Raw genomic sequence first — 56,224 nt, 5'->3', positions numbered from 1 at the left:
CAGGCATTGCCCTCGGTAAAGCCGATGAGTTCGCTGGATCAGGCTCGTGATGAGTTGACATTCGCAAGTATAAAAATTTGAATCCTGAAGACGTTGGATGATGTATCGGCACTTAAAATAATAGAATCAAGTTAGTTCATATGCAGCGTTAATAAAAACATTAATTTTATGCACTGCATTCCTATAAGGAAAATAGCGTACAAACAATTGCTCGTGCGACGCTGCATGGCTTCGCCGTTGTCCCGTTTGTCCCCTATGCAGAAATCGAAGCTTTCCTGGGCCATCCAGCGTCCCATCCCTGACCGGCAATTCTGTCTGCTCCAGTCCTGAAAATCAGACGATAAGGTAAATTTTCAGACCCCAACGCAGAACTCCCTTTCCCCAGGCAAGGCGCTCCCTGCGCCTTTCTCACACACTCGGCTCCAACGCTATCGCGCTGCATAACAACAAGAGCCGCGAAAAAATGACTGGTTTCCAACTTGCTACCGACAGCCAGATCGGCCACATCGCCGTTCCCGGTGGGTTTGCGGCAGCCGATGGGCAAGGGTTTTTCCCTTACATGGTGATGATGGGCCTGGTGTCATTCATTTGATTTGGAGATGGTGCTGTGCGAAAGCTTGGCTTGGGCTTCCTGCTAACTGGCGTTTTTGGACAACTATCAGCACTACTATGGACCTACACGTCTACAGGACCAATTTGTCAAAATAACGCCGATAATTCATACCTCCAGCAAAAAGTGACAAAGTTCGAACAACTACTTGATGACACCGCAAATAAAATTGCGACAGAGCTCAATACAACACTTTCCGACGAGTTCGCGCACCCTGCGAAAAACGAATCCCGCATACCCGACTCAACGGAGGCTGGCGCTGTACAGCTTTTGATCGAAAAGCCAGACGAAACACCAATACTTACGCTGCGTTCATGGCCCACACAAGCGCATAAATGGACAATTATTCTCAGCGGTCTTATTACTTTTACCGGCTTGCTCTTGGCACTCTTCACCCGCAAAAAAACCATTAATCCGCAATGGCATGTCTTTCACACCTTGCCAGGCTCGCTAATCACGCTGGAACGCCCGTGCTTGACGTGCGGCGGCTACATTTCCCACGCTAAAAAAGAAGCTTCAACCACGCCTTCATCCGGCCTATGGGTGGTCGAAATTGCATTGAACACACCCAGTCGCCATCGCGCAGTAAAAGCCATTCAGCAGTTGGAGTTACCGGTAGCGCGTAAAGAAAACAATTTTGTTGTCATCGGCCCGTATAAACACAAGCAGGAAGCGGCTCAAGTCGTGAAGGAGCTAAGTGAAAGTTATAGCGTACGAGGATGGATGATGGCAGGAAATTGACATAGCCCGATTTAGCGCTGGGCCGACCTCGAACCACCAGCTACTTACTGTATGCCACAAGAGAGTATTCATGATCGCGAAAGAACTTAGAGGCGAACTCGCCCTGAAGAAATTCCTGGACGCCAACTTATGGATCCAACTTGAACTCAATGATCTGAACTATAGCCTCGCTGAAAACTGCGGGCTCTCGCCAGATGAATATCGCCTTAAATTTCTGAAAGAAGCATTTGAAGCAGAAGCGGACGCTCACGACTGCGATTGCTGGGACTTCATCCTGCAGTGGGTAGCCGAAACTAAGGAAGAACTTGAGTTGATGCGCCAAGAACGCATGAAGGAGATTTATGACTTTCTGGACAATCAATAGACTCTACAAATTTCGCACCCTATAAAAGCCGCCAGTTTCAAGATGAAAGACGATCTTCATCGGCGGGAGTATTGCCCAATACCCCGTCCTCCTCTCGGTTCAAACCGTCGCATAACAATCCACTACACGCCGATACTGACTAGGTGAAGCTCCGATGTGCTGACGGAAAAACCGTGTGAAATGACCTTGCTCGGAGAACCCGAGGTTCTCCGACAACAGGCCCAACGTTCCACTGCGCTCACACTCAAGCCAGGCAAAAGCCCGTCGCATGCGCGCGTCGTTAAGCAGCAGGGTCGGCGTCATGCCGGTATCTTTCTTGAACAGCGCAAAGAAGTGCGCCCGCGACAGACCACAAGCTCGCGCGGCGTTGTCGATCGGGTTCGGATCATCGAGGTGCTCAAGCAACCAGGCGGTGCCGCGGCGCACGCGCGCGTCCCGGAACTCAGTTGAGTTCGGCGCACCCAGTCGCGACAAATGCCGCCAGCTTGAAAAGTCCTCGATCAGTTCGATCAGGAAGTCGAACAGCATGAATTCCATGCGTTCTTTCGGCACGATCCCGCAGCCATGCGCTTCGGCGACCAGGATGTCTGCCAAGGTGCGATTACGACTCGACAGCTCGATGCATGACTGCGCAAAAAAGTCCGGCCGACCGCTGAGCGCCAGCGACTGCTGGGCAGTGGCCAGCCAGGCGGGCTCTATGTAGAGCGCCAGGATTAGGGTGGCCCCGGCACCCGGCTGCGGATCGTAGAAATGCGGCTCCCAGGCGTTGACCAGCACCGCCGTGCGATCGCTGAGTGGAACCCGGCGACCGTTGACGTTGAAGTAAGTGTCTTCGCCGGATACTTTGACCAGCACATGGCATTCGGAATGGGTGTGGGTGACCAGCGAACGATCCATATTCAGCAAGGCAACCCGGCCAAACCTGCCGTGGAAAACCCTTTGGGCAATCGACATCAAATTCCTCCGCTCGCTTGAAGCGATATTGTTACCGGCCACAATGAGGGATCATCGCGGCGTCTATCTGTTTCCGAGCCCCGGCGCTCACTCATGTTTAAGCAACATTTGGCTGGCCACTATCGCGCGCGAATGTCCGACACTTTATAGACTGGTGGTTGACGAAAAAGGGTCAGGTGATCGGGAAAAAACCGTATCAGGTGGATTTGAGGGTGATCGACTAAAACACCTGTATCTAAGGTGAATGTCGTGGCCAAAGTGCCTGTCGCAAAGCCCCTCAATCGCCTACCCAACTGCTAGCGTTAAACAAACCTACTATCCAAACCGGAGGAGAGCCCCAATGAACCCATTCACCGGCGGCTGCCTATGCGGCAACATCCGCTTCGAAGCATCCGGCCAACCCTACCGCGTCGGCCTCTGCCACTGCCTCGACTGCCGAAAACACCACGGAGCTTTGTTCCACGCCTCCGCGATTTTCCCTGAGGACGCAGTAACGATCCAAGGCGAAACCCGCGACTACGCCGGACGCTTCTTCTGTCCAAACTGCGGCTCATCCGTTTTCTCTCGCAGCGACGACGAGATCGAAATCAACCTCGGCTCCCTCGACACCCCGGATCAACTAAAACCCACCTACGAAAGCTGGATTATTCGCCGCGAATCCTGGTTGCCAGCGTTCCCACTCACGCGCCGATATGAGCACGACCGGGAAGGTACTGACCGTTCCGAGGGATGATCAGGACATCACCGCCGACTGCTGCAAAAACCGCTCAATCAACCACTGCGCCGCAGGACCCGGTGGCAGGTCCGTGCGGTAGATCGCTTCAAACGAATAAATCCCGCTCTGATATTCCGGCATTTTCAGGTGCACGAGACGGCCCGAATCCAGGTCTTCCTTGACCATCGCCGCCGGCATATTTCCCCACCCGATCCCTTCGCGCAGCAGCATGTGTTTGGCGCCCAAATCCGCCAGTCGCCACGTGCGGTTGCTGAGTACGGCGAAGTCTTTGTCTTTGGTCAGTTGCGAGCGGTCGGACAGGACCAGTTGGGTCATTTCGCGTCCGGCCCCCGGCGTGTTCGCGTCGTGTGAGGCCAGTGGGTGATTGGGGGCGGCGACGGGGATCAACTCCACGCTGCCGACCGCGATTCTTTCTATCCCGTCGATGCCTTCGTTCATGGGGCCGCTGACGCCAATGATCGCGCCGCGGTTGATCACCAGTTGCGTGACGGCGCCGAGGGCTTCCATGTGCAGGTGCAGGGCTACGGTGGGGAATGCTTCGCGGAAGGATTTGAGGGCGTCGACCACGCGTTCGGCGGGGAGCATGACGTCGAGCACGACGTGGACTTCCGCTTCGAGCCCTTGCAGCAGGCCTTTGACTTTGGCGCGCAGGCCATGGATGCCGCTGGCGATGGTGCGGGCTTCGGCCAGCACGGTGCGGCCGGCCTCGGTGAGTTGCGGTTTGCGGGTGGTCTGGCGATCGAACAGCGAGACGCCGAGTTGCAGCTCAAGGTTGGCGATGGAATAGCTGACCACCGAGGTGGCGCGGTGCAGTTTGCGGGCGGCGGCGGCAAAGCTGCCGACTTCCACCACGGTCAGGAACACGCGCAACTGGTCCAGGGTCGGTGTGCCGGGGTCGGAGATCATCGGTATTACCTCGTACAGACGTAGTGCGAAAAATGCCGCGTCAGGCAGATAAGCGCAAGGCCCCGACAGGCTGAGCAAGGCTCCTAAAGAGTGGCGGGGCGCAACCGGCGACAGTGGCGTCGTCGAAAGCGATAACCCTCTCAACAGGAGATTGAAAATGACTGATTTTATGCCGACCCCCAACGAAATTGCTGACAAAGTTGTGATCGTCACCGGCGCCGCCAGTGGCATTGGCCGCGCGATTGCCGAGCTGTTCCATGCCCGTGGTGCCAAGGTGATTGCCGAGGATATCAACCCAGAAGTAAACACCTTAAAGCGCCCCGGACTGATGCCGTTCGTGGCGGATATCACCGTCGATGGCTCGGCGGAAAAAGCGGTGGCCTTGGCCGTCGAGCACTTCGGCCGGCTCGATGTGTTGGTCAACAACGCCGGGCGGATCATCTACAAACCGCTGGTGGAATTGACCCGGGAGGAGTGGAGCTGGCAGATGGAGACGAACGTGACGGGCGCGTTCCTGCATTCCCGGGAAGCGGCCAAGGAAATGATGAAGAAAAAGTCCGGCGCCATCGTCAACATTGCCTCCTATGCGTCGTACTTTGCCTTCCCCGGGATTGCGGCTTATACCGCTTCGAAAGGTGCGCTGGCGCAGTTGACCCGGACCCAGGCCCTGGAAGCGATTGAGCATGGCATTCGCGTGAACGCGATTGGCGTGGGTGACGTGGTCACCAACCTGCTCAATCACTTTATGGAGGACGGTCCGGGGTTCTTGAGCGAGCACGGTAAATCGGCGCCGATTGGCCGTGCCGCAGCGCCCGAGGAAATTGCCGAGATCGTCGCATTCCTGGCTTCGGAGCGTGCCAGTTTTATCGTCGGTTCGGTGGTCATGGCGGACGGTGGTATGAGCATTCCGGTCGGCGGTTAAGCCTCACTTGTGCCGCTGGTCTCATTGCCGGTAGTGACTGGGCGGCACACCCACTTCACGCTTGAACACTTGGGAGAAATGGCTGGCGCTGCTGTAGCCGACGTCGAGGCCGATATCGATGATGCTCATGCCGGTTTCAACCAGCAGTTGCTTGGCCTTGGTCATTCGCAATTTGATGAAATATTGCGAGGGCGAATGCCCCGTTGCTCGTTTGAACAAGCGACTGAAGTGGTACTCGCTCATGCCGGCTTCCTGGGCCAGATCGCCCAGGTGAAACGCCTCGGCCAGCGACGCCTCCATCGCATTCACCACACGCTTGAGCTTGTACGCCGGCAACGCATTGCGCGGCACGATGTTTTGCGCGTCCACATCCAGATAGTTGCGTGCCAGGTGCACGGCGATGCACTGGGCGATGCCTTGCATCCACAGGGTGCTGGTTTCGCCTCGGTGGGCCAGCTCGATCCGGAACTGTTCCAGCAGCTGCGACAACCCCTCGTCACGCCCGCCGGAGACTTCGCGCAAACGAATGGAACCGGTCACTTGCTGGTGGTTTTCCTGAATCGCCCGCTCCAGCAGTTGCAGCCCGAGGTAGATGTGCATCACCACAAACGGCTCCGGGCTGCTCACCCGCCAGCGCATTTCATAGGGCACGGCGGTGGTGGTCAGGAAGAAATCGTCCTGGGTGACCTCACTCGCCACCCACTCTTCGCCGGCCTCCCGCTCTTCGATGGTTGCCTGACCGGACAGCACCCAGACAATCAACGGTTCCGCCACGGCGGGCACGATCACGCTTTGCTCGATGCGCTCTCGAATGAAGATTTGCGCCAATACATCATTGGCGGCCACGTCGTCCGAAGCGGCCAGGCGTTCGCCGCGAATGTGCGCTTCCAGGCCCGTGGCAGAGGTTCGCTCGGCGGTGTGCATGGTTGAAGTCCTTGGTGATGGCTTGTCTATTTTATCGAGCCTAATCGTCGAAATTTGTCGGCTATTCAGATGAGCAGGCCGCACGCATCATTTCCTCACTCGGGCGATTCATGTCGAATCGCACCTTATTGAAGGAAATACATCATGACTGCAAACATCGCTCATTCCACCGCCTCTGAACAGAGTCGCTCCGACGTCACCCAGGCTTCGGCGGCGTTGATTGGCCGGGTCCTGCTCAGCGCGATTTTCATCCTTTCAGGCGTGTCGAAACTCGCTGCGCCAGCGATGATGATCGGCTACATCAGCTCCGTAGGCCTGCCGCTGCCGCAACTGGCGTTGGCCTTGGCGATCATTGTTGAAATCGGTGGTGGCCTGGCGCTGATTGCTGGTTACCGCGCCCGCACTGTCGCGGCGGTCCTGGCGGTGTTTAGCGTAGTGACGGCGCTGGCTTTCCACAGCGCGCTGGCGGATCAGAACCAGTTCATCCACTTCTTCAAAAACATCGCGATGGCCGGTGGCTTGTTGCAAGTCGTGGCGTTTGGCGCCGGTCGTTTCAGCCTCGACGCACGTCGTCGCTGATCCTTGGGCGCTCAGGTCATATAGCCACTGACGCCGTCCCACAGCAGCTTCACCGCCGTCACCACCAGCAAGCCGTAGCAAGCGCGGTACATCTGGCGCTGGTCCAGCCGCGCGTGCAGCCGCCAACCGAGCCAGACGCCGCAAGGAATGGCGAGCAGGCAGACGGCGGTCAAGATCAGGACGTTGCCGGTGGGTGGGGCCAGCAGCAGCCAGGGTCCGGCCTTGAGCAGATTGCCCACGGTAAAAAACATACTGGTGGTGCCGGCATACATCTGTTTGCTCAGGCCCAGCGGCAGCAGGTAGATCGCCAGCGGTGGCCCACCCGAATGCGCAACCATGGTGGTGATGCCCGAGGTGATGCCGGCGGCCACGGCCTTGGGCGAGGAACGCGGCTGTACCCGGACTTCGCCACCGGCCTTGAACCAAAGGCCGACGAACGTCAGCGTGATCGCCGCCATCACGATGGCAATCGCCCGGTGGTCCATCACCCGAAACAGCAGATAGCCGACGCCAATCCCGGCGACCAGCCCAGGCACCAGCAGCTTCAAATCCGGTTTGGACCAGGTGGACGGCTTCCAGTAGCGCAGGCTGAACAGGTCCATGGCGATGAACAACGGCGCGAGCAGGCCTCCGGCGGTGATCGGGTCCATCACCAGCGACAGCAGCGGGATGCCGATAATCGCAAAGCCGCCGCCGAACGCGCCTTTCATGAAGCAGATCAGAAAGACGCCGGCGAAGGTGACCAGAAGGGTAGTGATCGTCAGTTCCAAAGAGGGCTCCTGGGGAGGGAGGTTATGGGCGATCCTGGCACCGGGATTGGACGGGTTCCTCCGCGTCGTGTTCGTGCTCCGCTTCTTCATTTTCGGGAGCAGCAGGCCAGGTATTGATGACCGATTGCAGGAACTGCTCGGACAACTCGGGTTTGTCCAACGCCCTGGCAATCAGTATTGCGCCCGTTATGGATGACAGGATGCGCAATGATTCCTGGTGCTTCGCGTCATGGGTTTCGCCCTCGACCAGCGCCATCAACGTTTCGATCAAACGCTCAACACCCTGGGTGAAGGAATGGCTGACGGTGCCCCCGGTGCGGGCCACATCAGCGGCCAATGCGGGGATCGGGCAGCCCTCGGTCCAATTGTCCAGGTGGGCTTGCGTCAGGTAACCCTTGATCAATTCGGGAATGGATTTGGCGTCGCGCCAGTCCTGGATATTGGACTCGAACGTCCGGCTCACGGCCTCTGAAGCCAGTTGTTCCTTGCCGCCCGGGAACTGTCCGTAGAAGCCGCCATGGGTCAGGCCCACCGAGCGCGACAGTTCACCGATGCCGATGCCGCCGATACCTTTTTCCCGGTACAGCCGGGATGCAGCCTTGAGGATCGACTCTTTGTTCGCGGCGGCCTGGTCTTTCGTGACTTTCATGAGACTGCTCCTGTAGCCAGTTCGGCGGCGCTTGGGAAAAGCTTCGCTGAGAGGCTGGTATTGATTATGACTGTCATATAAAGTCGCTGCAACGGCTTTGCCTGTATTGGCGCAAGTCTGGCGGATCCCGAGCCTGTGGCTCAAGTCGAAAATCTCTACGTGGACCGGACTCATGAATCGTAATGATCTGCGCAGTATCGATCTGAACCTGTTGGTGGTGTTCGAGGCGCTCATCCAGGAACGCAATCTCACCCGTGCCGCCAAGCAATTATCCCTGGGTCAGCCGGCGGTCAGCGCGGCGCTGGTGCGGTTGCGCAAGCTGTTCAATGACCCGTTGTTCGAGCGCATCGGTCGCAGGATGGTGCCCACCGAGCGGGCGCTGAATGCGGCGCAAACGCTGGGGCCGGCGCTGGATTGCGTGTGTGTTGTGCTCACGGAAAGCAAGGCTTAAGCGGGATCGATCCCTTTTTTTGGCTTTAAACATGACGCCTATCATTAAAGATGATAGCCAACTTCATTCCATTCGATTCGTCGCCACCTCGCGCGACGCCCAGAATCCGGAAAATTCCTAAACCGTCTGGCGGACACTACCTATGGAACAGTCACTCAAACCTTTGCGTTATCCCCTTGCTGCGCTGGCGCTGGTAGTGCTCACCGCGTGTGAACGCACACCCAATGCCGCCCAGGCAATCGGTGCGCCGCACGTCACCGTGGCCAAGGTGCTGGAGCAGCCCATTACGGAATGGGACGAAGTCACCGCACGCCTGGAAGCACCGGAAACCGTCGAGGTCCGCCCACGGGTAACCGGGCAGATTGACCGCGTAGCCTTTGCCGACGGCGCGTTGGTGAAGAAGGGCGATTTGCTGTTCCAGATCGATCCACGTCCGTTCGAACACGAAGTGCACCGCATCGAAGCGCAGCTGCAACAGGCGCGCGCCACCCTGATCCGCACCGGCAACGAAGCGCAGCGCGGCCAGCGCTTGTTGAGCAGTAATGCAATCTCCGCCGAACTGGCCGACACCCGCACCACCACCGCCCAGGAAGCTCGGGCCGGGGTCGATGCCATTCAGGCGCAATTGGACCTGGCGCGCCTGAACCTCAGTTTCACCCGCGTTACCGCGCCGATCAGCGGCCGGGTCAGTCGGGCAGAAATCACCGCCGGCAACATCGTCACCGCCGACACCACGCCGCTGACCAGCGTGGTCTCCACCGACAAGGTCTACGCCTATTTCGATGCCGACGAGCGCATGTTCCTCAAATACAGCCTGCTGTCCCGTCAGGGCCAGCGCGGCCAAGCCACGCCGGTGTACATGGGCCTGTCGAACGAGGAGGGCAACAGTCACCTCGGTCAGATGAACTTTGTCGACAACCAGGTCAACCCGAAAACCGGCACCATCCGTGGTCGCGCGGTGTTCGACAACGCCGACGGCCAGTACACCCCCGGCCTCTATGCGCGCCTGAAACTGGTGGGCAGCGCCGCTTACCCCGGCCTGCTGATCAAGGACGAAGCGGTGGGTACCGACCTCGGCAAAAAATTCGTGCTGGTGGTCGATCAGGACAACAAAGCGGTTTACCGCAGCGTCGATCTGGGGCCGAAGCTTGAGGGCTTGCGCATCGTGCGCAGCGGTCTGCAAAAAGAAGATCGCATCGTCATCAACGGCTTGCAGCGCGTGCGTCCTGGCGCGGTGATCAGTCCTGAGGACGCGCCCATGGCCAGTCCTGAAGTCGTAGCGGTCCTGGCGCAAAAACGTCAGGCCATCGAAGCCGCCAATCAGCCGGATTCCGCCAAGTCACCTGCCCTGGTGAAAGCGGAATCTGCCGCCGCACCCCGCGGATAAGGAGCCTCGACATGAAGTTTTCCCAGTTCTTTATCACGCGGCCGATCTTCGCCGCGGTGCTGTCGCTGCTGATCCTGATTGCCGGCGCCATCTCGCTGTTCCAGTTGCCGATCAGCGAATACCCGGAAGTGGTGCCACCGACCGTCGTGGTTCACGCCAACTACCCCGGCGCCAACCCGAAAGTCATTGGCGAAACCGTCGCCGCGCCGTTGGAGCAAGCCATCACCGGGGTCGAGAACATGCTGTACATGTCCTCGCAATCCACGGCGGACGGGCGACTCACCCTGACCGTGACCTTCGCCCTGGGCACTGATCTGGACAACGCTCAGGTCCAGGTGCAGAACCGTGTGACCCGCACCGAACCCAAGCTGCCCGAGGAAGTGACGCGCATCGGCATCACCGTCGACAAGGCGTCTCCCGAGCTGACGTTGCTGGTGCACCTGGTGTCGCCGGACAAGCGCTACGACATGCTCTATCTGTCGAACTACGCGATCCTCAACGTCAAGGATGAGCTCTCGCGCCTGGACGGTATCGGTGACGTCAAGATGTTCGGTATCGGCGATTACTCGCTGCGTATCTGGCTCGACCCGAACAAGACCGCTTCGCGCAATCTGACGGCGACCGATGTGGTCAACGCCGTACGCGAGCAGAATCGCCAGGTCGCGGCCGGGCAACTGGGCTCGCCGCCGGCACCGAATGCCACGAGCTTCCAGATGTCGATCAACTCCCAGGGGCGGTTGGTCAGTGAGGAAGAGTTCGAAAACGTCATCATCCGCGCCGGCCCGAACGGCGAAATCACCCGCCTGAAAGATATTGCCCGGATCGAGCTGGGTTCCAATCAATACGCCTTACGCGCCTTGCTCAATAACGAGGAAGCGGTGGCGATGCCGATCTTCCAGCGCCCGGGCTCCAACGCCATCGACATCTCCAACCAGGTGCGGGCGAAGATGGCGGAGCTGAAGAAAAACTTCCCGGAAGGCATGGACTACGAAATCGTCTATGACCCGACGATCTTCGTGCGCAGTTCGATTGAAGCCGTGGTGCACACGCTGTTCGAAGCACTGATCCTGGTTGTGCTGGTGGTGATCCTGTTCCTGCAAACCTGGCGCGCGTCGATCATTCCGCTGGTCGCAGTGCCGGTGTCGCTGATCGGTACGTTTGCCGTGATGCACCTGTTCGGGTTCTCGCTGAATGCGCTGTCGCTGTTCGGACTGGTGCTGGCCATCGGGATCGTGGTCGACGATGCGATCGTGGTGGTGGAGAACGTCGAACGCAATATTGAGTCGGGACTTGAACCGGTCGAGGCGACCAAAAAAGCCATGGGCGAGGTGACCGGACCGATCATCGCCACGGCGCTGGTGCTGTGTGCGGTGTTCGTTCCCGCCGCGTTTATCTCGGGCTTGACCGGGCAGTTCTACAAGCAGTTCGCCCTGACCATCGCCATCTCCACCGTGATCTCGGCGTTCAATTCCCTGACCTTGTCGCCGGCATTGGCCGCAGTGTTGCTCAAGGCCCACGGCGCACCGAAAGACCGCTTTTCGAAAGTGCTGGATCGCCTGCTCGGTGGCTGGTTGTTCAAGCCTTTCAACCGTTTCTTCGACAAGGCCAGCCATGGCTATGTGATTGCCGTGGCCAAGGTCATTCGGGGCAGCAGCGTGGCGTTGCTGGTCTACGCCGGCCTGATCGCCATGACCTACATGGGCTTCAGCACCACGCCCACCGGTTTCGTGCCGACCCAGGATAAAAAGTACCTGGTGACCTTCGCCCAATTGCCGGACGCCGCTAGCCTGGATCGCACCGAAAACGTGATCCGGCGCATGAGCACCATCGCCATGAACGAGCCGGGTTTCGACAGCGCCGTAGCGTTTCCGGGCCTGTCGATCAACGGCTTCACCAACAGCCCGAACGCCGGCATCGCCTTCATCGGTTTGCGGCCGTTCGATGAGCGTAAAGACCCGAGCCTGTCCGCCGGCGCGATTTCCGCTTCGTTGAACGCCAAGTTCGGTGGCATCCAGGACGCCTACATCGCGGTGTTCCCGCCGCCGCCTGTCCAGGGCCTGGGCACCATCGGTGGTTTCCGCTTGCAGATCGAAGACCGGGGCAACCTGGGTTACGAAGAGCTGTACAAAGAGACCATGAACATCATCGGCAAGAGCCGCAGTGTTCCGGAACTGGCGAATCTGTTCACCAGTTACACGGTCAACGTGCCCCAGGTTGACGCCGCCATTGACCGGGAAAAAGCCAAGATCCACGGCGTGGCCATCAACGACATCTTCGACACGTTGCAGGTGTACCTGGGCTCGCTGTATGCCAACGACTTCAACCGTTTTGGCCGGACTTATCAGGTCAACGTGCAGGCCGAGCAACAGTTCCGCCAGGAGCCGGAGCAGATCGGTCAGTTGAAAGTACGCAACAACAAGGGCGAGATGATCCCGCTGGCGACCTTCGTCAAGATCAGCCCGACCTCCGGACCTGACCGCGTCTCCCACTACAACGGCTTCGTCACCGCAGAAATCAACGGCAGCGCCGCGCCGGGCTACAGCTCGGGCCAGGCCCAGGCAGCGATTGAAAAGTTGCTGAAAGAAGAACTGCCCAACGGCATGACCTACGAATGGACCGACCTGACCTACCAACAGATTCTGTCCGGTAACACGGCGCTGCTGGTGTTCCCGCTCTGCGTGCTGTTGGCGTTCCTGGTCCTCGCGGCGCTGTACGAGAGCTGGAGCCTGCCATTGGCGGTGATCCTGATCGTGCCGATGACCCTGCTGTCGGCGATTGCCGGGGTGATCATTTCCAAGGGCGACAACAACATCTTTACCCAGATCGGCCTGATCGTGCTGGTGGGCCTGGCCTGCAAGAACGCGATTCTGATCGTCGAGTTCGCCAAGGATAAACAGGAGCAGGGCATGTCGCCGCTGGATGCCGTCCTGGAAGCCTGTCGCATGCGGTTGCGGCCGATCCTGATGACGTCCTTCGCCTTCATCATGGGTGTGATCCCGTTGGTGACGTCCACCGGCGCCGGCTCGGAAATGCGCCGGGCAATGGGGGTGGCGGTGTTCTCCGGGATGCTCGGTGTGACCTTCTTCGGCTTGCTGCTGACGCCCGTGTTCTTCGTGTTGATTCGCCGCGCCATCGAGCGCAAGAACGCGCGCAAAGCGGTTCGCATTAATCCAACCCATTCGCTGAATTCGGAGGCCCACTGATGAACGCTTTCAAGCTGTTTTTACCCAGCCTTCTGGTCGCCGCACTGGCCGCTTGTACCGTGGGCCCCGACTACAAAACCCCCGACACCGCGCCGGCCACCCTGGTGTCGATCCAGGGCGGGCACTACGATCAATCGCGGTTTGAAACGGTGTGGTGGCAGCAGTTCGATGACCCGACGCTCAACCAATTGGTGAGCAAATCCCTGGAAGGCAACCGCGATCTGCGCGTCGCCTTTGCCCGCTGGAAAGCGGCCCGGGCGATTCGCGATGACGTCAGCAACGACAATCTGCCGGTGGTCACCAGCCGCGTCAGCAGCCAACAAGGCAAAGGGCAAGTGCCGGGCCAGACCGAAAGCCGGGTCCATCAGGAACGCTATGACCTGGGCCTGGACATGGCCTGGGAAGTCGATTTGTTTGGGCGGATCCAGCGCCAACTAGAATCCAGCGATGCCCAGGAAGACGCCGCCGCAGCGGACTTGTATCAGCTTCGCGTGACCATGATTGCTGAACTGGTGGACGCCTATGGCCAACTTCGTGGCGCGCAACTGCGGGAAAAAATCGCCCTGGCCAACCTGAAAAACCAGCAGGATTCCCGGGCCGTGACGGTCAGCCTGCGGGATGCAGGCGTGGGCAATGAACTCGACGTGGTGCGGGCCGACGCACGGCTGGCGGCGGTCGAGGCCACGGTGCCGCAACTGCAAGCGGAGCAGGTACGGGAGAAAAACCGTATCGCCACGCTACTGGGCGAGCGCCCGAATACCTTGAGCGTGTCGTTGAGTCCCGCCGAGTTGCCGGCCATCGCCAAGGCGCTGCCGATCGGTGATCCCGCCGAACTGCTGCGTCGGCGTCCCGATGTGCTCGCGGCCGAGCGCAGGCTGGCGTCCGCCACGGCGGATATCGGCGTGGCCACCGCCGACCTGTTCCCGAGAGTGAGTTTGAGCGGTTTCCTCGGTTTCACGGCGGGCCGTGGTTCGCAGATCGGTTCCAGCGCCGCCCGAGCCTGGAGCCTGGGCCCGAGCATTACCTGGGCGGCATTTGACCTCGGCAGTGTGCGAGCACGCATCCGTGGCGCCGACGCCAATGCCGAAGGCGCCCTGGCGACTTATGAGCAGCAAGTGTTGCTGGCGTTGGAAGAATCGGAAAACGCCTTCAGCGACTATGGCAAACGCCAACAACGCTTGTTGTCGTTGATCAAGCAGAGTGAGTCGAGCCGTGCCGCCGCCGACCTCGCGGCGATCCAGTACAAGGAAGGCACTGTGGACTACCTGGTGCTGCTGGATGCACAGCGCGAGCGCCTTAACGCCGAAGATGCCCAGGCCTTGGGTGAAACCGATCAGTACCGGGGCATCGTCGCGATCTATAAAGCGTTGGGCGGTGGCTGGGACAGTGGCGTGGGCAAGGTTGCGGGGATCAATTGATCCCTTGCGCCAGCCTCAGCGCAGGCTCCACGACAACCCGACGTACGCCGCCAGGCCTTCACCCGGGGTTGAGCGGGCGGCGTCCAGTCCCTTGTCGTCGTAGCCCGGGGTGACGGTGGCGGCGTAGTGCTTGTTGGTCAGGTTGCGCAGGTCCAGCCAGGTCTGCCAGTCGCCCTTGGGCTCGTTGTAGCCCAGGGTGGCGCCGAACAGGGCGTAAGGATCGGCGTCGTAGCTGTTGGCGTAATCCACCGCCACTTTGGAGACTAACTGCGTGTTGAACGCGGCGAAGAAACCCTGGGGCCAGTCGTAGCGCAGTTCGCCCTGGTAGTAGTGCATCGGCAGGCCCGGCAGGCGGTTGTCGCCGAAGCGGTCGTCGTCGCGGTAGTGAAAGTCGCTGAAGGTGTAGCTCTGACGCAGGCTCAACTGGCCGCCATCGTCCCGCGTCCACAGATTGCTTTGCAGGCTGGCTTCCACGCCCTGGTGCACGGTGGGGCTGGCGTTGAGTTCGTAGGGCGTGGTGGCGTTGGCGTCCGGCAACACCGAAAGCAATTCGTGGCGCACCTGAGCGTAGTACCAAGCCAGGCTCCATTGGCCGATTGTGCTGTCGCCGCGACCGCCAAGTTCCAGGGTGGTGGCGGTCTGGTTTTGCAGTTTGATCGGATCGCGCTGGGCGCCGGTGGCGGCGCCGCTGCCCGCCGGGAAGCGGATATTGGAGCTGTAGATCAGCGACCACGGGTGCGGCGCTTCGACCGAGCGACTGAGGTTACCGAACACTTGCAGGTCCGGCGTCACTTGGTAGCGCAGGCCCAGACGCGGGGCATAGTCCCAGTCGTTCATGCTGGTCTTGCCGCCGTCTTGCGGGTAGGTCACGGCGCTTTCGCGACGGGTGTAGATCGCGGCGAGGCCGGTGGTCAGCCACAGGTCGTCGGCGATCTCCAGGTCATTGCCCACATGCAGGACCGTGTCCGAACCCTGGTAGGTGAAGTTGCGCATGTGCGTGCCCGGCGCGTAGCCGGCGGTGTTGCCGGTGGGGATGCGCACCAGTTCGCTGGCGCCGTCATTGGGCAAGTGCTTGGTCACGCGCAAACCCACGGTGCTGCGGCTTTCCAGGCCCCACAGCGTATCGCGCCGCTTGTAGTCGAACGTGCCGCTGACGTCGGTGTACGCCACCTTCAAGCGGTTCGGCCCCTCGCGCAAATCCATCGGATAGTCGTGGTAGACGAGGCCGGTCTGGATGCTCGAATCGTCGTCGATGTAGTAGGTGGTTTTGTTGCCGAAAAAAGTACTGCCGGGTTGCTTGCGGCTGTCGTCCCGCGACACATAGGCCGGGTTGGCGGCCCGTGGATCATGCTCGATGGAGTGCTTGGTCACGCGGCCGGCGAGGTCGTTGTCAGTCTCGCGATAGCGGAAATAGAAACGGGTTTCCAGATTCGGGTTGAAGCGGTAACCGAAGTTGGCGATCACCCCCTGGCTCTCGCTGGCGGTGTGATCCTGGTAGCCATCGGCGTTCGCGTCGGTCATGGACACGTAGTAATCGAAATCCCCCAGCACCTGCCCGGAGCTGACCTGGCGCTGCTGATAACCATGACTGCCCATGGCGTAGCGAACCTGCAACTTCGGCGCGTCGTAGCCGGTGTGACTGACGTAATCGATGGCCCCGCCCAAGGCCAGGGCACCCCGGTCGAAACCATTGGCGCCGCGCAGCACTTCCACGCGATCGAGCCACAGCGGTTCCAGCAATTCATAAGGCGTGCCACCGGGGCCGCTCAGCGGCAGGCCGTCGAGCATCGTGTACAACCCCGAGGCATGAGCGCCGGGTGCGCGGTTGATGCCCGAGCCGCGAATCGAAATCTTCACCCCTTCATTCCCCGCCGACTGCGCGTAGACCCCCGGCTGATACGCCAGCACATCCTGGTTGCTGGCCACGCGGCCCTGCAACGGACGGCGCAGGTCAACCACGTTGGTGCCGCCGGGCACCTGGGGCAGCCGGGTTCTAGCGTCCTCGACCGACGCGTCTTCGCCGCTCAATTCCTCGGCCCCGATCAGCACTTGGCCAAGCTCCAGGCCTTCGGCTTCGGCCAGGGCCGGACAAACGAGGGCCAGGCCCAGCAGCGCGGCGGGCAGGGATTTGGGCGAGGGCATTGGGAAACTCCAGACGTGCAGGAACGGGCAGTGAAGAACTGCGACGTAAGGAAGGACGAAGGAAACACATGGCAATTCATAAAAAAACCCGCAACCGAGTGCGGGTTTTTTCAGGCGGGAAGGTTACACGCTGCTGGCCAGTTTGCCCGTGGACAACCGACGCTTATAGGCACTGTCCCGACTCGCCAACCAGAAATACAGCGGCGAAGTCACCACCAACCCCACCAGCCAGGACAAGTCCGCGCCATTGATGTGCTCGGAAATCGGCCCGACATACAACGGCGTGTTCATAAATGGAATCTGCACCGCAATCCCGATCGCATAGGCCAACAACGCCTGCGGGTTGTAGCGCCCATAGATCCCGCCATCGACATGGAAGATCGAGTCAATGTCGTACTGACCTTTGTGGATCGCGTAGAAGTCGATCAGGTTGATCGCGGTCCACGGCACCAGCACCACCAGCAGCACCAGCACCATGTCGACAAAGTGGCCGATGAAGTCCGCCGAGGCACCGACAGCAGCGAAGCAGCACGCGCCGAGGACGATGACTGAGAGCACGGCGCGGCTTTTCGCGGTGGGGATCCAGCGGTAGGCGAAGGTTTGCACCAGGGTGATCAGCGACAACACGGCGCCGTAGAGGTTGAGGGCGTTGTGGCTGATGACGCTGAGCAGGAACAGCACCAGCATCAGCGGGCCGATGGAACCGGTGGCGAGTTTGACCGCGTCCATGGTGTCCATGCCCACCGGTGTGGCGAGTACCGCGACGGCGCCGAAGATGAACGAGAGGCTGGAGCCGAGCACCGTTCCGAGGTAGGTCGTCCAGAAGGTCGAGGCCACCGGCACATCCGCCGGCAGGTAGCGCGAGTAGTCAGAGACGTACGGCGCAAACGCAATTTGCCACAGCGCTGCCAGCGAAACCGTGGCCAGCCACCCGGAGATGTTGAAGCTGCCGCGGGTGAGGAAGTCGGCGGTCTGCACGTGGGTGAAGATGTAGCCGAAACCGAGCACGATGCCGGCGCCGAGCACCCAGGTGCCGATGCGGTTGAGCACGTGGATGAAGCGGTAGCCGATGATGCCGATGATCCCTGAACCGAGGGCGCCGATGACGATGCCCACCGGCACCGGCACGCTGTCGACCACGCCGTGCAGCGACTTGCCGGCCAGGACGATGTTGGAAGCGAAGAAACCGATGTACATGATGCCGGCGATCAACACCACCAGCAGCGCGCCGAGGGAGCCGAACTGGGCGCGGCTCTGGATCATTTGCGGGATGCCCATTTGCGGACCTTGCGCCGAGTGCAGGGCCATCAGCACACCGCCGACCAGATGCCCGACCAGAATGGCGACGACGCCCCACACCAGGTTCAGGTGAAACAGTTGCACGCCGAGGGCGCCGGTGACGATGGGCAGCGGCGCGATGTTGCCGCCGAACCAGAGGGTGAACAAATCCCGGACCTTTCCATGGCGATCTTGCGGCGGGACGTAGCCGATCGTGTGCTTCTCGATCAGCGGAGCGGACGTTGTTGCGGAGGTGACCATGACGAACTCCAAGGCAATGTGAGTACGTGGACGTACTTCGGTGAGCGCCGCGTGGGCGACGCTTTTCTTGTTGGGGTGATCATGTGCAAAGCATCGGCATAGATAAATTAGTAAGTTTGTTGCTTCAAACCTTAAAAAAAATATGCCCGGGGCTTGGGTGGGTCCGGTATGTTCTGGGTGCGGTGTTCCCGCTGTTAACCAGCCCACACCGCCCTCTGTAGGAGCAAGGCTTGCCCGCGATGGCGCCCGTGAGATCGCTATCGCAGGCAAGCCTTGCTCCTACAGGATTATGGGTGTGGTGTGTTTTTCTGGAGATCCGCATGGCCGCTTACAACCTGCGACAGCTGCGTTATTTCGTCACCACCGCCGAGTGCGGCAGCGTGGCGGAAGCGTCGCGCAAGCTCTATATCGCCCAGCCATCGGTGTCGACGGCGATCAAACACCTGGAAGAAAGCTTCGGCGTGCAGCTGTTTATCCGCCATCACGCCCAGGGTGTTTCGCTGACGCCGAGCGGCTCGCGGTTTTACCGCAAGGCCCTGGAGTTGCTGCGGGTGGCCCACGAGTTTGAGCAGAACGCGCTGGCGGACAATGACGTGGTGGCGGGGCAGATCGATATCGGCTGTTTTGAAACCGTGGCGCCGCTGTACCTGCCGCGTTTGATCGCCGGTTTCAAAGAGCGCTGGCCGGGGGTGGAGATCCGCATTCGCGATGGCGAGCAACAGGAATTGGTGCAGGCCCTGACCGCTGGCAGCATCGATGTGGCGATGCTGTTCGAACACGATCTGGACAGCACGATCGAGACCGTTGCGCTGATGCCGCCACAACAACCGTACGCCTTGCTGCCGGCGGACCATCGCTTCGCGCAGCAGGCGAAAGTGTCGCTGGATGACCTGGTGCTGGAGCCGATGATTCTGCTCGACGTGGTGCCGAGTCGCACCTATTTCGTCAGCATCTTCGAGGAGCGCGGATTGACCCCGCACATCGTCTTCAGCTCGCCTTCGATCGAGATGGTGCGCGGCATGGTCGGACGCGGTTTTGGCTTTTCGATTCTGGTGACCAAACCGTTTTCACCCTACACCTATGACGGGCAGAAACTGGTGTGCATCCCGCTCGCAGAAACGGTAACCGGCTCGGGATTATCGGCGGCGTGGCTCAGAAGGTCGCAACTGACCAAACCGGTGCAGTTGTTCGTGGATTATTGCCAGGAGGAACTGGCCCGACTTTACACCTGAACGTCGGGCCAATCGCTCAACTGATCGATGCGAGTATCCGCTGCAGCAGGGCGTCGCAGCCGTTCAATTGTTCGACGCTGACAAACTCGTCCGGCTTGTGGCCCTGATCCATGCTGCCCGGACCGCACACCACCGTCGGGATGCCCGCCGCGTCAAACAGACCGCCCTCGGTACCAAACGCGACTGTCCCGAACTCTCTGGAACCTGAGAAAGCAGCGATCAATTCAGCGGCTTCGCTGCGAGTGTCCGTCACCAAACCGGGATAGGCCGACAACTCACTGAAACGGATAGCGCTCTGCTCACTTACGGCACGCATACGCGGCAAAACCTGCTGCTCGGCGTAGGTCTTCAATTGCTGCGCAACTTCGCTTGGATCGTGGGAGGGCAGGGCGCGGATTTCAAAGTCGAAGCGGCAATCGGCGGGGACGATGTTCAACGCCTTACCACCGGAAATCACCCCGGTTTGCACGGTGCTGAACGGCGGATCGAACCGCGTGTCGTGATGCTCCGGCGCCTTGAGTCGCTGGCCAATTCGCCCCAGCTCACCGATCAATTCGGCGGCGTATTCAATCGCGTTGACCCCGAGCGGTGCGTACGCCGAATGGCAGGCTTCACCGTGAATGTCGCAACGCATCGCCAGTTTGCCTTTGTGGCCGAGCACCGGTTTGAGTTCGGTCGGCTCGCCAATGATGCACAGCATCGGTTTGATCGGGCGTTGCTCTAACACCTTGAGCAGCGAGCGAACGCCCAGGCAACCGACTTCCTCATCGTAGGACAGCGCAATGTGCACCGGCCGCTTTAGTGAAGCCTTAACCAGTGACGGTACCAAGGCGAGCACGCAAGCGATGTAACCTTTCATATCCGCCGTGCCACGGCCGTACAGCTTGCCCTCGCGCTCCGTCAGCTCGAACGGCGCAACGGTCCACGGCTGGCCGTCGACGGGCACCACATCGGTGTGCCCCGACAGCACGATGCCCGGCAGGTTGGCCGGGCCGATGGTGGCGAAGAGGTTGGCCTTGCTGCGCTGGTCGTTGTAGACCAGTTCACACGGTACATCGAAGCCGGCGAGGTAGCCGCGGACGAATTCGATCAGGTGCAGGTTGGATTCACGGCTGGTGGTGTCGAACGCCACCAAGGTTTCCAGCAAATCGCGACTGCTGTTCATCGGTCGTCTCCGGCGACGCCATAACCTGGGGACCGGTCGGGGGCGAGAGCACGGTCGATGTAATCCTGAACCTGCGGTCGATAGGCGTTCCATAGTTTTTCAAGTTGGCCGATCGGGTCTTCATCGGCCCAATCGACCCGCAGGTTGATGATCGGCCAGGTCAGTTCGCCGACCACCACCATCGCGGCAGAATGCACCGGTCCGGCTTCACCGCCCGCCACCATTGCGGCTTGCATCGCGGCCAGCAAGCGGTCGGCCAGGTGACCTTCACCCTGTTCGAAGGCACGGACCATGGCCTCGATCACCGAACGATCCGTCAGCATGTTGCCGGCGGCCACGCATTGCTCGCCGGATACGGCGTTGTGGTTGCCCAGGGTTTGCGCACCGCTGAAATGCGCGGTGCGGCCGAGGTGGTCAATCGCGGTGATCTGGCGGTATTGGCTGTAGCCGTTGCGCGTCAGCACTTTGTCCAGCGCATCGGCGGGCGCGAGGCCTTGCTCCATCAGGGCGAGGGTTTCCGGGCCGAGGGACGGCAGGGTGATGTTTTGCGTCGAGACCGCGCCGACACCCGGCAGCAGCCACGGGCAGCGGGCGCCGACGGCGATGCTGGAGGAACTGATGGCGATGCCGAACTGACCGGTTTCGGGGCATCTTGCGGCGATGGAGAAGGTCATGGGTTTTGCTCCTTGTTCAGACTTGGAGAAAAGGGTGTCTGGGCGGGCGCCTTCGCGGGCAAGCCTCGCTCCTACAGGGGGACGCATTCCAAATGTAGGAGCGAGGCTTGCCCGCGAAGGCCGCACCTCGGTCTGTTTCCCTACTCAGGAATCACCGCAATCACATCAATCTCCATCAACCACTGCGGCTGCCCCAACGCCGACACCACCAGCCCGGTCGAAATCGGAAACACCCCTTTAAGCCACTTGCCGACTTCCTGATACACCGGCTCGCGGTAACGCGGGTCGATCAGGTAGGTGGTGGTTTTCACGATGTGGCTCAAGTCGCTGCCGGCTTCTTCCAGCAACTGTTTGACGTTGCGCATGGCTTGCTCGGCTTGCGCACGCGGGTCGCCGAGGCCGATCAGGTTACCTTCGAAATCGGTGCCCACCTGGCCGCGAACATACACCGTGTTGCCGGCGCGGACGGCTTGGCACAGGTCATTGTCCAGGCTCTGGTTCGGGTAGGTTTCCTTGGTGTTGAACATGCGAATACGAGTGTGGGTTGGCGTGGACATGTGAAGCTCCTGAACAAGAATTAAGCGCTGACGCTGGTTTTATGGGCGGCTTGGGCGGTTTCGGCTTCACGCTGGTCCGCATCGCGATACTCAAGGTACGAACGCTGGATGGCGATGTGGTCCGCGACGTACTTGGCGTCGTGCCAAACACCCCAGATAAACGACGAGCCGCGACGGGACTGCCAGGGCAGGCCGAGGAAATACACGCCGGGCTCGCTCGACACTCCGCGCTGGTGCTGCGGTTTGCCGTTGTCGTCGAAGGCATTGACCTTCATCCAGCTGTAATCCGTGGCAAAACCGGTGGCCCAGATAATCGAGGTCACGCCGGCCTTGACCAGGTCGAGCTCCAGAATCGGGTTGCTCACACAGTCCGGGTCCGGGAAGGTGTGGCGGGCTTCGGGTTCTTCCGGCAGGTCCAGGCCATTGCGCTCGATGTAGGCGTCGGCGGCATCGAGCAGCGCCCGGTAGTTGTCGTCGCCACGGGCCAGGTTCTCCGCCAGGTTCGGCTGGAAAGTCGCCACGCTGCCATTGAATGATTGGGTCAGGCCGACCAGCGTCATGCCGGCGTGGGCCAGGCCACGGAAGTCCACGGTGCGGCCGCCATGGGCGCCGCTGACAGCGATGGTCACGTGTTCCCGGCCGGGTTTCATCGCCGCTTGATCCCACTCACCCAGTACGCCCAGCCACCAGCAGAAATCGCGGTTGCGATAGGCGCGGGGAGGGCGGTCGTGGGCACCCACCGAGAGGTAAACCTTCTTGCCCGCACCCTGTAATTCATCGGCAATCTGCACCCCTGACGACCCGGCGCCCACCACCAGCACCGCGCCTTCGGGCAGTTGCTGAGGGTTGCGGTATTCGGCGGAATGGATCTGGGTGAACGGCGCGTCTTTCGGTGCAATCGGCGGGATCACCGGACGCTGGAAAGGCCCGGTGGCCGCCACGACGCGGTTGGCTTCGATCACGCCTTCGGAGGTTTGGATGGTGAAACCGGGGCGACCGAGATTGCGCTCGACCTTCAACACGTCCACGCCGGTACGAATCGGCGCGTTGAATTTCTTGGCGTAGGCTTCGAAATAATCGGCTACCCGCTCTTTCGGGGCGAAGCCGTCGGGGCTGAGGTCGTCAAACTCCATGCCAGGAAAACGATCGTGCCAGGCCGGACCATTGGCCACCAACGAATCCCAACGCCCGGTGCGCCAGCGTTCGGCAATGCGATTGCGCTCCAGCACCAGATGCGGCACTCCGAGTTTGCTCAGGTGTTCACTCATGGCCACGCCAGCCTGACCGGCGCCAACAATCAGCGTGTCTGTTTTTATTTTTTCAGTGGTCATCTCTTTACCCTTCGAAGTGGGAGTCAGGTCGGTTATGGCCTGCCATCTCTTGGGGTCAAGACTAGGGTTCACCCTGGTATCGGTAAAATATTATTAAGCTGGGAACTGAGCATAAATAACGGATGCAGAGGGTTTGGCCCTGGCTTAAAAGGGTTCAAAGGGAGAGATTGGGTAATGAACAAACAAACACTGAGCGACACCTACCGCGCCTATATCGACTGCCTCAACCGCCAGGACTGGCCGCTCCTGGGGCAACTTCTCGATGAAAACGTGCATTACAACGGCGAACACGTCGGGTTGTCCGGTTATCGGGCGATGCTGGAACGGGACTTCCGCACGATCCCTGACCTGCGTTTCGAGATTGAACGGCTCATCGCCGACCCACCGCACATCGCCGCCCGACTGTGCTTCGACTGCACGCCGGTGGGGGAACTGTTTGGCTTGCCGGTGAATGGACGGCAGGTGGTGTTCAGCGAAAATGTGTTTTACGAGTTCAAGGACGGGAAGATCTGCGCTGTGTGGTCTGTGATCGATAAAGCGGCGGTCGAAGCTCAGATCTCTTAAAAGGGGACAGATTTATTTTCCAGAAAATAAATCTGTCCCCTTTTTAGGGCAGCAGCTACTTCGTTTTCCAGTGCCCACCGCCCGACTCGCAATCAATCCGCGCTTGTTCGAAGTGTTCCACGCCGTAGTAATACGTCGTGACCTGAGCATTGTCGGGAATGTTCAGTGATGTGGCGTTTTTGTCCTTGCTGGTGGAATGCGGGTTGGCCAGGGATTCCTGGGTCAACGTGGCGATGCAGGTGGCTTGGTAATGATCGGCGCAGTGTTCGACCTTTTTCTTGGTGCTGACCACCGTGTCCTTGCTTTCATTGCTGCAGGACCAGTCGATGGAATTCACCGGCATGCCTTCGTATTCATAACAACTGTGGGATTCGACGACCGGTACCGAAGGGCTTTGGGAGCGGGTCTGCACGTCACAGCCTTGCGCCATGGCCCAGGCGGGGCTCAGGCTGGCGAGCAAAAGCACAAGCAGGCATCTACTGTTCATCGGGTTTTCCTCCAATGACGCTTTCCCTGGTCAGGGATCGGCGCTGATGGAGTTTTGAAAACGCGAGGAAGGGCGGGGTTCAATCCGTTTTTTGCTGAAGTTGACAGCAGACACCGTGGCGAGAGAGCTTCTTGCTCCCTCGTCATTGAACAGTGATCGATCAGGCTTTACTGGCGGCCAGATACGCACCCAGTCGCTGGCCCATTTCCGCACCCAACGCCTGCAAGCCGCTGAGCGGGCGAACCATCACTTCAAACTCGACGATTTTCCCTTGCTCGTCGAAACGGATCATGTCGATCCCTTTTAACTCTTTTCCGCCGACGTTGGCGCTGAACTCCAGCACGACATTCAGCCCGTCCGCCGTCGCCAGCTCACGGTGGTATTCAAAGTTCTCGAAAACCTCGAACACTGTGTTGAGAATCATCGACACCACGGCCGCGCCGGGATAAGGCGTGTGCGCCATGGGCGAGCGGAATACCGCTTGCGGGTCCAGCAACTCGGGCAGGCCTTGCAGGTTGCCGGTGCGGATCATCGCGTGCCACAGGGTCAGGGATTCTGCGGCTTTGGGGTGCAGGTTCAGTTCAGACATTTTCAACTCCTGTTTTGTTGTTATTGGCAAACGTCGGGACGGTAGATCAAAAGATCATAGCCTTCGGGTTCGTGCTGGCATATTCGGATACACTCCCGTGATGCCAAAACATCATCACCCGCCCCTCGATTTCACCCGAATCGCTAACAGCGTCGTTACTCGACTGCTGTTATTGGCGTTGTGCATGGTCATTTTTGGCGCCGTCGTGCGCTATTTCGTCTTGACCAACTTCCTGCGTGAAGACTTAAGCGCCGTGGTGGAAGGCCAGCAATTAACCTTGGCCACCTATGTCGCTCGCGATATCGACTACAAGATAGTCCAGCGCCAACTGATGCTGGATCGCCTTGCCGATTCCGTTCCGATCGAGTTGCTGACACAACCGCAGCAGTTGCAGGCGTGGCTGAAAGAGCGTTACGAGTACCAAACGCTGTTCACTGCGGACTTACTCATCGCCAGCCCAACGGGGCGTTTGCTCGCGAACTACCCGGAACCGGTGAATATCGATTACGCCGCGCGTGATTACGTCCGGGCAGGACTGGCGGGGCGCTCCTTGATTGGGCAACCGGCGCTGGACAAGGTGACCCACGAGCCGATCCTGCCCATGTCCGCCCCCATCAAGAATGCCGCCGGTGACGTCCAGGCCGTGCTGGTGGGCGTCAGCGTACTCGGTACGACCGGGCTTCTGGATTCGCTGCTGCAAAGTCGCGTCGGTGATGCCACCGGGGATTTCCTGCTGGTTTTCCCCGAAAGCCATATGTTTATCGAGTCCTCCAGCCGTGATGTGCAACTCAAGCCCACATCGCCTCCCGGCGCCAATACGTTGCACGATCGGGCGATGGCGGGGTTTCGCGGCACAGGGTTGACGCTTAATTCCCAAGGCGTCGAGGAAGTCGCCGCCATCTCCGCGGTGCCAAGCGCCGGCTGGTACATCGTGGCCCGTTTGCCGACCAGCGAAGCGTTTGCGACGGTGACGCGCACCCAGCACTTTTTGATCAAGGGGGCATTCTTATCGATTCTTTTCTTTGCCACCTTCGCTTCCATCGGGCTGTACTTCGTCTTCCGTCATCTGTTCCGTGCCACCGCGCAAGCTGACCGCATGACCCGCGATGAAATACCCCTCGCGCCCTTGCCGGTGGTTCGCAATGATGAAGTCGGGCATTTGATTTCGGCGTTCAATCGCTTGTTGGTCAAGTTGAATGACAAACAGGACGAACTGAAAAAAATCGCGCATCACGACACCCTGACCGGGCTGACCAATCGGCACCATCTCTCTGGCCAACTTCGGCAAGTGTTGGCCCAGGCGCGACGCTCAGAGACTCAAGTCGGCCTGCTGTTTATGGATCTCGATGGTTTCAAACACATCAATGACACCCTGGGGCATGAGGCGGGCGATGAGGTTTTGCGTCAGGTGGCGCGGCGATTTTCTTCGGTCGTGCGCGAGAGCGACACCCTGGCGCGCATCGGCGGTGACGAGTTTGTCGTACTGCTGAGCGACCTTGGGGATCATGCCGAAGAGACGCTGAGCAGCGTGGCGACTCACTGCATCGATGCCTTGAGCGCGCCGTTTTTCATCTCCGGCACGGTGTGCATCGTCGGTGTTTCGATTGGCATCGCCTTGGGTAACGGGCAAAGTTCTGCCGATACGCTGCTGCTGGCCGCCGACCGCGTCATGTATCAAGCCAAGAAAACCGGGCGTGGGCGGTACGTGACCTACAAGCTTTAGGCAATCGGCGTTTAACTCAAGGAGAACCATGATGAGCCAGACACTCGAACGTGCCATCGCAATCGCCGCGGCTGCCCACGAAGGGCAGGTCGACAAGGGCGGCGCGCCATATATCCTGCATCCGCTGAAAGTCATGCTGCGGGTGACGACCCTGGAACAACGGATCGTCGCCGTGCTGCATGACGTGGTGGAAGACACCGGCATCAGCCTCGACACACTACGTCAGGAAGGCTTCAGCGAAGCGGTGTTGGAGGCCATTGAGTCAGTGACCAAAGTGCCAGGTGAATCCTATGAAGCGTTCGTCGAACGTGCGGCGCTGAACCCGATTGGCCGGGTGGTCAAACTGGCGGATCTGGAAGAGAACAGCGACTTGTCGCGGATTGCGCAGCCGTCGTGGGAAGACCTGGAGCGGGTTGAGAAGTATCGGCGGGCGATTGGGGTGCTGCGCTCGTAAGCGTAACGCCTAACCCTGTGGCGAAGGCGGAGTGTCAGCCGGCATTGATACTGGATGTGCTGACCCCTTCGCGAGCAAGCCCGCTCCCACATTGTTCAGTGTTAATCAGCAATTTTGTGCCCACCGAAGATCCCCTGTGGGAGCGAGCCTGCCCGCGAAGGCGGAGTGTCAGCCTACATTGATGTTGGATGTGCCGACCCCTTCGCGAGCAGGCTCGCTCCCACATTGTTCAGTGTTAATCAGTACTTTTGTGCCCACCGCAAATCCCCTGTGGGAGCGAGCCTGCTCGCGAAGGCGGAGTGTCAGCCGGCATTGATGTTGGATGTGCCGATCCCTTCGCGAGCAGGCTCACTCCCACACTGTCCGGTGTTAATCAGTGATTTGCTATCCACCGCAGATCCCCTGTGGGAGCGAGCCTGCTCGCGAAGGCGGAGTGTCAGCCGGCATTGATGTTGGATGTGCCGACCCCTTCGCGAGCAAGCCCGCTCCCACACTGTTCAGTGTTAATCAGCAATTTTGTGCCCACCGCAGATCCCCTGTGGGAGCGAGCTTGCTCGCGAAGGCGGGGTGTCAGCCGGCATTGATGTTGGATATGCCGACCCCTTCGCGAGCAGGCTCGCTCCCACACTGTTCAGTGTTAATCAGCAATTTTGTGCCCACCGAAGATCCCCTGTGGGAGCGAGCTTGCTCGCGAAGGCGGGGTGTCAGCCTACATTGATGTTGGATGTGCCGGCCCCTTCGCGAGCAAGCCCGCTCCCACATTGTTCAGTGTTAATCAGTAATTTTTGTATCCACCGCAGATCCCCTGTGGGAGCGAGCCTGCTCGCGAAGGCGGAGTGTCAGCCTACATTGATGTTGGATGTGCCGACCCCTTCGCGAGCAAGCCCGCTCCCACACTGTCCAGTGTTAATCAGTGATTTGCTATCCGCCGCAAATCCCCTGTGGGAGCGAGCCTGCCCGCGAAGGCGGAGTGTCAGCCGGCATCGATGTTGGATGTGCCGACCCCTTCGCGAGAAAGCTCGCTCCCACATTGTTCAGTGTTAATCAGTGATTTGCTTTCCGCCGCAGATCCCCTGTGGGAGCGAGCTTGCCCGCGAAGGCGGAGTGTCAGCCTACATTGATGTTGGATGTGCCGACCCCTTCGCGAGCAGGCTCGCTCCCACATTGTTCAGTGTTAATCAGTAATTTTTGTATCCACCGCAGATCCCCTGTGGGAGCGGGCTTGCTCGCGAAGGCGGATTGTCAGCCGGCATTGATGTTGGATGTGCCGACCTCTTCGCGAGCAAGCCCGCTCCCACAAGGGTTTGGTGTTGATCGATGATTTCATGTCCGCCGCAGATGAAGGCAGTGCCGTTTCGCCGGCACTGCTTTCCTCATTTCTTAACGCGTTGCGCGTATTGCTGCGCCAGCGTGCCAAAGTCCTGCGGTGCAGGGAATTGCTCAAAGCTATGTTCAGCGCCGGTCGCGACCCACGGCAGTTTTTCGCTCGTCCAGGTTTCGATAAACGGGGCGTAGCGTTGCGGGTTGTCGAGCAGGCTGGAACGGACGCCAACCACCTGATCATTGCCTTCCGGGCGGGTAAACAACCAACTCAGGCAATGCGGGCAGAAGAAGTGTCGCGTTAGCCCATGCAAGCCACCGATGACGGGATTGCCTTGGGTGACCACGAAGCCGTCAGCCGGCACCAGAACACTCAGAGAGAAAGCGCTGGAAGCCATTTTCTGGCAGCCCGTGCAGTGGCATGCCGTGGTGATGATCGGTGGGGCGCGCAGCTCAAAAGCGACTTGGCCGCAGCGGCAACTGCCTTTAGCCATGACTGAGTGATTCATCAAACCTCCGGTGCCGTTTCGGATGGCTGCAACACCTGGCTTTGCGCGCTCAACGCTTGAGCGAATGCCTGCGGAGTCGGGCTTTGCGGCCAGGTCGCGATACCTTCCGGCAACGTCAGCCAGGGTTGTTTGTGTTTGACCCAGATATGCGCGACCGGCTGCAGGGATGGGCTGTGGTCCAGCGTCCCGGCGCGCAGCACCAACAGGCCCGGCGCCGCACTCGTGGTGTTATAGAGTCGGGTATGACAGACGCTGCACAGCGTGTGGATGGAGTGCTGGCCGTCGGCGTCATAGGCATAGTGCGTCACCGGACCTTCATGGGTGATGGCTTCCGATGGCGCCAAGGCGTGGAGGGCGAAAGCGCCGCCACTCCAGGTCTGGCAATCCCTGCAATGACAGGCATAGACCGCCAGCGGCGCATCGGTTGCGAGGGTGTAATGCACGGCGGTACAGCGGCATTGGCCGGTCAGCGTCATATGAAAAGCTCCTTTCAGCATCAGGGCAGCGGATAAAGCTGGGTGCCCGTGGGATATTCTTGGCCAGCATGACGGTGTGCTTCCAGAAAGAAAATCAGCCAAAGCTGCCCAGCGGCTCATAGGAAATGTATGAACGCCCCTCAATTACAGTGGGAAACCCAGCGAGCCTTTCTAGCCGTACTGCGTACCGGCAGCCTGTCCGGCGCGGCACGTTTGTTGGGCATTGCGCAGGCGACGGCGCGGCGGCGGATCGAGGCGTTGGAGCAAAGCGTCGGCGTCAGTCTGTTCATTCGTTCTCCCGCCGGATTGCTGCCGACGGAGATGGCCAAGGATCTGATCAGCCATGTCGAGGCCATGGCCATGGCGGCAAACGCATTCAATCGGGCTGCGTCAGCCGATGCGGGGCTGGCCAGCGGCACCGTTCGCCTCACCAGCAGCAAGCTGCTCGGGGTCGAAGTGCTGCCACCGATGCTGCGCACATTGCGCCAGGCCTGTCCGCAATTGGCCATCGAACTCAGCGTGTCGAACCGTCTGCAAGCGCTGGCAAGGCAAGAGGCTGACGTGGCGGTGCGTATCCGTCGTCCGACCGAGGCATCGGTGGTGACGCGCAAAGTGGGTGACTTGCGCGTCGGGCTGTACGCCACACCTGATTTGTTGGCGGAGCAGGGTACGCCGGGTACGGTCGCGGAGTTGAATCACCATCCGCTGATCGGGCCGGATCGCAATCTGGTGGAAATAGAGTTTTTGCGCGAGAGAGGCTTCGATTGCGGGGCGGAGCACGCACTCATTCGCACCGACGATCATCTCGCGCAGCTGGCTGCGCTGCGTGCAGGGCTGGGAATCGGCGTCTGTTCAAGTCAGTTGGCACAGCGTTACGGGCTGATCCGGGTATTGCCTCGGCAGGTGGATTTTTCAGTCGATGTCTGGATTGCGATGCATCAAGACATGCGCCGGGTTCAACGTATTGCCCTGGTGTTTGATGCGTTGGGGGAGAGCCTGCGGGATTTCCTGGAGAAACCACCCATTCAATAAACATCCCGCAAATAGCGCTTCTGCTCACTCATCTGCCGCCAATAATCCGCAGCACTTTCCTGACTCAACCCGCCATGCAGCTGCGCCACTTGGCGCAACGCCTGGTCGACATCCTTGGCCATGCGCCCGGCATCACCGCAGATGTACACCTGCGCACCTTCCTCTAGCCAGCGCCAGAGTTCGGCACCTTGTTCGCGAATGCGGTCCTGCACGTAGATCTTCTCTGGCTGGTCCCGGGAAAAGGCCAGGCTCAGTTGCGTCAGCAGGCCATCGTGCTGCATGCCTTGCAGTTCCTCGCGGTAGTAGAAATCGGTGGCGGCGTGTTGCTCGCCGAAGAACAGCCAGTTGCGGCCCTGGTCGCCCCGGGCGCGGCGTTCTTGCAGGAAGGCGCGGAACGGTGCCACGCCGGTGCCGGGGCCGATCATGATCATCGGTAGATTGCCATCGGCTGGCGTGCGGAAGTGTTTCGACGGCTGGACGAATACCGGGACTTCGCCGTTCTCCAGTCGGTCGGCGAGGAAGGTCGAGGACACGCCTTTGCGTTTGCCGTAGCGCACAGCAGCCACGGTGAGATGGACTTCCTGCGGGTGCGCCTTGGCGCTTGAAGAAATCGAATACAGGCGCGGTTGCAGGCGTTTAAGCGTGCCGAGCAACTCACTTGCCGAGCAGTCGATCGGGAAGGCTTGCAGCACATCCGCCAGTTGCCGGCCCCACAGCCAGTCTTTCAATTCTGCCTTGCGCTCACTGCCCAGCAGTTGTTTCAGCGCCGGGTTGCTGCTGCGTTCGGCGATAAAGGCCAGGGTGTCGTTGTTCGGTCGGGCGATTTCGAAGTGTTCGGTCAACGCCCGGTGCAAAGGGACTTCACCGAGTTTGTCGACGTTCACGCTGGTGTCGGCACCGAGCCGGGTCAGGTCGAGCAATTCACTGACCAGTTCCGGGCAGTTGCGCGGCATTACGCCCAACGCATCACCCGCCTCGTAGCTCAGCCCGGAATTCGCCAGGTCCAGGGAAAACATGCGGGTTTCCTTGTGGCGGCTCTGGTGATTCAGGTGACGGTTGATCAGTAGTCGCGACGCATGGGGCTTGGCTTTGCCGGGCGTCTCGAGGGGGCTGACGGCCATGCTCGGTGCCGTCGGTTTCAGCGTTCGTTGGAATTGGCTCAGCCAAGCCTCCGCGCGTTCTTCGAATTCGGTATCGCAATCCACCCGATCCAGTAACCGGGTCGCGCCTAATTCCTGCAGGCGTTGATCGAGTTGCTTACCGTGCTTGCAGAACTGGTCGTAATTGGGATCGCCCAGCGCCAGAACCGCATAACGCAGGGAGTCCAGACGGGTTTGAGCGGTACTCAGGGTGTGCCAGAAACCTTCGCCATTATCCGGCGGATCGCCGTCGCCGAAAGTGCTGCTGATCAGGGCCAGTGTGTGGGTGCTTGCCAGTTTGTTCGCCGGGAAGTCCGCCATCGCGCTCAGCTCCACGGCGATCCCGTCGTTACGCAACCGCGTGGCAAAACGCTCGGCCAGGGCTTCGGCGTTACCGGTTTGCGAGGCCCACAGCAAGGTCACGCCGGGAACGCTGTCACAGGTCAGTTGTGGCGCGCCAGACTCGACGCGGCTGAACAACCCACCCAGCAAACCGTCCAGCCATAACCGAGTATTGTCGGCCAGCGGCGCATTGGCGGGCAGGGCAGGGACGCCACCCGCCTGGCGCCCGGCCGGGGACTGCAAGCCGCTGAGAAAACCGGCGAGGTAGGTGCGTTCACTGTCGCTCAGTTGCGCAGAAGGCACGCGACTGATGCCGGCGAGATCGGCGAAGGCCTCGATGCGCGACATGGGCAATTCCTCAGGTAAGGGGGGAATGTCGATAACAGCCGGCGCGTCGAGAAACTGATGCTCGATCAATTCCACCCGTTGCAGGGCGACGGCGCAAAACTTGAATTCAGGCTGGAGCGAAATCGGATCGACGGCGTCGTTGGTCACCGCGTTGATGGCCAGGTTTTCACCAAACACATCGTTCCAGTGGAAGGGCGCAAAACAGTTGCCCTGGCGCACCCGGTCGGTGACCACGGCTGGCAACACCGCCCGGCCACGCACAGAGCGCACCTCGACGTGATCCTTGTCTTTTATCCCGAGGCTGGCGGCATCTTCCGGATGAATCTCGACGAAAGGCCCCGGATTCAGCTTGTTCAGGGTCGCGACTTTGCCGGTCTTGGTCAGGGTGTGCCATTGGTGCTGCAAGCGACCGGTGTTGAGCACAAAGGGGAAATCCTCGTCCGGCATCTCTGCTGGCGACAGGTGCGGACGCGGGAGGAAGATGCCTTTGCCGCGCTCGGTGGCGAACACGATGGCGGGTCGGTTGCCGTCGGCTTCGACCTTGAGCGTCTGGCTCACACCGTTGTTCAGGTAGCGGATCGGATTGCGATCCGCGCCGTCGTCTGCCGCGCAGGGCCATTGCAGCGGTTGGTCCCGCAGCCGCGCATAACTGGCACCGCGAATGTCGTAGCCAGTCTTCGGGTTCCAGGCCTGTTTGATCTCTTCAAACACCTCCGATGCGCAGGTGTAAGTGAAGGCCTCGGCGAAGCCCATTTCGCAGGCAACCCTGGCGATGATCTGCCAGTCGGCCAGCGCCTCGCCGGGCGGTTCCACGGCTTTTTGCATCAGCGTCAGGTTGCGTTCGGAATTGATCATCACGCCCTCGGCCTCGGCCCACAGCGCACCGGGCAGGAGAATGTCGGCGTAGCGATTGGTTTCGGTGTCGAGAAACGCGTCCTGAGTGATGACCAGTTCGGCAGTCTGCAAGCCTTCGATGACTGTCTGCCGGTTGGGGGCCGAGGCGACCGGGTTGGTGCAGATGATCCAGCAGGCCTTGATCTGGCCGGCGCTCATTTGCTCGAACATCGCCACGGTGCCACCGCCGACTTTCCGGGGGAGGCTGTCGTGGGGGATGCGCCACAGGTCTTCGATGAATTGCCGATCCGCCTCGACCAGCACCGAGCGCTGCCCCGGCAAGCCGGGGCCCATGTAGCCCATTTCACGACCACCCATGGCATTCGGTTGCCCGGTCAGGGAAAACGGCCCGCTGCCCGGTCGGCAAATCGCTCCGGTGGCCAGGTGCAGATTGCACAGGGCGTTGGTGTTCCAGGTGCCGTGGGTACTTTGGTTGAGGCCCATGGTCCAGCAACTCATCCACTCGGCGGCCCGGCCGATCCATTCTGCGGCCTGACGAATGTCGGCCTCGGGAATGCCGGCGATCTCGGCGACGGTGTGCGGCGGATAGTCTTCGAGGAACGCCGGCATGACGTCCCAACCTTCAGTAAACGAGGCGATGAAGTGCGGGTCGGTGTGGCCGTTTTTCACCAGCAGATGCAGCAGGCCATTGAGCAAGGCCAAGTCTGTGCCGGGTTTGATTTGCAGGAACAAACCGGCCTTGTCCGCCGTGGCGCTGCGTCGTGGATCGACCACAATCAGCCTCGCCCCGGCCTTGACCCGATCCATCATGCGCAGGAACAGAATCGGGTGACAGTCGGCCATGTTGGCGCCGATCACGAAGAACAGCTCGGCGTGATCGAAGTCCTCGTAGGAGCCCGGTGGCCCGTCAGAGCCGAGGGAAAGCTTGTAGCCGCTGCCGGCGCTGGCCATGCACAGGCGCGAATTGGATTCGATGTTATTGGTGCGGACAAAGCCTTTGGCCAACTTGTTGATCAGGTACTGAGCCTCCAGCGACATCTGCCCGGACACGTAGAACGCCAACGCATCCGGGCCGTGTCGATCAAGGATGGCGCGCAATCGGCTGGCGGTTTCGCTGATGGCCTGGTCCATGGCGATGCGCACCGGATCCCGGCTGCGCTCGTGGCGCAAGAAGGCATTTTCCATCCGCCCCGACTCGGCGAGCGCCTGGCCGCACGTGCTGCCCTTGGTGCAGAGCCGACCGAAGTTGGTCGGATGGGTCTTGTCGCCGGTGACCTTGATGACCCGGTTGTCTTCAACCTGCATGACGATGCCGCAACCCACGCCACAATAGGGACAGACGCTGCGTACGCTGGTGTTTGTCATCCTCGCCCCTTGATCTCTTGCCTGCAGTTGCCCGACCCCAAAACAAAAAAAAGCGCCATGTGACCCTCCGTTAAAAAAACGGGGAGTTACACGGCGCCTTTGTCGTAGGTGAGCAATCAGCGTTGACTGCTTGGTTTGAGTGTTACTAGCAAGTCACGCGCCAGAAGTATTTTTCAGTCTTGAGCGGCAGATAATTCGCGGAATTTGTTCCCTTATCCGGCATGCCGCCATGTGTATTCGGTGCACTTTTATATGGCGCCGTGCACCAGTCGGAGGCGCGATAACACCGTTTCCCACCGGTGTGATTACCTCCGAGCACCGTGGCTTCTGGCTCGCGTCGATTGGCACAATCGCTGCAAGCCCTTGTTCAAACCCACTGCCAAACACGCAGTGGGTCGCCCCCTCGGTCAACGACGATCGAATGGCCAACAGGTCGTGGGCAACATCGGTGAATCCGGCATAGACGTCGGGTTTCAACACCGCAAAAGAACAGGCAAAGACGCCTGGAACCGCAAGGTTTCAGGCGTTTTTTTTTGCTTTTTGAACCGTGATTGGCCGTGCCAAGGGTGCTTCTTATGAATTCCAATGTTGCCGCGTTGAACAAACTGCAAACGCTGATCGTGATCGGCAATGGCATGGTCGGCCATCATTGCGTCGAACAACTGATCGAGCGCGGCGTGCTGAATCAATACCGCCTGCACGTCTTCAGCGAAGAGCCGATGCGGGCCTATGACCGCGTGCATCTGTCCGAGTATTTCACCGGTCGCGATGCCGAGTCGCTGGCGCTATCGGACGCGTCGCTGTACCAGACGCCCGGCGTCACGCTGCATCTGGGTGTGCCGGTGCTGGAAATCGACCGCGCCCGTTTCGAAGTGATTACGGCCCAGGGCTGCGTCGCTTACGACAAGTTGATTCTGGCCACCGGCTCCTATCCGTTTGTGCCGCCCATCGACGGCGCCGAGGGCGATTCGCGGTTGGTGTATCGCACGCTGGAAGACCTCGACGCCATTCGTGCGGCGGCGGCCAACGCTCGGCGCGGTGTGGTGGTCGGCGGTGGCTTGCTTGGCCTGGAAGCCGCCAACGCGCTGAAGAGCCTGGGGCTGGAAGCGCACGTCGTCGAGTTCGCCCCACGGTTGATGCCGGTGCAGTTGGATGACTTCGGCGGTCTGGCGCTGAAGACGCAAATCGAACGGCTGGGCGTCGGTGTGCATGTGTCCCGTGCCACCCAGTCGATCAGCGCGGGCGTGGATTACCGCTACCGGATGAATTTTGCCAACGACGAATTTCTCGAAACCGATCTGATCGTGTTCTCCGCCGGTATCCGTGCGCAAGATGCGCTGGCCCGGCAATGTGCCTTGGACATCGGCCCGCGCGGCGGTGTGGTGATCAACGACGAATGCCTGAGCAGCGACCCGAATATCTACGCCATCGGCGAGTGCGCGGCGTGGAATGGCAGCCTGTTCGGCTTGGTCGCGCCGGGCTACCAGATGGCCCGTGGCGTTGCGGCAAAGGTGTGCAACCAGACTGCCGAACCGTTCCTGGGCGCGGACATGTCGACCAAGCTCAAACTGCTGGGCGTTGACGTCGGTTCCATCGGCGATGCCCACGCCCATACGCCGGGCGCACGCAGTTATCAGTTCATCGACGAAGCGACGGCCAGTTACCGTCGGTTGGTGGTGGACGCCACTGGCAAGTATGTTTTGGGTGCGGTGTTGGTCGGTGACAACAGCTACTACGACACACTGCTGCAATACATGCAGAACGCCATTGCGTTGCCGGCGGAACCGGCCAGCCTGATCCTGCCGTCGTCCGAAGGCGCGCCGACCCTCGGCCCCGGCGCACTGCCCGAATCGGCCACGGTGTGCTCGTGCCATAACGTCACCAAAGGTGCGATTTGCTCGGCCATCGACGGCGGCTGCACCGACCTCGGCCTGCTCAAGTCGCAAACCAAGGCCTGCACCGGTTGCGGTGGTTGCGCCGGGTTGCTCAAGCAAGTTTTCGAGCATGAGTTGATCGCCCGTGGCGTCAGCGTCGACAAGAGCCTGTGCGAACACTTCGCTTACACCCGTCAGGAACTCTATGCGCTGGTGCGGGTGGAAGGGGTGATCACCTTCGAAGAATTGCTGGCCAAGCATGGCCGTGGCCACACCGGTTGCGACGTGTGCAAACCGGCGGTGGGCTCGATCCTCGCGTCGTGCTGGAACCAGCCGATCATGGACCCGTCGCTGGTGCCGTTGCAGGACACCAACGACACCTTCATGGCCAACATGCAGAAAAACGGCACGTACTCCGTGGTGCCGCGCATCCCCGGTGGCGAGATCACCGCCGACAAGCTGATCGCGATTGGCGTGGTGGCGAAGAAATACGACCTCTACACCAAAATCACCGGCGGCCAGCGCATCGACCTGTTCGGCGCGCAATTGCATGAGTTGCCGGACATCTGGAGCGAACTGATCGAAGCCGGATTCGAAACCGGGCACGCCTACGGCAAATCGACCCGCACGGTGAAGTCCTGCGTCGGCAGCACCTGGTGCCGTTATGGCGTGCAGGACAGCGTGAAAATGGCGCTGTTGATCGAAGATCGCTACAAGGGCCTGCGCTCGCCGCACAAACTCAAATTCGCCGTGTCCGGTTGCACTCGGGAATGCGCCGAAGCGCAGAGCAAGGACGTGGGCGTGATCGCCACCGAGAAAGGCTGGAACCTCTACATCGCCGGCAATGGCGGCATGCGCCCGCGTCACGCCGAGCTGTTCGCCACCGACCTCGATGATGAAACCCTGATCCGCTACATCGACCGCTTCCTGATGTTCTACATCCGCACCGCCGATAAATTGCAGCGCACCTCGGTCTGGCGCGAGAGCCTGGAGGGTGGTCTGGATTTCCTCAAGGACGTGATCATCAACAACAGCCTTGGGCTCGGCGCTGAGCTCGAAGCGCAGATGCAACTGGTGGTCGATCGCTATGAATGCGAATGGGCCAACGCCCTGAAAGACCCGGAAAAACTCAAGCGCTTCCGCACCTTCGTCAACGACAAACGCCCGGACCCGGACATCCACTTTGTCCAGGAACGCGGCCAACGGCGCCCGATCATGGCCGCCGAACTCAACCTGATCCCGGTCACCGAGGAGATTGCCTGATGAGCCCATCCAACATCCAGCGCAGTGCTGTTCTGAAACATGCCGAGGCCTGGCAAACCGTGTGCGCGCAACAGGACCTGGTCGACAATTCCGGCGTGGTCGTGTGGCTCGACGGCGCCCAAGTGGCGCTGTTCTACCTGCCGGATGCCGAGGGCCAGACCCTGTTTGCCATCGACAACCACGACCCGCAATCCGGGGCGAATGTGATCGGTCGTGGCTTGGTCGGCAACATCAAGGGTGATCTGGTGGTGGCGTCACCGATCTACAAACAGCATTACCGGCTCGAGGACGGCAGTTGCCTGGAGTATCCGCAACAGCGGCTGCGGGTTTGGCCGGTGCGGTTGAGCGGCGGGGTGGTGGAGATCGGAACACTCACAGCCCGATAGTGCACAAACCCTGTGGGAGCGGGCTTGCTCGCGAAGGCGGAGTGTCAGGCAACATCGATGCTGAATGTGCCGGCCCCTTCGCGAGCAAGCTCGCTCCCACAGGGGATTTGTGCTGTACGCGGAACATGTGTCCGACAGAGCTCAATTGTGGGAGTGAGCCTGCTCGCGAAGGCGGAGTGTCAGCCGACATCAATGCTGGATGTGCCGGCCCCTTCGCGAGCAAGCTCGCTCCCACAGGGGATTTGTGCTGTACGCGGAACATGCGTCCGACAGAGCTCAATTGTGGGAGTGAGCCTGCTCGCGAAGGCGGCGTGTCAGCCGGCATTGATACTGAATGTGCCGGCCCCTTCGCGAGCAGGCTCGCTCCCACAGGGGATTTGTGCTGTACGCGGAACATGCGTCCGACGGAGATCAATTGTGGGAGCGAGCTTGCTCGCGATGGCGGTGGGTCAGGCACATTAATATTGACTGACTCACCGCCATCGCGAGCAAGCTTTGCTCCTGCAGCGTTATGTAAATGTGTTCTCTTTCTTCGGCAAGCCGCTGACATGCTGCTGAAGCCAACGTATGCCTTTCCAATACAGCCATGCTGTCAGCATCAACAGACAGGCACCGCCCAAGGTAGGCACCAGCAGGAACGACCAGCCCGGTTGTGTCATGAACACGATAACCGGGTTGCCGCCCGCCGGCGGGTGAACGGTGCGGGTGACTACCATCAACACTGTCGCCAAGGCGCCAGCCAGCGCCATCGGCAGCAGTCCCGGCCCGAAGAGCTGCAAGCAGGCCAGCGCGACAAACGAGGTCAGCAGGTGTCCGCCAATCACGTTGCGCACCTGGGAAAACGGTCCTTCCGGATACGCGAACAGCAGCACACCGCTAGCGCCAAAGGAGCCGATCAACCACGGCTGCCCAGTGTTAAGAGCCATCGCGCCCAACCCCGCCAAGCCAAGAAAAGCACCGAGCCCGATCCACAACAGCGAAAGGGCCCGGATGCGCCGAGTGGGGCCAGGTTTCTGGCCCGCTTCTGTCGAGGTCGACGTCATTTCTTGAAGCGTTCTGCTTCTTCAGAGCCCTTGGTGGCGTTGCCCGCGCTGTACGAATGCGCGCCGACTCCGGCCAACTCACCACCCTGCACGATTAGGTATTCATCGCGAATCGGTCGGTTCTCGAAATAGCATTCAAGAATCTCCCGGGTACCCGCCGCATAACGCGCCTGGGCCGACAGGCTGGTGCCGGAAATATGCGGCGTCATCCCGTGGTTGGGCATGCTGCGCCAAGGGTGATCCTCGGGTGCCGGTTGCGGGAACCAGACATCACCGGCGTAACCCGCCAACTGGCCGCTTTCCAGGGCCGCCGCAATCGCATCGCGATCACACAGCTTGCCCCGGGCGGTGTTGATCAGGTACGCGCCGCGCTTGAAATTCTTCAGCGACTCGGCGTTGACCATGTGCTCGGTTTCCGGGTGCAGCGGGCAGTTGAGCGTGACCACATCGCAGACTTTCGCCAGGCTTTCCAGGGTCGAGTGGTAGGTCAGGTTCAGCTCTTTTTCCACGGCTTCCGGCAGGCGATGGCGATCCATGTAGTGCAGGTGCATGTCGAACGGCTTGAGCAGACGCAATACCCGCAGACCAATGCGACCGGCCGCGACAGTGCCGACATGCATGCCTTCCACATCGTAGGAACGGGCCACGCAATCGGCGATATTCCAGCCGCCCTTGAGCACCCAGTTGTGTGACGGAATATAGTTGCGCACCAGCGCCAGCACGCTCATCACCACATGCTCGGCCACGCTGTTGCTGTTGCAATACGTCACTTCGGCGACCGTGATGCCACGGTCCATGGCGCCTTGCAAGTCGGTGTGATCGGAACCGATACCGGCGGTGACGATCATCTTCAACTTCGGTGCCTTGTCCATCCGTTCGGCGGTCATGTACGCCGGCCAGAACGGTTGGGAAATGATGATCTCGGCGTCGTGCAATTCGCGGTCGAGCACGCTGTCCGCGCCGTCCTTGCTGGATGTGACCACCAATGTGTGGCCGTTGGATTCCAGGTATTTACGCAAGCCCAACTCGCCGGACACGCTGCCGAGCAAGGTGCCAGGCGTGAAGTCGATGGCATTCGGGGTCGGCAGGGTCTGGCCGTCAGGGTAGCGTTCGAGAGTCGGCAGGCCGTCTCGCGCATAAGTCTCGGGTTGTCCGGTGATGGGGTCGTCGTAGAGCACGCATACAATCTTCGCCATGGGGACCTTCCTGTTATTGGAATGGATCAGCGCGGGTAACGGCTGACTGAGCAGGTCGTGCTGCTCGATCGGCATAGTCCGGCAGGGCGAATGGCACTGGCTAATCGCTTGTGCTGATCTATAGATCAGCGCGGGTTATCAGCAGTGCAAGAAGGCATCGACCCGTGCTTGCAGGTCCAGGGTGGCGAAGATCGCCAGGGCCGACGCCAGCAGCAGCGGTTGAGGATCGCGCTTGAGCATCACCAGGCCGATCTCCCGTTGCAGCTCCGGCAGGATCGGCACGGCGGTGATTTCCTGGCGCATTTCGATCAGCGACAACGCGCTATGGGGCACAACGCTGCACAGCCCCGAGCAGCGGACGTGGGCATATAGCACCGTCATCGAATCGGTTTCCACCCGTGGTGAAACCCTGATCCCGGCCTCGGCGAACGCCGCGTCGATGCCCTGGCGGCACTGCATGTTGGCGGTGAGCAGGCACAGCGGCAGCTCGGCGACGTCCGCCCAGGACAGTTCGCTGGCATCTTGCAACACGCTGTCATCCCGGGTGATCAGCACATACCGCTCCTTGAACAGCGGCAGGGTCTGAAACTCCCGCAGACGCCCGTCGGACAGGTAGGTCATGCCCAAGTCCAGTTCAAAATTGGAGATTTTTTGCAGCATCTGCGACGTGGCCAGGGTGTACACCTCGTGGCGCATGTCGGGGTAGGGCCGCAGGCAAAAATCGGTGAGCAGCGGCACCATCGACAACGTCGTCGGAATCGCGCCAAACCGCAGAACCCCGCGAGGGCTAAGTTCCCGAGTGCCCACTTCCTGACGCAACGAGCCGCAATCGGAAAGGATCCGCCGCGCCCAAATCAACACGCGCTCGCCATCGGCGGTAAAGCCCTCAAAGCGCCGACTGCGCTGCACCACCGATACGCCCAATTCCTGTTCAAGACTGCGAATCGCCCCGGAAAGCGCCGGTTGCGAGACGTTGCATTTTTCCGCTGCGCGCCCGAAGTGTTGTTCCTGGGCGAGGGTGACGAGGTAAGTCAGTTGACGAAGGAGCATGGGCTTTTGGGCTCTTATTGGCGGTGGGCAGGTGAACGCTACGCAATAAGGCGCTGTGTAGTAAAGGATATAGCGACGGGCCGAACAGATTGGGCAGCGACGTTCCAAGGCCAACACAAAACCTGTGAGAGCGGGCTTGCTCGCGAAGGCGGCGTGTCAGTCAACATTGATACTGAATGTGCAGGCCCCTTCGCGAGCAAGCTCGCTCCCACAGGGGATTTGTGCTGCACGCGGAACATGCGTCCGACAGAGCTCAATTGTGGGAGTGAGCCTGCTCGCGAAGGCGACGAGTCAGCCGGCATCGATGTTGGGTGTGCAGGCCCCTTCGCGAGCAAGCCCGCTCCCACAGGGGATTTGTGCTGTACGCGGAACATGCGTCCGACGGAGATCAATTGTGGGAGCGGGCTTGCTCGCGAAAGCGGTGTGTCAGCCACCATCAATGTTGAATGTGAAACTGCTTTCGCGAGCAAGCTCGCTCCCACAAGGTTTATGTTTGCCCAGTCCAACTGCGCTATCAGATTGACTGCTGATTCACCCGCCGGGTCAGTTCTTCCGCCGATTCCTTGCGCTCCGAATAGCGGTCAACCAGATCCGGGCGATCGCGCAGCAATAGCGTGAATTTCACCAGTTCCTCCATCACGTCCACCACCCGGTCATAAAGCGCGGAGGGTTTCATGCGGTTGTCCTCGTCAAACTCCAGAAAGGCCTTCGGCACGGACGATTGATTGGGGATGGTGAACATCCGCATCCAGCGCCCCAGCACGCGCAGTTGATTGACCACGTTGAACGATTGCGAGCCGCCGCAAACCTGCATCACCGCCAGGGTTTTGCCCTGGGTCGGGCGAATCGCGCCAATGGCCAGCGGCACCCAGTCTATTTGCGCCTTGAACACGGCGGACATCGAACCGTGGCGTTCCGGTGAGCACCAGACCTGGCCCTCGGACCATTGCATCAGTTCCAGCAACTCCTGGACTTTCGGGTGATCGTTCGGCGCATCGTCCGGCAGTGGCAAACCTGAGGGATTGAAAATCCGTGTTTCAGCGCCGAAGTGTTCGAGCAAACGGGCCGCTTCTTCGACCAGTAATCGGCTGAATGAACGGGCGCGGGTCGAGCCATACAACAGCAGGATTCGTGGTTTGTGCTGATCGTCGTGATCATGGTGCTGGATCAATGACGGGTCGAGGTTGGGCAGTGGATGAGTCATGGGCGGTTCCAGTTACAAGGTGCCGATGCGGTCGAGTTCACGCTTCAAGGCATTGCGATCAAGTTCGCTGAAGGGCAGGGCGAGAAAGGCCCGGCAGCGGGTTTCGATACGCGCCAGGGTCGCGTGGAAAGCGGTGGATAGCGCGGCCTCGTCACCCGTCACCTCCGACGGATCTTCCAGTCCCCAATGGGCCTTCAACGCTGGGCCGAAGTACACCGGGCAGGCTTCACCGGCGGCCTTGTCGCAGACGGTGATGACGATATCTGGCGGGTTGGCTTCGAAGGCGTCGTTGCCTTTGCTGCTCAAGCCATCGGTGACGATTCCGGCTGTTTGCAATGTGGTCAGGCTGCGGGGCAACACGTGGCCCTTTGGAAAACTGCCGGCGCTGACGGCCTCGAAACCCTTCGGTGCCAGGTGATTGAACATCGCTTCAGAGAGGATGCTGCGGCAGCTGTTGGCGGTGCACATGAATAGAACACGCATGGAAACTCCGTTGGGTCAGGTCAGCAGCACGCTGCGGTATTGAGGGGGCGGTCGTTCATCTGCTTGAGGCGGGCAGTGTTTTCTTCCAGCCAATGGGCATTGGCGTGTAGCGTGGTTTCAAGCACCGCGCGAACCCAGTCGGGCAGATTGGGGTTGAGCCGGTAATACACCCATTGGCCCTGGCGTCGATCAAGCAACAGGCCGCAAGACCGGAGTTGGGCCAGATGGCGAGAGATTTTTGGTTGACTGTCATCCAGCGCACAGACCAACTCGCAGACGCATAACTCGCCTTCACGGGTGATCAGCAGCGTGGCCCGGGCGCGGGTTTCGTCGGATAGGCATTTGTAGAGGGCTGGAGGACTGAGCATGGGGTGGCCGCCAATATGTGAAGGTCCGAATATACGGATATCCACATATGTCGAGCAAGCGGCTTCTCAGTTCGCTACCCAAATAGGCGCTTTCGAGTAAAGAGTGATGAAAAACCTGTGGGAGCGGGCTCGCGAAGAGGGCGTGTCAGCCGACATTCATGCAGCTGACACACCGCATTCGCGAGCAAGCCCGCTCCCACAGGGAACAGCGTGGACTGAAAATCGTGTGAACAACGCTGAACAAATGTAGGAGCAAGGCTTGCCCGCGAAGAACGATGACGCGGTGTATCAGACCTGACGCCTTCGCGAGCAGGCTCGCTCCCACAGGGAACAGCGTGGACTGAAAATCGTGTGAACAACGCTGAACAAATGTAGGAGCAAGGCTTGCCCGCGAAGAACGATGACGCGGTGTGCAGGCCTGACGCCTTCGCGAGCAAGCCCGCTCCCACAGGGAACAGCGTGGACTGAAAATCGTGTGAACAACGCTGAACAAATGTAGGAGCAAGGCTTGCCCGCGAAGAACGATGACGCGGTGTATCAGACCTGACGCCTTCGCGAGCAAGCCCGCTCCCACAGGGAACAGCGTGGACTGAAAATCGTGTGAACAACGCTGAACAAATGTAGGAGCAAGGCTTGCCCGCGAAGAACGATGACGCGGTGTGCAGGCCTGACGCCTTCGCGAGCAGGCTCGCTCCCACAGGGAACAGCGTGGACTGAAAATCGTGTGAACAACGCAAAACAAATGTAGGAGCAAGGCTTGCCCGCGAAGAACGATGACGCGGTGTGCAGGCCTGACGCCTTCGCGAGCAGGCTCGCTCCCACAGGGAACAGCGTGGACTGAAAATCGTGTGAACAACGCTGAACAAATGTAGGAGCAAGGCTTGCCCGCGAAGAACGATGACGCGGTGTGCAGGCCTGACGCCTTCGCGAGCAAGCCCGCTCCCACAGGGAACAGCGTGGACTGAAAATCGTGTGAACAACGCTGAACAAATGTAGGAGCGAGGCTTGCCCGCGAAGAACGATGACGCGGTGTGCAGGCCTGACGCCTTCGCGAGCAAGCTTCGCTCCTACAAGGGCTTGAGCCACAACGCTCCCACAAGGATTGCGGTGTTCAAATCCCTGACCAATCGGCATCAGTGCAGGTTGAGCGCCCTGATGTAGGCACAAAACATATCCGCCATCGCGTCAGAGTAAATAACGATCTCGTCAGGGCTACGCGGACTCCCCGAGAAAGACTTCCCCACCGAACTGAGCGTCGTGGAGACCAGGTCACAAGCCAGTTCGCGGGTTTCGTCGCAGGCTTCTGGCAACGCTTCAAGCATGAATTCCTGAAAAATCTGCTGCCCCGCCGCACGAACTTCATGAGCTTCCGGCGCATCACGATAGAGCGGCGCGGCGTCGCTGAGCGCGACTCGCATCTGCGCCTCTTCACACTCGGAACAAATGAACGCATGCACCAACGCACGCAGCCGCTCCAGCGGCGGCTTGCCCGCATCCTCCAGAATCCCGCGCAGCATTTGCGTGGTCTGCTGCCACTCATCACTTTGCAGCCGGAACAGGATGGCGGCCTTGTTGGGGAAATATTGGTACACCGAGCCGATGCTGACGCCGGCTTTTTCCGCCACGCGGGCAGTGGTGAAACGTGCAGCGCCTTCCTTGGCCAAAACCTGAATAGCCGCTTGCAGAATGGCCGCCACCAACTCGGTCGAGCGGGCCTGCTGCGGCTGTTTGCGCGAGGAAATCTGCGAGGTCTGGCGGGTTGTCATAGGGGCTCCGGGCCTCGGGGCTAATGCGATTAGCGAATGTGACGAATGGCTCGCATAATTTAAATGCGACGAATTAGTCGCATCTTAGCCCCGGCGCCGACAGGCGCTCAACCTACAAACGGGAAGCACCCATGACCACCATCACTTCGGCCCCTATGGCCCCGCTGATTGAACGCCTGTACGCAAAAGCTAATGCCACTACCAGTCCGGTTTTCAACGACTTTTCCGCTGAGGAACGCGATCGCCTCATGCACAGCAAGACCGACTACCTCGAACTCTACGGACTGCTCAAAGACCTGTGGTTGCCGGTTTCGCGGGACACCGGCAAGCTGCTGTACACCCTGGCGCGCAGTGCCAAGGCGCGGGCCATCGTCGAGTTTGGCACCTCGTTCGGCCTTTCAACCTTGCACCTGGCCGCTGCACTGCGGGACAACGGCGGCGGCGTGTTGATCAGCAGTGAATTCGAGCCGTCGAAGATTGCCCTGGCACGCCAACACCTCATCGAAGGCGGGGTCAGCGATCTGGTGGAGATCCGCGAGGGCGATGCACTCACCACCCTGGCAACCGATCTGCCCGAGACCATCGACCTGCTGCTGCTCGATGGCGCCAAAGCGCTTTATAGCGACGTCTTGGGTCTGGTGGAAAGTCGCCTCAAGCCCGGTGCCTTGGTGGTGGCCGACAACTCCGATTACTGCCCGGAATACCTGGCCTACGTGCGCTCGCCGGCAAATGGTTACCTGTCGGTGCCTTTTGGTGAAGACGTGGAGTTGTCGGTGCGCCTTGGCTGACACCCATCAATCGAAGATTTAATCCACGCGGTGCCGTTCAACACCATCGCCGAGGTGGTGGGCGTGACCTCGGCTTCACCTTTTGGCGGCTCCCCACCGGCCACGCATTTCAGGGTCTCTAATGCCAACTAGACTCTGTAGGTAAGGAGGAACACGCAATGAGCATCGAACCGGCGGCACCTGAAACGAAAGGCGTTACGGTGACCTTACTGTCAACGATTGATCTCGGTCCCGAGATCGAGGGCATGGCAGGGCGTCAACTCAGAATGCGCAGGGTGACCATCGAGCCCGGAGGCGTCTTCGGGCCGGTGCACAACCATATCGACAGACCGGGTACCGTCTACATCCTGCAAGGGACAATCACGGACCATCGCAATGGCGTCGCCACGGATTACGGGCCCGGAGTGGGTTGGCCCGAGGATCGCAACACCACCCACTGGCTCGAAAACAGAGGCTCGGAAACGGCGGTGGAGATTTCGGTGGATATCGTCAGGCAACCCTGAAACCAGCGTTTTCCTGACCATTCGTTCAATCGATAGTCATCATCAAAAAATGCGAGTTCTGTTTTTTCCTCAACGGAGGAGGATAGCGACATACCGATCTCGCTTCTGAAGGAACCTGCGCGATGAGAATCTCAACTGTCTTGGCCCTTGTCGCCGTCCTCACCGGCGGTTTCGCTGCCACCGCACCGGCCTACGCCGCCGACCCACAGGTCTGCCATTTCCTGCCGATGGGGGACAGCAGCGCCGAGCTGAAGCATTCCCAATCGGTGGGCGTGCTCTACAGTGAAAACACCGTCAACACCCTCCAATACCTTGAGAGTTACCACACTGTCGCAGTGAACGGCAGCAAGAACGCCGCCCTCGATTCGCGCATCAGCAACGCCTTTATCAAAAGCTCCGATCCGAAACTGGCGATCAACTGGCTGATGGGTTCGTTGCAGAAACAATTCGCTTCGGTGACCGTCTACGACAACCTCGATGCCCTGGTGCAAGCGAAGCCGGACGTGGTGGTCATGCTCGACACTTACAGCCGCCTGGTGAGCAAGCGTAACAACCAGGTCGAAGCGCGGTTCCTCGCCAAGTTCTATGACTCAAACCTGCAATACATCGGCCAGGCTGAAGGCGCCCGTGAACAGCAAATGCCTTCGGTGTGGGTGCATGGCAAAGCAGCGCCGGAGATTGCGGCGCAAATCGACCAGCAAACCGAACTGCAAGTGAATGCGTTGAAGCAGTTTGATGCGTCGTTGAAGGCGCTGGTGAAGTCGGGCAGCGGGGCTCAAGTGGCGACGAACTAAAGAGACGGTTTACTGGCCACCCTTAACCAGACCGACACGCTCAAACCACGGTGCTCCACCTCATCGGTGAAGCCTAAATCGATCCGCGCCCCGGTACGCTGCGCAATCGCCTGAACGATCGACAACCCCAACCCGGAGCCTGCTTCGTCCGTCCCCAGGCTGCGATAAAACGGATCAAACACCCGCGCACGTTCCTCCAGCACAATCCCCGGCCCAGAGTCCTTGATTTGCAGGCGCGCCGCGCCTTGATCCATGACAACCGAAAGGTCGATCCGGCCACCCTCAGGCGTATAGCGAATCGCGTTGTCCACCAGATTCTTGATCAGGGTCATCAGATCCGTTTCGTCGATCAGCACCTGTATGTCTTGCGTGCCTTCGACGCCAATGTCGAGGTGTTTGATATCGGCCAGCGGCAGCAGATCCTCCAGTACCCGTCGATAGACGTCATGCACCGAAACCGGTGAGATTGGCGTGCTGTTGTCGGATTGCACCTTGGCCAGGGTCAGCAGTTGATCGATCAGGTTTCTACCGCGCTCGATGCCCCGGCGCAGCGGCGCCAGACGTTCGTGGGCCTGGGGTGACATGTCGGCGGCAGCCAGGCGTTCGGCCTGCAAGGACAAGGCCGTCAGGGGAGAGCGGAGTTCGTGGGCCGCGTCGGCAACAAAACGACGCTGGGTGTCCAGGGTGTTCGCCACGCGCTCGAGCAAGCGATTGATCGCCACGACAAAGGGCCGGATCTCGGTCGGCAGGTGACTTTCATCGACAGGATGCAGCTCCTGTTCGGTGCGCTGATCGATTTCCGAAGAGAGCGTCGCGATGGGGCGAAACAGCTTGCGCACCAGGTCACCGACCACCAGCAACAGCACCGGAAACAGAATCAGAAACGGCAGCAGGCTACGCCAGGCACTCTCCCGGGCATCCTTGTCCCGGGCGCCGGTTTCCTGGGCAACGGCAATGCGCTCGCCACGGGCGGTGGTTTTTACCAGTACGCGAAACGCCTCACCGCCAACCGTTACTGTGGACAAGCCATCGGCCAGCGTCGTGGGGAAGGGCAGCGGGGTTACGTCATCATTGTTGCCGGAGGCTTTGCTGCTGTCGGCCAGGTACTGAATGACCAGCCTGGATTCGTCATCGTCATCGTCATCGTCACTGTCACTGATCTGGCCCTCGGGGTATTGCAACGTCATGTGCTGCCGGTCAAACAGCACGGCCACTTGGCGCAAGGTAGCGTCCTGCATTTCGTGGGCTTCGTCGAACGCGGAGACGAAGGCGAAGATGCCGGCCAAAATCGCAACGATCAGGATCGCCAGCGACAGGGTGACAGACAGCCTGAGCTGGACCGATTCACTCAAGCGTTTTTTGAAACCATCCATCCCATACCCCTGACGTTCTTGATGACCTGGCTGCCCAACTTGCGCCGCAGCGCATGGATCAAAAACTCCACTGCGTTGCTTTCCACTTCATTACCCCAGCCATAGAGGCGGTCTTCGAGCTCGCTGCGCGAAAGGATGGCCCCCGGTCTGATCAACAGCGCCTGCAACAGCGCAAACTCGCGGCTGGAGAGCTGGACGCCTTGATGCTCCGCGGTCGAGGCTTCTTTGGAAACAAGGTCCAGGGACACTACGCCGTTGTCGAGCACCGAGAGGGCGTTGCCGCCCTTGCGTCTTAAAACGGCTCGCATGCGCGCCAGCAACTCGGCGATGTCGAAGGGTTTGAGCAGGTAGTCGTCTGCACCGCCATCGAGGCCGCGCAACCGGTCGTCGAGGCTGTCCCGGGCGGTGATGATCAGCAGCGGCACGGGATTGTTGTTGGCGCGGATGCGGGTCAATACTTCCTGTCCGTCCTTGCCGGGCAGGCCGAGGTCCAACAGCACCAGGTCGTAGTGTTGAGTCTCCAGCGCCGCCAGGGCAGTAAGGCCGTTTTTCACCCAATCGGCGGCGTAGCTGGCATCGTTCAGTGCGCCGTGGATCGCATCGCCAATCATCGGGTCGTCTTCGACCAGCAATATCCGCATGTCCCGCTCCGACAAAAGAAAGGCGCGAGGGTCATGACCCTTGCGCCTGTATTGAAGCACCTGTGTTCGCTTACTGCTTTGCTTTCATCGAATCGAACGCTTTCAACAGTTCATCCATCATCGCTTTGCAGTCGCTTTGCTGTGGTGTATTGGCGCGCAAGGCATCGAGGGCGCGGTCGATGGCTTTATCCACCACGTGCCAATCGCTCGCGGCACGGGGCTTGAGCCCGGCTTCGGCCGAATCCCAGCTCGTTTCCAGGTCCTTGATCCGGGCTTTCGCGGCGGGCAGATCGTTTTTATCGACGAGGCCTGCAACGTCGGCGGCGATCGTGCGGAACTCGGACAAGTCGCCCAATTTCGATGCTGAGCTCTGGGTCATTTCGATTGCCGAGGTCGTACCGGCCTTGGGTTTGTCGGCCGGTTTCGAGCAGCCGGTGGCGATGCCGAGCAAAAAAATGGCCGAGACGATGCAAACGTGACGAATAAGGTGTTGAACGTGGCGCATGACGGATCCTTGATGGGCTATTGAATGAATTTATTGAGTGACGGCTTTGCGATTGCCGACGCTGATTTGCGCCACGGCAACCAGGATGACGATGACGCAGAGGAACAGCGCGCTGGTCCAGGTGGCACCCATGCCGAGGCCGCCATAGGTTTTGGCCTGGGTCAGCAAGTCGCCGAGGGAGGCACCGAACGGGCGGGTCAGGATGTAGGCGATCCAGAAGGTCAGCACCACATTGCCGCCCATGCGCCAGGCCACCAGGGTCGCGGCAATCAACGCGCCGAAAATCATGGCGCCGACAGTGAAGCCCAGGCCCAGCGCTTCGGTGGCCAGGTCGCCCGCCGCCGTGCCGAGGGCAAACGTGCAGAGCACAGTGGCCCAATAGAACAACTCCCGCCGTGGCGTGACGATCTCGCGAATCGACAGGTTGTGCTCCACCCGGTACCAGACCCAAAAGTTAACCGCCAGCAACACGGAAAACACGGCCGTGCTGGTGTACAGGCTGACATCAAGCATGTCGGTCAAAATGTCAGTGATTTGCGTTCCGACGATGCTCACCAGCACCACGGTCAGCCAATAGATCCAGGGGGTGTACGCCTTGGTGCGCAGTTGGCAGAACAGAGCGAGCGCCAGCAACACGGCCATGCCAATGCTGGTCCAGCCCGCGCCGAGACCGGCATCGACGGCCAGGAAGTCCGCGCCGGTTTCACCCACGGTCGTGGACATGATTTTGATCACCCAGAATGACAGCGTCACCTCGGGGACCTTGTTGAGCCAGCCGGCTATGGTCGGATTCATGTGGATTGTCTCTCCTGAGCAAGTACTTTAAGTGCGTCAGGGAGAGGCTACGGGCGCAAACTTAGCTGGGACTGAGGCGCGGAAGGTGAATCGATAAAACGCCGATTGTGTTTACGGGGTGCTTTGGCTAATCTCGCACAAACCCGCAAAAACAGGCATTACCATGCAAGACCACTCCATCGCCGAACTGCCTTCCTTGCGCCGACAAAAAATCCTGTTGATTCTGGAACGCGACGGCAAGGTCATGGCCTCCGAGCTCAGCCAGCATTTCGCCGTGTCCGAAGACACCATCCGCCGGGATCTGGCGGAGCTGGACAGCGCCGGGCTGGTGCAGCGGGTCCACGGCGGGGCGTTGCCGCGGCCGAAGGACACCGGCAAGGATTTTTTTACCCGCGTCGGCGAAACCGATGAAGTGAAATCCTATCTGGCGCAACTGGCGGCGAGGTACGTGAAGGATGGCCAGATCGTGATTTTCGATTCTGGTTCCACGACGCTGCAGATCGCCCGTTCGCTGCCCTCCGACATCACCATCACTGCGGTCACGGCCTCGCCGATCATCGCGATCGCCCTGGCCGAGTACAAAGGCATCAAGGTGATCCTGGCCGGTGGTCAGCTCAATCCGGCGACGATGTGTGCAAGCGGGCATGAAACATTGCGCCTGCTTCAGGGGGTCAAGGCTGATCTGCTGTTCACCGGGGTGTGTGCGATTCACCCTGAGGTGGGCATCAGCTCGCTGCATTTTGATGAGGTGCCGGTGAAGCAGGCGATGCTCGACAGCGCTGCCCATGTGATAGCCGTGAGCATGGCGGACAAACTGGGCGCGGTGGAGCCGTTTGTGGTGGCGCCTTGCCGACGCATCCAGACACTGATCACCGAGCGTCATCTGGCCTCGGGCAATGTCGAGGATTACCAGCGGCTGGGCATCGAAGTGGTGCAGGCCGACACGGATCTTTAGCGGATTAAATGCACCGCCAAACCGATCAACGCACAGCCGATCAACACCTGGATAACCCCGCGCTTGAAGCGAAATAAAGCAATCGCCGCTGCAATCGCAATCAGCGCTGAAGGCCAGTCGAGGTGAGCGCTGAAGCCGTTGGGCCAGAGCACGTGGTAGCCGAAGAAACACGCGAGGTTGAGAATCACCCCAACCACCGCAGCGGTTATCGCGGTCAGCGGCGCGGTGAATTTCAGTTCGTTGTGCGTCGATTCCACCAGCGGTCCGCCGGCGAGGATGAACAGGAAGGAAGGCAGGAAGGTGAACCAGGTCACCAGCGTGGCGGCAACGGCACCGGCCAGGAACACGTGATCGGAGCCGAACACCTGCTGCACATAACCGCCGACAAACGCGACGAAGGCCACCACCATGATCAGCGGCCCGGGCGTGGTTTCGCCCAGCGCCAGGCCATCGATCATCTGCGTCGGCGTCAGCCAGCCATAGTGGCCGACCGCGCCCTGATACACATACGGCAGAACCGCGTAGGCGCCGCCGAAGGTCAGCAGCGCGGCTTTGGTGAAGAACCAGCCCATCTGCGTCAGCGTGCCGTTCCAGCCAAACAGCAGCGTGAGAAGCCCCATCGGCACGATCCATAACACGGCGCCGATCAGCGCCAGACGCAGCAGTTTCACCGCACTGAAGCGCGCATGTTCAGGGGTTGGGGTGTCGTCATCGATCAGCGCCGGGCCGTAGGATTTATTCGTCGCGCGGTGGCCACCGTTGTTGAATCTCTGCGGAGCCAGGCGTCCGCCGACATAACCGATCACCGCCGCCCCCAACACAATCAGCGGAAACGGCACATTGAACGCGAAAATGGCCGTGAACGACGCCGCCGCAATCCCCCATAGCCAGTTGTTCTTCAGCGCCCGGCCGCCGATGCGATGGGCCGCCTGCAGCACAATCGCGGTGACTGCCGGCTTGATCCCATAAAACAACCCGGCTACCACCGGCACATCCCCGAATGCGATGTACATCCATGACAACCCGATCAGGATAAACAGCGACGGCAACACAAACAGCACACCGGCGATCACGCCACCCCAGGTCCGGTGCATCAGCCAGCCGATGTAGGTCGCCAGTTGCTGCGCCTCCGGCCCGGGCAGCAACATGCAGTAGTTGAGCGCGTGCAGAAAACGCCGCTCCGAAATCCAGCGCCGACGCTCGACCAACTCCTGATGCATGATCGAAATCTGCCCGGCCGGGCCACCGAAACTGATGAAGCCGAGTTTGAGCCAGAAGAGGAAGGCTTCGCGTAGGGGAACTGCCTGGGGTTTTGCGATTGTATCGCTCAAGGGGTGAGCCTTTTTCAGACCGGCAAGTGGCTAACAATAGCGGTGAAGGACCGCTTCCGTAGGAGCAAAGCTTGCTCGCGAAGACGGCAGCACACCCGGCAATGATGTGACTGACACACCGCTTTCGCTGTAGGAGCAAAGCTTGCTCGCGAAGACGGCAGCACACCCGGCAATGATGTGACTGATACACCGCTATCGCTGTAGGAGCAAAGCTTGCTCGCGAAGACGGCAGCACATCCGGCAATGATGTGACTGACAGACCGCTATCGCGAGCAAGCTTTGCTCCTACAGGGATGGGTGTGCTTGGGAGTTACTGCGTCCCGAACATCGCCGTCCAATAGATCCCCGCGTCACTCTTCGGGTCCACTGCATACGCCGCGCCCAGTTCGCGGAACTGCGGGTTCATCAGGTTGGCGCAATGCCCGGGGCTGCCGAGCCAGCCGTCGACGACTTTGCGTGTGGTGTCTTGCCCGGCGGCGATGTTTTCGCCGATCTGCTGCGCGATGTAGCCGCCCAGTTCCGCGCGATCACCCGGCGTGCCGCCCGAGCGGTCCTTGTGATCGAAGTAGTTATTGTTGGCCATGTCCCGACTGTGAGCTTCGGCGGCGGCGCCCAACGTGGCGTTCCAGGCCAGCGGCGTGGTGGCGGCATACGGTTGGCCGCCGCATTGGCGCGGTTGGGCGCGGGCGGCGTTAAGCAGTTCCAACAGCTTTTGGCCTTCCGCGGAAGCATCCCCCAGACGCCCGCTCAACAGCGGACGCGCGAGGACGATGCGCCATTGGCTGCCTTCGCGGCTGACCCCGACATCGATGAACTGCGGATTCAGCACCACCTGGCAGAAGCTCTCCTGCACAGCCTTCATGGCTGACTGCGCATCACGCGGCCCGGCCAGGGTGATCGCCTGCACATTGACCATCGGGTATTTCGCTTGCGCCATCGCCTGTTGCAGGTCGACGTTTTGCGTGGCGGACAGCACCAGGCGTGGATCGCTCGCCAGCGGTGGCAACTCCGGCGATGCCTGGCCGCCACAACGCTGCACCTGACTGCGATAGGTATTGATCGACTGAACCAGTTGCGTCTCGTCAGTGGCCAGGGCCGTGGTGGCGAACACCAGGCCCGACGACAACGCCGCAACACGCAAAACGGATGATAGGACGCGCATGAAAATCCCCCTTGAACGGACTGCGCCCATGATGCGCGATTTCGTCCCTTTCAGGGCACTGCCTTTTTCAATGATTTGCCGACTACAATGAAGCGAAGTCGCCCGTCGACGCCCTGAAGAGCCTGCCCATCATGCGCCTCCCGTGGATTGCAACCTGCCTCGCGTTAACGCTGCTCGCCGGCCAGGTCATGGCTGACGACCAGGAACAAAAAAAAGAAGTGGCGGTGGACAAGGCTCAGGTCCTGGAAGAGAAAGCTGCCGATAAAGGCAGCACGGCACCGGCACCGAAAAAGGCCGAGACGATCACTCAATCCGAAGTCCAGGCCGTCGACCCGGCCGGCACCGCGCCACTGGACGAAGCCATCACGTGCATGGCCCGCAGTATTTATTGGGAAGCGAAGGGTAAGGACTCTGCCGACATGGAAGCTGTCGCCAACGTGGTGATGAATCGCCTCGGGCACGAGGGCTTTCCGGATACGGTGTGCGGGATCGTCAAGCAGGGCTCGGAAAAGCATGCCTGCCAGTTTTCCTGGTGGTGTGACGGCAAGCCCGACACGGCCCAGGAAGAAGCGCCTTACGCGATGGCCAAGGAAATCGCGCGCAAGGCGCTGAACAAACAATTACCGGATCGCACCCACGGCGCGATGTATTTCCATGACCGGACGGTGAAACCGGACTGGGCACATGAATACATCAAGACGGCTCAGATCGGTCTGTTCACGTTTTACAAACCCCATGACGGCGACGCGAAATAGCGCGGTCAGGCGTGGCCCAGCGCAATGGCGAAGGACACTACGATGACACAGGCAATCGCCAGATTGAAATTCATGAGGGAGCCGTCCGAGCTGTTTTAGGTGGAGCCATGGTGAACAGGTCGGGGGGAAATGAAAAATTCGCTTTCGTGATTTGAATGATCGAAAGAAATGATGGGTAGGTGGGCAGATTCAATTTCTGCGTTGCCTGTCAGGCCGTATTCGCGAGCAGGCTCGCTCCCACACTGGTTTGGTGCCGTTCACACATTTTGCCTACACCACTGATCCCCTGTGGGAGCGGGCTTGCTCGCGAAGAGGGCGTGTCAGTCACTATAGAAGTTGCCTGATACACCGCCTTCGCGAGCAAGCCCGCTCCCACATGGATTTGCTTGCGCCGCAGATCCAGTGTGGGAGTGAGCCTGCTCGCGAAGGGGCCATCAGCCTTTACTCAATAACCCTTCCAATGCCCCGGCACCCACACCCACTCGTTGTGAGCCCAACGATACTGCCCGGCCACCCAGTGATAACCCGGCGCGGGCATCACCGGGACCATTTCGACCCGTGGTGGCGGTCGGTGTGGACGGGCCGGCTCGATGACGCAGCCGGACAGGGTGATCGCCATGAGGCTGGCGATTACAGCGGTCTTCAATAATCCAGACATTGGCTGATTCCTTGATTCATACGAACCGGCGCCAGGATGGCGAGCCGGCAGGTCTTGTGTTTAGGGCTCAACGGACCCAGCGCCCTTCGATCCAGTACCAGTTCGGCCCGCGTGCCTCCCAGTGGCCGGGCATCCAGCGCCCCTCGTGGCGCATCCGCTGCCAGTGACCGGGCGCCCAGACATAACCGCGGCCGTCCCAGCGCCAGTGGCCGTTATCCCAGGCATAACCGGGACGCGCCATGGGCGCCTGCTCCATGCGCGGTGGCGGCGGCGCCTGGCGAATGATGATCTCGGGCTGAGCAAACACCGGCGTACTCGCCAGCGCCGCCAGCGCCAGGGGGACGAGCAAGACATGCCGCAACTTGATCAGGGGGCGCACAACGTTCATGACAACTCCTCAGGCTGCATCCGAAAATGGATGTTGCTGATGGATTGGACGTCGAATCGGGAAAAGATTGGATGCGCAGGAAATGAAATTTTTGTCACGTAGCCGGCGCCCCCCAAACCTGTGGCGAGCGAGCTTGCTCGCGCCGGGCTGCGCAGCAGACCTTTCTTCAGAGCACTGCGTACTCAAACGGGAGCAAGCGCCCTCGCCACAAAAGTGCAAGGCCCCGGCTTCCAGCTATTGGGCCTGGCCATGTGCGCCACGTTCGAGATGGCCAACAGCGCCGCCGACGCGCCGGTCTACAGCATTCGGCGTGCTTCGTGGTCAACTCCACCGCGTGGCTGAACCCGGAGCAGCAGGCACAATTCATGGTCGACAGCGGTTGTCCGATCGGCCCGATCTCAGGGGGGGCTTCATCGCCATTGTAGGAGCGAGGCTTGCCCGCGAAGGCGTCATTCCGGTCAACATTGTTATCGACCGGAATGACGC

54 protein-coding genes and 1 pseudogene (1 of these 55 cut by a window edge) are annotated in these 56,224 nt (G+C 60.3%); 24 read left to right on the top strand and 31 right to left on the bottom strand.

Annotated elements, in window-relative coordinates; translation table 11 throughout:
• The 4 genes from gbdR to BK667_RS15940 all read left to right on the top strand — a co-directional run.
• On the top strand, positions 1-81 hold the final stretch of the coding sequence (gene gbdR, locus BK667_RS15950; RefSeq protein WP_123514840.1) for a choline metabolism transcriptional regulator GbdR. The gene continues 1,002 nt to the left of window position 1, outside the view; only the last 81 of its 1,083 coding nucleotides appear in the window; its start codon lies beyond the left edge, outside the window; the stop codon is at positions 79-81.
• Between the two features lie 382 nt (positions 82-463).
• The gene (locus tag BK667_RS33575) at positions 464-592 is read left to right on the top strand and encodes a hypothetical protein (RefSeq protein WP_259698046.1); all 129 of its coding nucleotides are present in this window, start codon (positions 464-466) and stop codon (positions 590-592) included.
• A gap of 15 nt (positions 593-607) precedes the next feature.
• Positions 608-1,351 carry an SPOR domain-containing protein gene (locus BK667_RS15945; RefSeq protein WP_123598197.1) on the top strand — a complete coding sequence of 248 codons (744 nt, stop codon included), beginning with the start codon at positions 608-610 and terminating at the stop codon, positions 1,349-1,351.
• 70 nt (positions 1,352-1,421) lie between these two features.
• On the top strand, positions 1,422-1,715 hold the full coding sequence (locus BK667_RS15940; RefSeq protein ID WP_123514836.1) for a DUF6388 family protein: 294 nt from the start codon (positions 1,422-1,424) through the stop codon (positions 1,713-1,715).
• A gap of 99 nt (positions 1,716-1,814) precedes the next feature.
• Here the strand turns inward: BK667_RS15940 and BK667_RS15935 are convergent, their stop codons facing one another.
• The gene (locus BK667_RS15935) at positions 1,815-2,669 is read right to left on the bottom strand and encodes a helix-turn-helix transcriptional regulator (protein ID WP_123514834.1); all 855 of its coding nucleotides are present in this window, start codon (positions 2,667-2,669) and stop codon (positions 1,815-1,817) included.
• Positions 2,670-3,009: 340 nt separating this feature from the next.
• On the opposite strand from BK667_RS15935, the gene BK667_RS15930 reads away from it, so the two are divergent.
• Positions 3,010-3,402, top strand: coding sequence for a GFA family protein (locus BK667_RS15930; protein ID WP_123598196.1), 393 nt, complete (start codon positions 3,010-3,012; stop codon positions 3,400-3,402).
• Here BK667_RS15930 and BK667_RS15925 read toward each other — a convergent pair whose 3' ends face one another.
• Positions 3,403-4,311, bottom strand: coding sequence for a LysR family transcriptional regulator (locus tag BK667_RS15925; RefSeq protein WP_123514830.1), 909 nt, complete (start codon positions 4,309-4,311; stop codon positions 3,403-3,405).
• A 157-nt stretch (positions 4,312-4,468) separates the two neighbouring features.
• Here BK667_RS15925 and BK667_RS15920 point away from each other — a divergent pair, with 157 nt between their 5' ends.
• Entirely contained in the window at positions 4,469-5,233 is a 765-nt protein-coding gene (locus tag BK667_RS15920; protein WP_123598195.1) for an SDR family NAD(P)-dependent oxidoreductase, read from the top strand.
• Positions 5,234-5,254: 21 nt separating this feature from the next.
• Here BK667_RS15920 and BK667_RS15915 read toward each other — a convergent pair whose 3' ends face one another.
• Entirely contained in the window at positions 5,255-6,157 is a 903-nt protein-coding gene (locus tag BK667_RS15915; RefSeq protein WP_123598194.1) for a helix-turn-helix domain-containing protein, read from the bottom strand.
• 144 nt (positions 6,158-6,301) lie between these two features.
• On the opposite strand from BK667_RS15915, the gene BK667_RS15910 reads away from it, so the two are divergent.
• Positions 6,302-6,736 carry a DoxX family protein gene (locus BK667_RS15910; RefSeq protein WP_123514825.1) on the top strand — a complete coding sequence of 145 codons (435 nt, stop codon included), beginning with the start codon at positions 6,302-6,304 and terminating at the stop codon, positions 6,734-6,736.
• An 11-nt stretch (positions 6,737-6,747) separates the two neighbouring features.
• On the opposite strand, the gene BK667_RS15905 is transcribed toward BK667_RS15910, so the two are convergent.
• Together BK667_RS15905 and BK667_RS15900 are read right to left on the bottom strand one after the other, a co-directional pair.
• Complete coding sequence (locus BK667_RS15905; RefSeq protein ID WP_123514823.1) at positions 6,748-7,506, bottom strand: sulfite exporter TauE/SafE family protein; 759 nt, start codon at positions 7,504-7,506, stop codon at positions 6,748-6,750.
• Positions 7,507-7,528: 22 nt separating this feature from the next.
• Complete coding sequence (locus BK667_RS15900; RefSeq protein ID WP_123598193.1) at positions 7,529-8,155, bottom strand: TetR/AcrR family transcriptional regulator; 627 nt, start codon at positions 8,153-8,155, stop codon at positions 7,529-7,531.
• 172 nt (positions 8,156-8,327) lie between these two features.
• On the opposite strand from BK667_RS15900, the gene BK667_RS15895 reads away from it, so the two are divergent.
• The 4 genes from BK667_RS15895 (at position 8,328) to BK667_RS15880 (ending at position 14,614) form a co-directional block, all read left to right on the top strand.
• Entirely contained in the window at positions 8,328-8,606 is a 279-nt protein-coding gene (locus BK667_RS15895; RefSeq protein WP_123514819.1) for a LysR family transcriptional regulator, read from the top strand.
• A 142-nt stretch (positions 8,607-8,748) separates the two neighbouring features.
• Positions 8,749-9,993 carry a multidrug efflux RND transporter periplasmic adaptor subunit MexE gene (gene mexE, locus BK667_RS15890; RefSeq protein ID WP_123598192.1) on the top strand — a complete coding sequence of 415 codons (1,245 nt, stop codon included), beginning with the start codon at positions 8,749-8,751 and terminating at the stop codon, positions 9,991-9,993.
• 11 nt (positions 9,994-10,004) lie between these two features.
• Positions 10,005-13,196: an efflux RND transporter permease subunit gene (locus tag BK667_RS15885; protein ID WP_123598191.1), complete on the top strand. Its 3,192-nt coding sequence runs from the start codon at positions 10,005-10,007 to the stop codon at positions 13,194-13,196.
• The gene (locus BK667_RS15880; RefSeq protein WP_123598190.1) at positions 13,196-14,614 is read left to right on the top strand and encodes an efflux transporter outer membrane subunit; all 1,419 of its coding nucleotides are present in this window, start codon (positions 13,196-13,198) and stop codon (positions 14,612-14,614) included. The genes BK667_RS15885 and BK667_RS15880 overlap by 1 nt, the downstream gene beginning before the upstream one ends.
• Before the next feature lie 15 nt (positions 14,615-14,629).
• On the opposite strand, the gene BK667_RS15875 is transcribed toward BK667_RS15880, so the two are convergent.
• Both BK667_RS15875 and BK667_RS15870 read right to left on the bottom strand, forming a co-directional pair.
• Complete coding sequence (locus tag BK667_RS15875; RefSeq protein ID WP_123598189.1) at positions 14,630-16,756, bottom strand: TonB-dependent receptor family protein; 2,127 nt, start codon at positions 16,754-16,756, stop codon at positions 14,630-14,632.
• Between the two features lie 123 nt (positions 16,757-16,879).
• Positions 16,880-18,295, bottom strand: a complete 1,416-nt coding sequence (locus tag BK667_RS15870) for a purine-cytosine permease family protein (protein ID WP_123514809.1) — start codon at positions 18,293-18,295, stop codon at positions 16,880-16,882.
• A gap of 320 nt (positions 18,296-18,615) precedes the next feature.
• On the opposite strand from BK667_RS15870, the gene BK667_RS15865 reads away from it, so the two are divergent.
• Positions 18,616-19,527, top strand: a complete 912-nt coding sequence (locus tag BK667_RS15865; RefSeq protein WP_123514807.1) for a LysR family transcriptional regulator — start codon at positions 18,616-18,618, stop codon at positions 19,525-19,527.
• 16 nt (positions 19,528-19,543) lie between these two features.
• Here BK667_RS15865 and argE read toward each other — a convergent pair whose 3' ends face one another.
• The 4 genes from argE to BK667_RS15845 form a co-directional block, all read right to left on the bottom strand.
• A complete protein-coding gene (gene argE, locus BK667_RS15860; RefSeq protein WP_123598188.1) occupies positions 19,544-20,692 on the bottom strand; it encodes an acetylornithine deacetylase in 1,149 nt (382 codons plus the stop codon).
• A complete protein-coding gene (locus BK667_RS15855) occupies positions 20,689-21,366 on the bottom strand; it encodes a DUF1028 domain-containing protein (protein WP_123598187.1) in 678 nt (225 codons plus the stop codon). Before BK667_RS15855 ends, argE begins: the two co-directional genes overlap by 4 nt.
• A 140-nt stretch (positions 21,367-21,506) precedes the next feature.
• Positions 21,507-21,923 carry a RidA family protein gene (locus BK667_RS15850; protein ID WP_054051217.1) on the bottom strand — a complete coding sequence of 139 codons (417 nt, stop codon included), beginning with the start codon at positions 21,921-21,923 and terminating at the stop codon, positions 21,507-21,509.
• 20 nt (positions 21,924-21,943) lie between these two features.
• Positions 21,944-23,290: a flavin-containing monooxygenase gene (locus BK667_RS15845; RefSeq protein ID WP_375539174.1), complete on the bottom strand. Its 1,347-nt coding sequence runs from the start codon at positions 23,288-23,290 to the stop codon at positions 21,944-21,946.
• A 138-nt stretch (positions 23,291-23,428) separates the two neighbouring features.
• Here BK667_RS15845 and BK667_RS15840 point away from each other — a divergent pair, with 138 nt between their 5' ends.
• On the top strand, positions 23,429-23,818 hold the full coding sequence (locus BK667_RS15840) for an ester cyclase (protein ID WP_123598185.1): 390 nt from the start codon (positions 23,429-23,431) through the stop codon (positions 23,816-23,818).
• A gap of 55 nt (positions 23,819-23,873) precedes the next feature.
• Here BK667_RS15840 and BK667_RS15835 read toward each other — a convergent pair whose 3' ends face one another.
• Together BK667_RS15835 and BK667_RS15830 are read right to left on the bottom strand one after the other, a co-directional pair.
• Positions 23,874-24,305: a hypothetical protein gene (locus tag BK667_RS15835; RefSeq protein ID WP_123598184.1), complete on the bottom strand. Its 432-nt coding sequence runs from the start codon at positions 24,303-24,305 to the stop codon at positions 23,874-23,876.
• Between the two features lie 160 nt (positions 24,306-24,465).
• Positions 24,466-24,894, bottom strand: coding sequence for a nuclear transport factor 2 family protein (locus tag BK667_RS15830; protein ID WP_123598183.1), 429 nt, complete (start codon positions 24,892-24,894; stop codon positions 24,466-24,468).
• Positions 24,895-24,994: 100 nt separating this feature from the next.
• On the opposite strand from BK667_RS15830, the gene BK667_RS15825 reads away from it, so the two are divergent.
• Positions 24,995-26,617: a sensor domain-containing diguanylate cyclase gene (locus BK667_RS15825; protein ID WP_123598182.1), complete on the top strand. Its 1,623-nt coding sequence runs from the start codon at positions 24,995-24,997 to the stop codon at positions 26,615-26,617.
• Between the two features lie 31 nt (positions 26,618-26,648).
• Positions 26,649-27,071: an HD domain-containing protein gene (locus tag BK667_RS15820; protein WP_123514792.1), complete on the top strand. Its 423-nt coding sequence runs from the start codon at positions 26,649-26,651 to the stop codon at positions 27,069-27,071.
• 1,373 nt (positions 27,072-28,444) lie between these two features.
• Here BK667_RS15820 and BK667_RS15805 read toward each other — a convergent pair.
• Both BK667_RS15805 and BK667_RS15800 read right to left on the bottom strand, forming a co-directional pair.
• Positions 28,445-28,900 carry a GFA family protein gene (locus BK667_RS15805; RefSeq protein ID WP_221179167.1) on the bottom strand — a complete coding sequence of 152 codons (456 nt, stop codon included), beginning with the start codon at positions 28,898-28,900 and terminating at the stop codon, positions 28,445-28,447.
• Entirely contained in the window at positions 28,900-29,376 is a 477-nt protein-coding gene (locus BK667_RS15800) for a GFA family protein (protein WP_123598178.1), read from the bottom strand. The genes BK667_RS15805 and BK667_RS15800 overlap by 1 nt, the downstream gene beginning before the upstream one ends.
• A gap of 129 nt (positions 29,377-29,505) precedes the next feature.
• On the opposite strand from BK667_RS15800, the gene BK667_RS15795 reads away from it, so the two are divergent.
• Positions 29,506-30,408: a LysR family transcriptional regulator gene (locus tag BK667_RS15795; RefSeq protein ID WP_123598177.1), complete on the top strand. Its 903-nt coding sequence runs from the start codon at positions 29,506-29,508 to the stop codon at positions 30,406-30,408.
• Here BK667_RS15795 and BK667_RS15790 read toward each other — a convergent pair.
• Positions 30,402-34,457, bottom strand: a complete 4,056-nt coding sequence (locus BK667_RS15790; protein ID WP_123598176.1) for a bifunctional nitrate reductase/sulfite reductase flavoprotein subunit alpha — start codon at positions 34,455-34,457, stop codon at positions 30,402-30,404. The two genes, BK667_RS15795 and BK667_RS15790, sit on opposite strands and share 7 nt — an antisense overlap.
• 575 nt (positions 34,458-35,032) lie before the next feature.
• Between BK667_RS15790 and nirB the strand changes: the two genes are divergently transcribed.
• Positions 35,033-37,594: a nitrite reductase large subunit NirB gene (gene nirB, locus BK667_RS15785; protein WP_123598175.1), complete on the top strand. Its 2,562-nt coding sequence runs from the start codon at positions 35,033-35,035 to the stop codon at positions 37,592-37,594.
• On the top strand, positions 37,594-37,980 hold the full coding sequence (nirD, locus tag BK667_RS15780) for a nitrite reductase small subunit NirD (protein WP_123598174.1): 387 nt from the start codon (positions 37,594-37,596) through the stop codon (positions 37,978-37,980). The genes nirB and nirD overlap by 1 nt, the downstream gene beginning before the upstream one ends.
• A 509-nt stretch (positions 37,981-38,489) precedes the next feature.
• On the opposite strand, the gene BK667_RS15770 is transcribed toward nirD, so the two are convergent.
• From BK667_RS15770 to BK667_RS15735, 7 genes are all read right to left on the bottom strand, one after another.
• Positions 38,490-39,023 (bottom strand): HPP family protein, encoded by a 534-nt coding sequence (locus tag BK667_RS15770; RefSeq protein ID WP_123515281.1) that lies wholly within the window; start codon positions 39,021-39,023, stop codon positions 38,490-38,492.
• The gene (locus BK667_RS15765) at positions 39,020-40,219 is read right to left on the bottom strand and encodes an NAD-dependent formate dehydrogenase (RefSeq protein ID WP_123598173.1); all 1,200 of its coding nucleotides are present in this window, start codon (positions 40,217-40,219) and stop codon (positions 39,020-39,022) included. Before BK667_RS15765 ends, BK667_RS15770 begins: the two co-directional genes overlap by 4 nt.
• 138 nt (positions 40,220-40,357) lie before the next feature.
• On the bottom strand, positions 40,358-41,269 hold the full coding sequence (locus BK667_RS15760; protein WP_123598172.1) for a LysR family transcriptional regulator: 912 nt from the start codon (positions 41,267-41,269) through the stop codon (positions 40,358-40,360).
• Positions 41,270-41,783: 514 nt separating this feature from the next.
• Entirely contained in the window at positions 41,784-42,473 is a 690-nt protein-coding gene (gene arsH, locus BK667_RS15750) for an arsenical resistance protein ArsH (protein ID WP_123598171.1), read from the bottom strand.
• Positions 42,474-42,485: 12 nt separating this feature from the next.
• A complete protein-coding gene (locus BK667_RS15745) occupies positions 42,486-42,956 on the bottom strand; it encodes an arsenate reductase ArsC (protein WP_123598170.1) in 471 nt (156 codons plus the stop codon).
• Between the two features lie 20 nt (positions 42,957-42,976).
• Positions 42,977-43,324: a metalloregulator ArsR/SmtB family transcription factor gene (locus BK667_RS15740; RefSeq protein WP_123598169.1), complete on the bottom strand. Its 348-nt coding sequence runs from the start codon at positions 43,322-43,324 to the stop codon at positions 42,977-42,979.
• Positions 43,325-44,457: 1,133 nt separating this feature from the next.
• Entirely contained in the window at positions 44,458-45,090 is a 633-nt protein-coding gene (locus BK667_RS15735; RefSeq protein ID WP_123598168.1) for a TetR/AcrR family transcriptional regulator, read from the bottom strand.
• 131 nt (positions 45,091-45,221) lie between these two features.
• On the opposite strand from BK667_RS15735, the gene BK667_RS15730 reads away from it, so the two are divergent.
• The 3 genes from BK667_RS15730 (at position 45,222) to BK667_RS15720 (ending at position 47,175) form a co-directional block, all read left to right on the top strand.
• The gene (locus BK667_RS15730) at positions 45,222-45,878 is read left to right on the top strand and encodes an O-methyltransferase (RefSeq protein ID WP_123598167.1); all 657 of its coding nucleotides are present in this window, start codon (positions 45,222-45,224) and stop codon (positions 45,876-45,878) included.
• A gap of 158 nt (positions 45,879-46,036) precedes the next feature.
• Positions 46,037-46,381 (top strand): cupin domain-containing protein, encoded by a 345-nt coding sequence (locus BK667_RS15725; protein WP_123598166.1) that lies wholly within the window; start codon positions 46,037-46,039, stop codon positions 46,379-46,381.
• Between the two features lie 122 nt (positions 46,382-46,503).
• Positions 46,504-47,175 carry an ATPase gene (locus BK667_RS15720; protein ID WP_123598165.1) on the top strand — a complete coding sequence of 224 codons (672 nt, stop codon included), beginning with the start codon at positions 46,504-46,506 and terminating at the stop codon, positions 47,173-47,175.
• Here the strand turns inward: BK667_RS15720 and BK667_RS15715 are convergent.
• The 4 genes from BK667_RS15715 to BK667_RS15700 all read right to left on the bottom strand — a co-directional run bounded on the left by BK667_RS15715 (position 47,172) and on the right by BK667_RS15700 (position 50,489).
• On the bottom strand, positions 47,172-48,548 hold the full coding sequence (locus BK667_RS15715) for an ATP-binding protein (protein WP_123598164.1): 1,377 nt from the start codon (positions 48,546-48,548) through the stop codon (positions 47,172-47,174). The two genes, BK667_RS15720 and BK667_RS15715, sit on opposite strands and share 4 nt — an antisense overlap.
• Positions 48,524-49,189: a response regulator transcription factor gene (locus tag BK667_RS15710; protein ID WP_123598163.1), complete on the bottom strand. Its 666-nt coding sequence runs from the start codon at positions 49,187-49,189 to the stop codon at positions 48,524-48,526. Before BK667_RS15710 ends, BK667_RS15715 begins: the two co-directional genes overlap by 25 nt.
• Before the next feature lie 70 nt (positions 49,190-49,259).
• Positions 49,260-49,694, bottom strand: a complete 435-nt coding sequence (locus BK667_RS15705) for a hypothetical protein (RefSeq protein ID WP_123598162.1) — start codon at positions 49,692-49,694, stop codon at positions 49,260-49,262.
• 30 nt (positions 49,695-49,724) lie between these two features.
• A complete protein-coding gene (locus tag BK667_RS15700) occupies positions 49,725-50,489 on the bottom strand; it encodes a COG4705 family protein (protein WP_123598161.1) in 765 nt (254 codons plus the stop codon).
• 163 nt (positions 50,490-50,652) lie between these two features.
• Here BK667_RS15700 and BK667_RS15695 point away from each other — a divergent pair, with 163 nt between their 5' ends.
• Positions 50,653-51,444, top strand: coding sequence for a DeoR/GlpR family DNA-binding transcription regulator (locus tag BK667_RS15695; RefSeq protein WP_123598160.1), 792 nt, complete (start codon positions 50,653-50,655; stop codon positions 51,442-51,444).
• Here BK667_RS15695 and chrA read toward each other — a convergent pair.
• Together chrA and BK667_RS15685 are read right to left on the bottom strand one after the other, a co-directional pair.
• Positions 51,441-52,775 carry a chromate efflux transporter gene (chrA, locus tag BK667_RS15690; RefSeq protein WP_375539173.1) on the bottom strand — a complete coding sequence of 445 codons (1,335 nt, stop codon included), beginning with the start codon at positions 52,773-52,775 and terminating at the stop codon, positions 51,441-51,443. The genes BK667_RS15695 and chrA overlap by 4 nt on opposite strands.
• 310 nt (positions 52,776-53,085) lie before the next feature.
• On the bottom strand, positions 53,086-53,937 hold the full coding sequence (locus BK667_RS15685; RefSeq protein WP_123515314.1) for a CAP domain-containing protein: 852 nt from the start codon (positions 53,935-53,937) through the stop codon (positions 53,086-53,088).
• A 131-nt stretch (positions 53,938-54,068) separates the two neighbouring features.
• Here BK667_RS15685 and BK667_RS15680 point away from each other — a divergent pair, with 131 nt between their 5' ends.
• A complete protein-coding gene (locus tag BK667_RS15680; RefSeq protein ID WP_123598158.1) occupies positions 54,069-54,692 on the top strand; it encodes a cell wall hydrolase in 624 nt (207 codons plus the stop codon).
• Between the two features lie 445 nt (positions 54,693-55,137).
• Here the strand turns inward: BK667_RS15680 and BK667_RS15675 are convergent, their stop codons facing one another.
• A complete protein-coding gene (locus tag BK667_RS15675) occupies positions 55,138-55,350 on the bottom strand; it encodes a YXWGXW repeat-containing protein (protein WP_123515397.1) in 213 nt (70 codons plus the stop codon).
• Between the two features lie 67 nt (positions 55,351-55,417).
• Positions 55,418-55,738, bottom strand: coding sequence for a YXWGXW repeat-containing protein (locus tag BK667_RS15670; protein WP_123515399.1), 321 nt, complete (start codon positions 55,736-55,738; stop codon positions 55,418-55,420).
• Between the two features lie 305 nt (positions 55,739-56,043).
• Between BK667_RS15670 and BK667_RS33990 the strand changes: the two are divergent.
• Positions 56,044-56,145: pseudogene (locus tag BK667_RS33990) on the top strand (aliphatic nitrilase); the annotation flags it as partial.
• Between the last annotated feature and the right edge of the window lie 79 nt (positions 56,146-56,224).

The organism is Pseudomonas frederiksbergensis (assembly GCF_003732705.1).
GTDB lineage: Bacteria > Pseudomonadota > Gammaproteobacteria > Pseudomonadales > Pseudomonadaceae > Aquipseudomonas > Aquipseudomonas frederiksbergensis_F.
Note: the sequence above shows the minus strand (reverse complement) of the source record. Positions and strands in the feature narration are given on the sequence as shown.

Excerpts from the sequence above, each read along its gene's own strand:
- mexE (WP_123598192.1), top strand. The coding sequence starts at position 8,749 with ATGGAACAGTCACTCAAACCTTTGCGTTATCCCCTTGCTGCGCTGGCG.
- BK667_RS15915 (WP_123598194.1), bottom strand. The coding sequence starts at position 6,157 with ATGCACACCGCCGAGCGAACCTCTGCCACGGGCCTGGAAGCGCACATT.
- BK667_RS15820 (WP_123514792.1), top strand. The coding sequence starts at position 26,649 with ATGAGCCAGACACTCGAACGTGCCATCGCAATCGCCGCGGCTGCCCAC.
- BK667_RS15700 (WP_123598161.1), bottom strand. The coding sequence starts at position 50,489 with ATGAATCCGACCATAGCCGGCTGGCTCAACAAGGTCCCCGAGGTGACG.
- BK667_RS15840 (WP_123598185.1), top strand. The coding sequence starts at position 23,429 with ATGAACAAACAAACACTGAGCGACACCTACCGCGCCTATATCGACTGC.
- BK667_RS15745 (WP_123598170.1), bottom strand. The coding sequence starts at position 42,956 with ATGCGTGTTCTATTCATGTGCACCGCCAACAGCTGCCGCAGCATCCTC.
- BK667_RS15670 (WP_123515399.1), bottom strand. The coding sequence starts at position 55,738 with ATGAACGTTGTGCGCCCCCTGATCAAGTTGCGGCATGTCTTGCTCGTC.
- BK667_RS15720 (WP_123598165.1), top strand. The coding sequence starts at position 46,504 with ATGAGAATCTCAACTGTCTTGGCCCTTGTCGCCGTCCTCACCGGCGGT.
- BK667_RS15880 (WP_123598190.1), top strand. The coding sequence starts at position 13,196 with ATGAACGCTTTCAAGCTGTTTTTACCCAGCCTTCTGGTCGCCGCACTG.
- BK667_RS15790 (WP_123598176.1), bottom strand. The coding sequence starts at position 34,457 with ATGACAAACACCAGCGTACGCAGCGTCTGTCCCTATTGTGGCGTGGGT.
- BK667_RS15730 (WP_123598167.1), top strand. The coding sequence starts at position 45,222 with ATGACCACCATCACTTCGGCCCCTATGGCCCCGCTGATTGAACGCCTG.
- BK667_RS15695 (WP_123598160.1), top strand. The coding sequence starts at position 50,653 with ATGCAAGACCACTCCATCGCCGAACTGCCTTCCTTGCGCCGACAAAAA.
- BK667_RS15895 (WP_123514819.1), top strand. The coding sequence starts at position 8,328 with ATGAATCGTAATGATCTGCGCAGTATCGATCTGAACCTGTTGGTGGTG.
- BK667_RS15735 (WP_123598168.1), bottom strand. The coding sequence starts at position 45,090 with ATGACAACCCGCCAGACCTCGCAGATTTCCTCGCGCAAACAGCCGCAG.
- BK667_RS15765 (WP_123598173.1), bottom strand. The coding sequence starts at position 40,219 with ATGGCGAAGATTGTATGCGTGCTCTACGACGACCCCATCACCGGACAA.
- BK667_RS15805 (WP_221179167.1), bottom strand. The coding sequence starts at position 28,900 with ATGAATCACTCAGTCATGGCTAAAGGCAGTTGCCGCTGCGGCCAAGTC.
- BK667_RS15910 (WP_123514825.1), top strand. The coding sequence starts at position 6,302 with ATGACTGCAAACATCGCTCATTCCACCGCCTCTGAACAGAGTCGCTCC.
- BK667_RS15770 (WP_123515281.1), bottom strand. The coding sequence starts at position 39,023 with ATGACGTCGACCTCGACAGAAGCGGGCCAGAAACCTGGCCCCACTCGG.
- BK667_RS15705 (WP_123598162.1), bottom strand. The coding sequence starts at position 49,694 with ATGCGCCACGTTCAACACCTTATTCGTCACGTTTGCATCGTCTCGGCC.
- nirD (WP_123598174.1), top strand. The coding sequence starts at position 37,594 with ATGAGCCCATCCAACATCCAGCGCAGTGCTGTTCTGAAACATGCCGAG.
- BK667_RS15715 (WP_123598164.1), bottom strand. The coding sequence starts at position 48,548 with ATGGATGGTTTCAAAAAACGCTTGAGTGAATCGGTCCAGCTCAGGCTG.
- BK667_RS15850 (WP_054051217.1), bottom strand. The coding sequence starts at position 21,923 with ATGTCCACGCCAACCCACACTCGTATTCGCATGTTCAACACCAAGGAA.
- BK667_RS15825 (WP_123598182.1), top strand. The coding sequence starts at position 24,995 with ATGCCAAAACATCATCACCCGCCCCTCGATTTCACCCGAATCGCTAAC.
- BK667_RS15870 (WP_123514809.1), bottom strand. The coding sequence starts at position 18,295 with ATGGTCACCTCCGCAACAACGTCCGCTCCGCTGATCGAGAAGCACACG.
- BK667_RS15830 (WP_123598183.1), bottom strand. The coding sequence starts at position 24,894 with ATGTCTGAACTGAACCTGCACCCCAAAGCCGCAGAATCCCTGACCCTG.
- argE (WP_123598188.1), bottom strand. The coding sequence starts at position 20,692 with ATGAACAGCAGTCGCGATTTGCTGGAAACCTTGGTGGCGTTCGACACC.
- BK667_RS15940 (WP_123514836.1), top strand. The coding sequence starts at position 1,422 with ATGATCGCGAAAGAACTTAGAGGCGAACTCGCCCTGAAGAAATTCCTG.
- BK667_RS15930 (WP_123598196.1), top strand. The coding sequence starts at position 3,010 with ATGAACCCATTCACCGGCGGCTGCCTATGCGGCAACATCCGCTTCGAA.
- BK667_RS15760 (WP_123598172.1), bottom strand. The coding sequence starts at position 41,269 with ATGCTCCTTCGTCAACTGACTTACCTCGTCACCCTCGCCCAGGAACAA.
- BK667_RS15885 (WP_123598191.1), top strand. The coding sequence starts at position 10,005 with ATGAAGTTTTCCCAGTTCTTTATCACGCGGCCGATCTTCGCCGCGGTG.
- BK667_RS15935 (WP_123514834.1), bottom strand. The coding sequence starts at position 2,669 with ATGTCGATTGCCCAAAGGGTTTTCCACGGCAGGTTTGGCCGGGTTGCC.
- BK667_RS15835 (WP_123598184.1), bottom strand. The coding sequence starts at position 24,305 with ATGAACAGTAGATGCCTGCTTGTGCTTTTGCTCGCCAGCCTGAGCCCC.
- BK667_RS15875 (WP_123598189.1), bottom strand. The coding sequence starts at position 16,756 with ATGCCCTCGCCCAAATCCCTGCCCGCCGCGCTGCTGGGCCTGGCCCTC.
- BK667_RS15795 (WP_123598177.1), top strand. The coding sequence starts at position 29,506 with ATGAACGCCCCTCAATTACAGTGGGAAACCCAGCGAGCCTTTCTAGCC.
- BK667_RS15685 (WP_123515314.1), bottom strand. The coding sequence starts at position 53,937 with ATGCGCGTCCTATCATCCGTTTTGCGTGTTGCGGCGTTGTCGTCGGGC.
- BK667_RS15800 (WP_123598178.1), bottom strand. The coding sequence starts at position 29,376 with ATGACGCTGACCGGCCAATGCCGCTGTACCGCCGTGCATTACACCCTC.
- BK667_RS15710 (WP_123598163.1), bottom strand. The coding sequence starts at position 49,189 with ATGCGGATATTGCTGGTCGAAGACGACCCGATGATTGGCGATGCGATC.
- BK667_RS15920 (WP_123598195.1), top strand. The coding sequence starts at position 4,469 with ATGACTGATTTTATGCCGACCCCCAACGAAATTGCTGACAAAGTTGTG.
- BK667_RS33575 (WP_259698046.1), top strand. The coding sequence starts at position 464 with ATGACTGGTTTCCAACTTGCTACCGACAGCCAGATCGGCCACATCGCC.
- arsH (WP_123598171.1), bottom strand. The coding sequence starts at position 42,473 with ATGACTCATCCACTGCCCAACCTCGACCCGTCATTGATCCAGCACCAT.
- BK667_RS15865 (WP_123514807.1), top strand. The coding sequence starts at position 18,616 with ATGGCCGCTTACAACCTGCGACAGCTGCGTTATTTCGTCACCACCGCC.
- BK667_RS15855 (WP_123598187.1), bottom strand. The coding sequence starts at position 21,366 with ATGACCTTCTCCATCGCCGCAAGATGCCCCGAAACCGGTCAGTTCGGC.
- BK667_RS15675 (WP_123515397.1), bottom strand. The coding sequence starts at position 55,350 with ATGTCTGGATTATTGAAGACCGCTGTAATCGCCAGCCTCATGGCGATC.
- BK667_RS15925 (WP_123514830.1), bottom strand. The coding sequence starts at position 4,311 with ATGATCTCCGACCCCGGCACACCGACCCTGGACCAGTTGCGCGTGTTC.
- nirB (WP_123598175.1), top strand. The coding sequence starts at position 35,033 with ATGAATTCCAATGTTGCCGCGTTGAACAAACTGCAAACGCTGATCGTG.
- BK667_RS15740 (WP_123598169.1), bottom strand. The coding sequence starts at position 43,324 with ATGCTCAGTCCTCCAGCCCTCTACAAATGCCTATCCGACGAAACCCGC.
- BK667_RS15680 (WP_123598158.1), top strand. The coding sequence starts at position 54,069 with ATGCGCCTCCCGTGGATTGCAACCTGCCTCGCGTTAACGCTGCTCGCC.
- BK667_RS15900 (WP_123598193.1), bottom strand. The coding sequence starts at position 8,155 with ATGAAAGTCACGAAAGACCAGGCCGCCGCGAACAAAGAGTCGATCCTC.
- BK667_RS15725 (WP_123598166.1), top strand. The coding sequence starts at position 46,037 with ATGAGCATCGAACCGGCGGCACCTGAAACGAAAGGCGTTACGGTGACC.